57 protein-coding genes and 1 pseudogene (2 of these 58 only partly in view) are annotated in these 56,388 nt (G+C 58.4%); 26 read left to right on the forward strand and 32 right to left on the reverse strand.

Features of this window, described 5'->3' with window-relative positions; genetic code table 11:
* The 6 genes from M1D68_RS24710 to M1D68_RS24735 all read left to right on the forward strand — a co-directional run.
* Window positions 1-522, forward strand: the 3' portion of a protein-coding gene (locus M1D68_RS24710; RefSeq protein WP_420765934.1) for an acetyl-CoA hydrolase/transferase family protein. It extends 972 nt beyond the left edge of the window; 522 of the gene's 1,494 nt are visible here — the last part of the coding sequence; its start codon lies off the left edge, out of view; its stop codon occupies window positions 520-522.
* 318 nt (window positions 523-840) lie between these two features.
* Window positions 841-1,056: a DUF1127 domain-containing protein gene (locus M1D68_RS24715; RefSeq protein WP_181288343.1), complete on the forward strand. Its 216-nt coding sequence runs from the start codon at window positions 841-843 to the stop codon at window positions 1,054-1,056.
* Window positions 1,057-1,391: 335 nt separating this feature from the next.
* The gene (locus M1D68_RS24720; protein WP_457968732.1) at window positions 1,392-1,709 is read left to right on the forward strand and encodes a DUF2388 domain-containing protein; all 318 of its coding nucleotides are present in this window, start codon (window positions 1,392-1,394) and stop codon (window positions 1,707-1,709) included.
* A gap of 106 nt (window positions 1,710-1,815) precedes the next feature.
* Complete coding sequence (locus M1D68_RS24725) at window positions 1,816-2,124, forward strand: DUF2388 domain-containing protein (protein ID WP_420765936.1); 309 nt, start codon at window positions 1,816-1,818, stop codon at window positions 2,122-2,124.
* A gap of 27 nt (window positions 2,125-2,151) precedes the next feature.
* Window positions 2,152-2,472, forward strand: coding sequence for a DUF2388 domain-containing protein (locus tag M1D68_RS24730; RefSeq protein ID WP_420765937.1), 321 nt, complete (start codon window positions 2,152-2,154; stop codon window positions 2,470-2,472).
* Window positions 2,469-4,430 (forward strand): DUF7844 domain-containing protein, encoded by a 1,962-nt coding sequence (locus M1D68_RS24735; RefSeq protein WP_457968733.1) that lies wholly within the window; start codon window positions 2,469-2,471, stop codon window positions 4,428-4,430. Before M1D68_RS24730 ends, M1D68_RS24735 begins: the two co-directional genes overlap by 4 nt.
* Window positions 4,431-4,507: 77 nt before the next feature.
* Here M1D68_RS24735 and trpA read toward each other — a convergent pair whose 3' ends face one another.
* Together trpA and trpB are read right to left on the reverse strand one after the other, a co-directional pair.
* The gene (gene trpA / locus M1D68_RS24740) at window positions 4,508-5,320 is read right to left on the reverse strand and encodes a tryptophan synthase subunit alpha (protein ID WP_420765939.1); all 813 of its coding nucleotides are present in this window, start codon (window positions 5,318-5,320) and stop codon (window positions 4,508-4,510) included.
* Entirely contained in the window at window positions 5,320-6,552 is a 1,233-nt protein-coding gene (gene trpB, locus M1D68_RS24745; RefSeq protein ID WP_434561366.1) for a tryptophan synthase subunit beta, read from the reverse strand. Before trpB ends, trpA begins: the two co-directional genes overlap by 1 nt.
* 111 nt (window positions 6,553-6,663) lie before the next feature.
* Between trpB and M1D68_RS24750 the strand changes: the two genes are divergently transcribed.
* Entirely contained in the window at window positions 6,664-7,557 is an 894-nt protein-coding gene (locus M1D68_RS24750) for a LysR family transcriptional regulator (RefSeq protein WP_457968735.1), read from the forward strand.
* On the opposite strand, the gene M1D68_RS24755 is transcribed toward M1D68_RS24750, so the two are convergent.
* Window positions 7,554-7,880, reverse strand: coding sequence for a DUF883 family protein (locus tag M1D68_RS24755; protein WP_420765942.1), 327 nt, complete (start codon window positions 7,878-7,880; stop codon window positions 7,554-7,556). The genes M1D68_RS24750 and M1D68_RS24755 overlap by 4 nt on opposite strands.
* Window positions 7,881-8,036: 156 nt before the next feature.
* Here M1D68_RS24755 and M1D68_RS24760 point away from each other — a divergent pair, with 156 nt between their 5' ends.
* Window positions 8,037-8,252 (forward strand): dodecin, encoded by a 216-nt coding sequence (locus M1D68_RS24760; RefSeq protein ID WP_003177209.1) that lies wholly within the window; start codon window positions 8,037-8,039, stop codon window positions 8,250-8,252.
* 111 nt (window positions 8,253-8,363) lie between these two features.
* The gene (locus M1D68_RS24765) at window positions 8,364-8,588 is read left to right on the forward strand and encodes a DUF1161 domain-containing protein (protein WP_434608539.1); all 225 of its coding nucleotides are present in this window, start codon (window positions 8,364-8,366) and stop codon (window positions 8,586-8,588) included.
* A 54-nt stretch (window positions 8,589-8,642) separates the two neighbouring features.
* On the opposite strand, the gene M1D68_RS24770 is transcribed toward M1D68_RS24765, so the two are convergent.
* Window positions 8,643-9,644: an LLM class flavin-dependent oxidoreductase gene (locus tag M1D68_RS24770; protein WP_434608541.1), complete on the reverse strand. Its 1,002-nt coding sequence runs from the start codon at window positions 9,642-9,644 to the stop codon at window positions 8,643-8,645.
* Window positions 9,645-9,879: 235 nt separating this feature from the next.
* On the opposite strand from M1D68_RS24770, the gene M1D68_RS24775 reads away from it, so the two are divergent.
* Together M1D68_RS24775 and M1D68_RS24780 are read left to right on the forward strand one after the other, a co-directional pair.
* Window positions 9,880-10,311 carry an OsmC family protein gene (locus M1D68_RS24775; protein ID WP_434561374.1) on the forward strand — a complete coding sequence of 144 codons (432 nt, stop codon included), beginning with the start codon at window positions 9,880-9,882 and terminating at the stop codon, window positions 10,309-10,311.
* A gap of 137 nt (window positions 10,312-10,448) precedes the next feature.
* Complete coding sequence (locus M1D68_RS24780; RefSeq protein ID WP_420765946.1) at window positions 10,449-10,682, forward strand: DUF1161 domain-containing protein; 234 nt, start codon at window positions 10,449-10,451, stop codon at window positions 10,680-10,682.
* Between the two features lie 6 nt (window positions 10,683-10,688).
* On the opposite strand, the gene M1D68_RS24785 is transcribed toward M1D68_RS24780, so the two are convergent.
* Window positions 10,689-11,117 (reverse strand): PA0061/PA0062 family lipoprotein, encoded by a 429-nt coding sequence (locus M1D68_RS24785; protein WP_420765947.1) that lies wholly within the window; start codon window positions 11,115-11,117, stop codon window positions 10,689-10,691.
* Window positions 11,118-11,155: 38 nt separating this feature from the next.
* Window positions 11,156-11,569 (reverse strand): PA0061/PA0062 family lipoprotein, encoded by a 414-nt coding sequence (locus M1D68_RS24790; RefSeq protein WP_434649402.1) that lies wholly within the window; start codon window positions 11,567-11,569, stop codon window positions 11,156-11,158.
* A 59-nt stretch (window positions 11,570-11,628) separates the two neighbouring features.
* On the opposite strand from M1D68_RS24790, the gene M1D68_RS24795 reads away from it, so the two are divergent.
* Complete coding sequence (locus tag M1D68_RS24795) at window positions 11,629-12,708, forward strand: aminopeptidase (RefSeq protein ID WP_457968738.1); 1,080 nt, start codon at window positions 11,629-11,631, stop codon at window positions 12,706-12,708.
* Between the two features lie 132 nt (window positions 12,709-12,840).
* Here M1D68_RS24795 and M1D68_RS24800 read toward each other — a convergent pair whose 3' ends face one another.
* From M1D68_RS24800 to M1D68_RS24890, 19 genes and pseudogenes are all read right to left on the reverse strand, one after another.
* Window positions 12,841-13,803 carry a serine/threonine-protein kinase gene (locus M1D68_RS24800; protein ID WP_457968740.1) on the reverse strand — a complete coding sequence of 321 codons (963 nt, stop codon included), beginning with the start codon at window positions 13,801-13,803 and terminating at the stop codon, window positions 12,841-12,843.
* A pseudogene (locus tag M1D68_RS24805) lies at window positions 13,800-14,527 on the reverse strand (PP2C family protein-serine/threonine phosphatase). The gene M1D68_RS24800 and the pseudogene M1D68_RS24805 overlap by 4 nt, the downstream one beginning before the upstream one ends.
* Complete coding sequence (gene tssM, locus M1D68_RS24810; RefSeq protein ID WP_457968742.1) at window positions 14,527-17,982, reverse strand: type VI secretion system membrane subunit TssM; 3,456 nt, start codon at window positions 17,980-17,982, stop codon at window positions 14,527-14,529. Before tssM ends, M1D68_RS24805 begins: the two are co-directional and overlap by 1 nt.
* Before the next feature lie 12 nt (window positions 17,983-17,994).
* Window positions 17,995-18,855 carry a type IVB secretion system protein IcmH/DotU gene (gene icmH / locus M1D68_RS24815; protein WP_434628107.1) on the reverse strand — a complete coding sequence of 287 codons (861 nt, stop codon included), beginning with the start codon at window positions 18,853-18,855 and terminating at the stop codon, window positions 17,995-17,997.
* Window positions 18,856-18,859: 4 nt separating this feature from the next.
* On the reverse strand, window positions 18,860-20,191 hold the full coding sequence (gene tssK / locus M1D68_RS24820) for a type VI secretion system baseplate subunit TssK (protein ID WP_457968744.1): 1,332 nt from the start codon (window positions 20,189-20,191) through the stop codon (window positions 18,860-18,862).
* Window positions 20,188-20,688, reverse strand: a complete 501-nt coding sequence (tssJ, locus tag M1D68_RS24825; protein WP_420765955.1) for a type VI secretion system lipoprotein TssJ — start codon at window positions 20,686-20,688, stop codon at window positions 20,188-20,190. The genes tssK and tssJ overlap by 4 nt, the downstream gene beginning before the upstream one ends.
* Before the next feature lie 5 nt (window positions 20,689-20,693).
* Window positions 20,694-21,875, reverse strand: a complete 1,182-nt coding sequence (gene tagH / locus M1D68_RS24830) for a type VI secretion system-associated FHA domain protein TagH (RefSeq protein ID WP_457968746.1) — start codon at window positions 21,873-21,875, stop codon at window positions 20,694-20,696.
* A gap of 18 nt (window positions 21,876-21,893) precedes the next feature.
* Window positions 21,894-22,034 carry a type VI secretion protein gene (locus M1D68_RS24835; RefSeq protein WP_434608561.1) on the reverse strand — a complete coding sequence of 47 codons (141 nt, stop codon included), beginning with the start codon at window positions 22,032-22,034 and terminating at the stop codon, window positions 21,894-21,896.
* Between the two features lie 55 nt (window positions 22,035-22,089).
* Entirely contained in the window at window positions 22,090-23,616 is a 1,527-nt protein-coding gene (locus M1D68_RS24840) for a sigma-54 interaction domain-containing protein (protein WP_457968748.1), read from the reverse strand.
* The gene (tssH, locus tag M1D68_RS24845) at window positions 23,616-26,186 is read right to left on the reverse strand and encodes a type VI secretion system ATPase TssH (RefSeq protein ID WP_457968750.1); all 2,571 of its coding nucleotides are present in this window, start codon (window positions 26,184-26,186) and stop codon (window positions 23,616-23,618) included. The genes M1D68_RS24840 and tssH overlap by 1 nt, the downstream gene beginning before the upstream one ends.
* Window positions 26,183-27,202, reverse strand: a complete 1,020-nt coding sequence (gene tssG, locus M1D68_RS24850; RefSeq protein ID WP_457968752.1) for a type VI secretion system baseplate subunit TssG — start codon at window positions 27,200-27,202, stop codon at window positions 26,183-26,185. The genes tssH and tssG overlap by 4 nt, the downstream gene beginning before the upstream one ends.
* Complete coding sequence (gene tssF, locus M1D68_RS24855; protein WP_420765961.1) at window positions 27,166-28,953, reverse strand: type VI secretion system baseplate subunit TssF; 1,788 nt, start codon at window positions 28,951-28,953, stop codon at window positions 27,166-27,168. Before tssF ends, tssG begins: the two co-directional genes overlap by 37 nt.
* Before the next feature lie 5 nt (window positions 28,954-28,958).
* Complete coding sequence (tssE, locus tag M1D68_RS24860; RefSeq protein ID WP_457968754.1) at window positions 28,959-29,372, reverse strand: type VI secretion system baseplate subunit TssE; 414 nt, start codon at window positions 29,370-29,372, stop codon at window positions 28,959-28,961.
* Between the two features lie 14 nt (window positions 29,373-29,386).
* Entirely contained in the window at window positions 29,387-30,862 is a 1,476-nt protein-coding gene (gene tssC, locus M1D68_RS24865; RefSeq protein ID WP_457968756.1) for a type VI secretion system contractile sheath large subunit, read from the reverse strand.
* 24 nt (window positions 30,863-30,886) lie between these two features.
* Complete coding sequence (gene tssB / locus M1D68_RS24870; protein WP_420765964.1) at window positions 30,887-31,390, reverse strand: type VI secretion system contractile sheath small subunit; 504 nt, start codon at window positions 31,388-31,390, stop codon at window positions 30,887-30,889.
* 31 nt (window positions 31,391-31,421) lie between these two features.
* Window positions 31,422-32,978, reverse strand: a complete 1,557-nt coding sequence (tssA, locus tag M1D68_RS24875) for a type VI secretion system protein TssA (protein WP_457968757.1) — start codon at window positions 32,976-32,978, stop codon at window positions 31,422-31,424.
* 776 nt (window positions 32,979-33,754) lie between these two features.
* Window positions 33,755-34,030 carry an HU family DNA-binding protein gene (locus M1D68_RS24880; protein WP_003213368.1) on the reverse strand — a complete coding sequence of 92 codons (276 nt, stop codon included), beginning with the start codon at window positions 34,028-34,030 and terminating at the stop codon, window positions 33,755-33,757.
* Window positions 34,031-34,221: 191 nt separating this feature from the next.
* Entirely contained in the window at window positions 34,222-35,370 is a 1,149-nt protein-coding gene (locus M1D68_RS24885; RefSeq protein WP_457968761.1) for an NAD(P)/FAD-dependent oxidoreductase, read from the reverse strand.
* 24 nt (window positions 35,371-35,394) lie between these two features.
* On the reverse strand, window positions 35,395-35,562 hold the full coding sequence (locus M1D68_RS24890; protein WP_420765972.1) for a rubredoxin: 168 nt from the start codon (window positions 35,560-35,562) through the stop codon (window positions 35,395-35,397).
* A gap of 175 nt (window positions 35,563-35,737) precedes the next feature.
* Between M1D68_RS24890 and M1D68_RS24895 the strand changes: the two genes are divergently transcribed.
* The 5 genes from M1D68_RS24895 to M1D68_RS24915 all read left to right on the forward strand — a co-directional run bounded on the left by M1D68_RS24895 (window position 35,738) and on the right by M1D68_RS24915 (window position 40,908).
* Window positions 35,738-36,301, forward strand: coding sequence for a chorismate--pyruvate lyase family protein (locus M1D68_RS24895; RefSeq protein ID WP_434675642.1), 564 nt, complete (start codon window positions 35,738-35,740; stop codon window positions 36,299-36,301).
* The gene (ubiA, locus tag M1D68_RS24900; protein WP_434561390.1) at window positions 36,301-37,191 is read left to right on the forward strand and encodes a 4-hydroxybenzoate octaprenyltransferase; all 891 of its coding nucleotides are present in this window, start codon (window positions 36,301-36,303) and stop codon (window positions 37,189-37,191) included. The genes M1D68_RS24895 and ubiA overlap by 1 nt, the downstream gene beginning before the upstream one ends.
* A 95-nt stretch (window positions 37,192-37,286) precedes the next feature.
* Window positions 37,287-38,345, forward strand: coding sequence for a PA0069 family radical SAM protein (locus M1D68_RS24905; protein WP_457968763.1), 1,059 nt, complete (start codon window positions 37,287-37,289; stop codon window positions 38,343-38,345).
* 209 nt (window positions 38,346-38,554) lie between these two features.
* Entirely contained in the window at window positions 38,555-39,286 is a 732-nt protein-coding gene (locus M1D68_RS24910; protein ID WP_420765976.1) for a carbonic anhydrase, read from the forward strand.
* Between the two features lie 92 nt (window positions 39,287-39,378).
* Entirely contained in the window at window positions 39,379-40,908 is a 1,530-nt protein-coding gene (locus M1D68_RS24915) for a SulP family inorganic anion transporter (protein WP_434561394.1), read from the forward strand.
* Window positions 40,909-41,081: 173 nt separating this feature from the next.
* Here the strand turns inward: M1D68_RS24915 and M1D68_RS24920 are convergent, their stop codons facing one another.
* Window positions 41,082-41,732 carry a hypothetical protein gene (locus M1D68_RS24920; protein ID WP_457968765.1) on the reverse strand — a complete coding sequence of 217 codons (651 nt, stop codon included), beginning with the start codon at window positions 41,730-41,732 and terminating at the stop codon, window positions 41,082-41,084.
* 373 nt (window positions 41,733-42,105) lie between these two features.
* On the opposite strand from M1D68_RS24920, the gene coxB reads away from it, so the two are divergent.
* The 4 genes from coxB (at window position 42,106) to M1D68_RS24940 (ending at window position 46,493) form a co-directional block, all read left to right on the forward strand.
* Window positions 42,106-43,233 (forward strand): cytochrome c oxidase subunit II, encoded by a 1,128-nt coding sequence (gene coxB, locus M1D68_RS24925; RefSeq protein ID WP_039593404.1) that lies wholly within the window; start codon window positions 42,106-42,108, stop codon window positions 43,231-43,233.
* 82 nt (window positions 43,234-43,315) lie between these two features.
* A complete protein-coding gene (gene ctaD, locus M1D68_RS24930; RefSeq protein WP_457968767.1) occupies window positions 43,316-44,908 on the forward strand; it encodes a cytochrome c oxidase subunit I in 1,593 nt (530 codons plus the stop codon).
* Window positions 44,909-45,029: 121 nt separating this feature from the next.
* Complete coding sequence (locus M1D68_RS24935) at window positions 45,030-45,581, forward strand: cytochrome c oxidase assembly protein (RefSeq protein ID WP_457968769.1); 552 nt, start codon at window positions 45,030-45,032, stop codon at window positions 45,579-45,581.
* Between the two features lie 24 nt (window positions 45,582-45,605).
* Window positions 45,606-46,493, forward strand: a complete 888-nt coding sequence (locus tag M1D68_RS24940) for a cytochrome c oxidase subunit 3 (RefSeq protein WP_457968771.1) — start codon at window positions 45,606-45,608, stop codon at window positions 46,491-46,493.
* A gap of 23 nt (window positions 46,494-46,516) precedes the next feature.
* Here the strand turns inward: M1D68_RS24940 and M1D68_RS24945 are convergent, their stop codons facing one another.
* Window positions 46,517-46,720, reverse strand: coding sequence for a twin transmembrane helix small protein (locus M1D68_RS24945; protein ID WP_420765983.1), 204 nt, complete (start codon window positions 46,718-46,720; stop codon window positions 46,517-46,519).
* Window positions 46,721-46,790: 70 nt separating this feature from the next.
* Between M1D68_RS24945 and M1D68_RS24950 the strand changes: the two genes are divergently transcribed.
* The 5 genes from M1D68_RS24950 to M1D68_RS24970 are packed head-to-tail and all read left to right on the forward strand — an operon-like array spanning window position 46,791 to window position 50,696.
* Window positions 46,791-47,528, forward strand: a complete 738-nt coding sequence (locus M1D68_RS24950) for an SURF1 family protein (protein WP_457968773.1) — start codon at window positions 46,791-46,793, stop codon at window positions 47,526-47,528.
* A complete protein-coding gene (locus tag M1D68_RS24955; RefSeq protein WP_434649424.1) occupies window positions 47,494-48,087 on the forward strand; it encodes a hypothetical protein in 594 nt (197 codons plus the stop codon). Before M1D68_RS24950 ends, M1D68_RS24955 begins: the two co-directional genes overlap by 35 nt.
* 10 nt (window positions 48,088-48,097) lie before the next feature.
* On the forward strand, window positions 48,098-49,177 hold the full coding sequence (locus M1D68_RS24960) for a COX15/CtaA family protein (protein WP_457968775.1): 1,080 nt from the start codon (window positions 48,098-48,100) through the stop codon (window positions 49,175-49,177).
* Window positions 49,165-50,064, forward strand: coding sequence for a heme o synthase (gene cyoE / locus M1D68_RS24965; RefSeq protein WP_457968777.1), 900 nt, complete (start codon window positions 49,165-49,167; stop codon window positions 50,062-50,064). Before M1D68_RS24960 ends, cyoE begins: the two co-directional genes overlap by 13 nt.
* A complete protein-coding gene (locus M1D68_RS24970; RefSeq protein ID WP_457968779.1) occupies window positions 50,061-50,696 on the forward strand; it encodes an SCO family protein in 636 nt (211 codons plus the stop codon). Before cyoE ends, M1D68_RS24970 begins: the two co-directional genes overlap by 4 nt.
* A 606-nt stretch (window positions 50,697-51,302) precedes the next feature.
* On the opposite strand, the gene M1D68_RS24975 is transcribed toward M1D68_RS24970, so the two are convergent.
* From M1D68_RS24975 to trkA, 5 genes are all read right to left on the reverse strand, one after another.
* Window positions 51,303-53,495, reverse strand: a complete 2,193-nt coding sequence (locus M1D68_RS24975) for a TonB-dependent receptor (RefSeq protein WP_457968781.1) — start codon at window positions 53,493-53,495, stop codon at window positions 51,303-51,305.
* Between the two features lie 39 nt (window positions 53,496-53,534).
* Window positions 53,535-54,368, reverse strand: coding sequence for a DUF2459 domain-containing protein (locus M1D68_RS24980; RefSeq protein WP_457968783.1), 834 nt, complete (start codon window positions 54,366-54,368; stop codon window positions 53,535-53,537).
* A gap of 112 nt (window positions 54,369-54,480) precedes the next feature.
* Window positions 54,481-54,657: a hypothetical protein gene (locus tag M1D68_RS24985; RefSeq protein ID WP_457968785.1), complete on the reverse strand. Its 177-nt coding sequence runs from the start codon at window positions 54,655-54,657 to the stop codon at window positions 54,481-54,483.
* Window positions 54,658-54,882: 225 nt separating this feature from the next.
* Window positions 54,883-55,194 carry a tetratricopeptide repeat protein gene (locus M1D68_RS24990; protein WP_445571077.1) on the reverse strand — a complete coding sequence of 104 codons (312 nt, stop codon included), beginning with the start codon at window positions 55,192-55,194 and terminating at the stop codon, window positions 54,883-54,885.
* Between the two features lie 176 nt (window positions 55,195-55,370).
* On the reverse strand, window positions 55,371-56,388 hold the 3' portion of the coding sequence (gene trkA, locus M1D68_RS24995; RefSeq protein WP_420765993.1) for a Trk system potassium transporter TrkA. 356 nt of this gene lie beyond the right edge of the window; 1,018 of the gene's 1,374 nt are visible here — the last part of the coding sequence; its start codon lies beyond the right edge, outside the window; its stop codon occupies window positions 55,371-55,373.

Consider the following 56,388-nt stretch of genomic DNA (forward strand, 5'->3'; position numbering starts at 1 on the left):
CTGGCGAAATACAAGGACAAACTGGTGCTGCGCCCGCAGGAGATCTCCAACCATCCGGAGGTAGTGCGACGCCTGGGCATCATCGGCATCAACACGGCGCTGGAATTCGACCTGTATGGCAACGTCAACTCGACTCACGTATGCGGCACGCGAATGATGAATGGCATTGGGGGTTCGGGGGATTTTGCCAGGAACGCACACTTGGCTATTTTCGTGACCAAATCCATTGCCAAGGGCGGTGCCATTTCCAGCGTCGTTCCGATGGTCAGCCATGTGGACCATACCGAGCATGATGTCGACATCCTGGTGACCGAGATTGGACTGGCTGACTTGCGGGGCTTGGCGCCACGCGAACGGGCGCGGGCGATCATCGAAAACTGCGTGCATCCATCCTATCGCCAGGCATTGAACGAGTACTTCCAGGCGGCAAGCGCCTTGGGCGGACATACGCCGCATATTTTGCGGGACGCACTCAGCTGGCACATGAACCTGGAAGCAACCGGACGCATGCTTGCGGTTTGATACAGCTGGATCACCGTTAGGGCTAAAACAGTTTTATAAATCCAAAGGGCCCGGCAGGTACTTAGCACAAACTGTACTTCTGTACCGGTGATTTCTTACAGTCATATCCCACAAAACACAGCCAGACACTGAATAACGCACCAACTCAGTGCCGATAGATACAGTTGCCTCAAGATTGACCAGTACAGCGCCCTTTAACAGTTAACTGGTCTCTTACAATACAGATGAACTGTATCTACAGGGACTGGCCAAACGGGAGGATCATGGGCACCAGTTAAACCACTACCTAATCCCGCCACAAGCGGAAGGATGTCAACCATGGAACGTACACTCAGTTCCGAGCTGTTTTTCGAAGACAAAGCTGAAAAAAACCAGGCTTCCATGCCTCTTCGCGTTATCGCTAACCTGATGTTGTGGCAGCGCCGCATTGCCAGCCGCCATCAATTGGCCCGTCTGGATTCGCGCCTGCTGGCAGATGCCGGTATCAGCGAAGCACAGCGCTACGAAGAGCTGAGCAAGCCGTTCTGGCGCTAATTCAGCGTCGCTGGCCCTGACCCATCGGGTCCATCGCCAGCACCGAATTGAATAAACAAGACCCGTCGTGGGAAACCGCGACGGGTCTTGTCGTTTTCGAGCCTGAACCGGTCTGAGAACGGGAAACAGAACAGTTATACCAAAACTATTCATGCACCAGTACAGTTGGTTGGATGGGGATTATCTTGCCTTGGGACGAGCCAAGGACCATTGCAAAGCTGTAAGCAAACGCGATCTGTCCTAATATTGATGCAACCGTGGCGAAGCGAGTCGAGCATGTGTCTCCCCTTCCAGCTACAGGCACCGGTATCACCTCATATACAAGGAGCTCCATCATGTCCCGTCTTCGCCTGCTCAGCGCAGTAGCGCTGTTGGCCGTAGCTGCCCAGTCCAACGCCAGCAGCTTCATCGTCACCACCGACTCCATTGTCGGCGCCCTCAAGGCCACGTCCGAGGTAACCTCCGATGCAACCTCATCACTGCGTGACAATAAAATCGTTCAAGCCGCACGTGACGACGCCGCCAGCTTCGTGGCCAGCGAAGGCGCTATCCGCGGTGTGAAACTGGAGAGTGCATTGGATTACATCCGCCAGCAGGCACCGCAGCTCAACGCCACCGATGCGCAGCTTGCACAGGCCATCCTGGTAATCTGATGCAACATGAAACATTGGGCACCCAAGGGTGCTCCGATGTTTCCGCGCTGGCCCTGGCCCGCAGGTTTGCGCTAGCCTTCAAGCTCGCCAACAACCGTCGAGTCCCATGCGTTTTTACTCAAAACTTTACAGCGCCTGTTTATTCACAGTTTTTTGCTGGTCTGTCCCGGCCCATGCCTTCGATGTGTCCACCCAACAAGTGGTCGCCAGTGGCTACGCCACGAGCCTGGTGACCTCCGCACCCTTCGACAATAAACGGGTCGTCGCCGCTCGTGATGACGCCGCCGCGTTCATTGCGAGCGAAGGACAATTCCGAGGAGCGCAATTGGAGTCGGCCCTGGACTACCTGCGCCGGAACCAGCCGAAACTTCACGCCAGCGACCTTGAACTGGCACAGGCAATTCTCGTCCAATAACTATCTTTAATTCTCCGGAGTCGTTCCATGCGTAGCCCGCTGATTGCTGCCGCCCTTGGCCTGCTGGTGTTGGCCGATGTGGCCCAGGCACATACCCTGGTAGCCACCAGTAACATCATCGTTCGCGCCTCCCAGCGTTCGATTGATTTCACCTCTGACACCACCACATCCATTCGTGACTCAAAGATTGTCCGCGAAGCTCACGATGACGCTGCCAGCTTCGTCGCCAGCAACGGCGAGATTCGTGGCGCTCATCTCGAAGCGGCCTTCCAGACATTGCGTACCCGCGTACCGGAAGCCCGCGACGCCAGCGACCAGGTTCTCGCCGAAGCTATCCTCGCATTGTGAGGCGGCTGGCCGCCTGGCTGACTGCCGGGGTTGTGCTGCTTCTGAGCGGCACAGCCCAGGCCGGTCTCCAGTTACATCTCAATAGCGATGGCTTGAGCCCGGCACAACAACAGGCCAGCCAGGCACTGCTCGATGAAGCCATGCAGGCATTGCCGCCACGCTTCATCGAGCGACTGGACCGGCGCATCGATGTCGGCTGGACCGATCGGATGCCCGCAAACGCCTACGGCCAGGCTTCATTGGTGTCGCAGTTGGACTTGAACCGGAACCTGCTGGACAGCCTCACCGATGGCAGCGCCGCCAAGCAAAAGACCTTGCGCCCCCACGGCACCGTGCGGCGCGAAATGCTCGCTACCGTGCTGCACGAACTGACTCATATCTATGACCGCTCGCGCCTTTGGCCAAATGCCGAACGTGTGCTGATCCAACGCTGTACTCGGCGCAACAGCAGCGCCGGGCTGATCGGCATGACGGATGGGTGCAGGGGCCAGAACGACCGGCGCTTCACGCTCAGCGATGATCCTCGCCTGCTGGATCTCGCCGGCTGGCCGCAGTATGTAGGCCGTCGCGGCGAACGCGAGCAGCACAACCGTCAGGTTGCCCGCAGCCCGGACCTCTATGAGACGAGCAGTCCCAAGGAGTTCGTTGCGGTCAATATGGAGTATTTCCTCCTCGATCCAAGCTACGCCTGCCGACGTCCCGCGCTGTATCGCTATTACCGTGAGCACTTTGGCTGGGCGCCCGCCGCCAAGGACACCTGCTCCACGTCGTTCGCCTTTCTCAATGCCGGCAATGATTTTGCCAAGACACCACTGGGCAAGGTCGATCCGGAACGCGTCTATGCCATCGACTACCTGTTGGCTGAAGCCAACCAGAACTGGGTCAGCCGTTGGGGCCATAGCATGCTCCGCCTGGTGATATGCGCACCGGGCCGTCCACGTGGGCCAGATTGCCGATTGGATCTGGACCAACACCTGGTGCTGTCGTACCGCGCCTTCGTAGGCGACGTTCAACTGTCGAGTTGGGATGGCCTGGTAGGCAAATACCCGTCGCGTCTGTTCGTACTGCCGTTGGCCCAGGTCATCGACGAGTACACCAAGACCGAACTGCGCAGCCTGGCGTCGGTGCCCCTCAAGCTCTCGCGCACCGAAATCGAAGAAACGGTCGAACACGCCGCCGAAATGCATTGGAGCTATGACGGCAACTATTACTTCCTCTCCAATAATTGCGCGGTAGAAAGCTTGAAGCTGCTGCGCAGCGGCAGTAATAACGAACAGCTCAAAGGCCTGGACAGCATCATGCCCAACGGTCTGCTGGAAGTGCTCAAGGGCCGTGGCTTGGCCGACACCAGTGTGCTGGATGATCCCAAGGAAGCCTTGCGCCTGGGTTACCGCTTCGACTCATTCCGCGAACGCTACCAAGCCATGTTCGACGTTCTGAAAAAACGCCTGCCGATACGGCAACAAACCGTCGAAGACTGGCTCGCGCTGGACGCTGCCGAACGCCGCGTTTGGTTTGAACAGGCCGACCTGCGCACCAGCGCGGCATTGCTATTGCTGGAACAGGCCAGTTTCCGTCGGCAATTGCTGCTCGCCCAGGATGAAGTCAAACAGCGCTACCTTGGCGCGCGTGAGCTTCAAAACGGTGGCATGGAGAGAGCCAACGCGACGTTACAACAGATTCTCGCCAATAGCGGCTTCCTGAGCCGTCCAGCCGAACTGCTGGGCAGCAGCGGCTACGGATTGCCACAACCCAGCGAATGGCAGCGATTGGAATCGGAAAGCAGCCTGCGCCAGAAACAGCTTCAAACGCTGACCGGCGACCTGGATAAGGAAGTCAGGGCATTGCTTGAACCGAGCCGCGCTGCTGAAATCGCCGCGAGCGAGGCCAATGTGAAGGAGATCGGCGAACATCTGCGCAAGCTGCACAAAGCCGCAGGTGGGTTGGAGTTGCCGTGACTGCCAAGCCTTGAAGCGATAACAAAAAGGGGTTCGGAACCCAGTTCCGAACCCCTTTTTCATTGGCGCGAGCCAAATCAGCCAAGACGCGCCTTACGTACACCATCAGCCAAGGCCGCGCACAAGCTCAACACACCATCAATCGCCTGTTCCGACGTATCGGCGCTGGCGATATGGTCGATCAGCGCGGAGCCGACCACTACGCCGTCGGCCAACCGGGCGATGGCTGCCGCCTGTTCCGGGGTGCGAATACCGAAGCCAATGCTGATCGGCAGATCGGTATGCCGACGCAGACGCGCCACCGCTTCTTCTACATGCTCCAGCGTCGCGGCACCGGCACCGGTCACACCCGCGACCGACACGTAATAAACGAACCCCGAGCTGCCGTTGAGCACGGTCGGCAAACGCACATCATCGGTGGTTGGCGTTGTCAGACGGATGAAATCCAGGCCGGCAGCCTGGGCCGGCTCGCACAGTTCGCTGTTGTGCTCGGGTGGCATGTCCACGACGATCAGGCCATCGACACCGCTATCCAGCGCTTCGCCGATGAAACGCTGCACGCCATAACGATGGATCGGGTTGAAGTATCCCATCAGCACCAGCGGCGTCTCGGTATTGTCCTTGCGGAACTCCCGAACCATCTGCAGGGTTTTCGCAAGGTTCTGCTGGGCGCCCAAGGCACGAATGTTCGCCAATTGGATTGCCGGGCCGTCGGCCATCGGATCGGTGAACGGCATGCCCAACTCAATAACATCGGCGCCGGCGGCAGGCAGGCCCTTGAGGATCGCCAGCGACGTGTCGTAGCCCGGATCGCCAGCCGTGACAAACGTCACCAGGGCGGCACGGTTCTGTGTTTTGAGTTCGGCAAAACGGGTTTGCAGGCGGCTCATCAGTGTTTCTCCTGCTGGGACTGTTCCATGTGGTGCATCACGGTTTGCATGTCTTTATCGCCACGGCCGGACAGGTTGACCACCATCAGGTGATCCTTGGGCAGGTTTGGTGCGCGCTTGAACACTTCAGCCAAGGCATGGGCACTCTCCAAGGCAGGAATAATCCCTTCCAGGCGGCAGCATTTATGGAACGCTTCCAAAGCTTCGGCATCGGTGACGGAGGTGTATTGGACGCGGCCAATGTCATGCAACCAGGCGTGTTCAGGGCCAATGCCGGGGTAGTCGAGGCCAGCAGAGATCGAATGCGCGTCGATGATCTGGCCGTCCTCATCCTGCAACAGGAAGGTACGATTACCGTGCAGCACGCCTGGAACCCCACCGTTCAGGCTCGCCGCATGCTTGCCGGTCTCGATGCCGTAGCCCGCTGCTTCGACTCCAATGATTTCAACGCTCTTGTCATCGAGGAATGGGTGGAACAGGCCCATGGCATTGGAGCCACCGCCGATGCACGCCACCAGGCTGTCCGGCAGACGACCTTCCTGGGCTTGCAGCTGGTCACGGGTTTCCTTGCCGATCACGGCTTGGAAGTCGCGGACCATCTCTGGATAGGGGTGCGGGCCGGCTACAGTGCCGATCAAGTAAAACGTGCTGTCGACGTTGGTCACCCAGTCACGCAGCGCCTCGTTCATCGCATCCTTGAGTGTGCCGGTACCGGCGATCACGGGGATGACTTCGGCGCCAAGCAGCTTCATCCGAAACACGTTGGCCTGCTGGCGCTCGATGTCGGTGGTGCCCATATAGATTACGCAGTCCAGGCCAAAACGAGCGGCCACGGTGGCAGTGGCCACCCCATGCATGCCGGCGCCGGTCTCGGCGATGATGCGTTTCTTGCCCATGCGCCGCGCCAGCAGGATCTGGCCGATGCAGTTGTTGATCTTGTGCGCGCCCGTGTGATTCAGTTCTTCACGCTTGAGGTAGATCTTCGCGCCGCCGCAGAACTCCGTCAGGCGCTCGGCGAAATACAGCGGGCTTGGACGACCCACATAGTCCCGTTGGAAGTAGGCCAGTTCCTCGATGAACGCAGGATCTTCCTTTGCCGTTTCGTATTCACGGGCCAGATCAAGGATCAGCGGCATCAGCGTTTCCGCGACATAACGGCCGCCGAACGCGCCAAACAGGCCGTTGGCATCGGGACCGCTGCGCAGGTTGAAAGGGGTCGTAGGCTGGGTCATCGGGCGCTCCAGGCGAATGCGTAGAAAAACAATGAGCCCACTCTACCCCTGACATATCGCTCTGAAAACCGATAAGATCGCCGCAACCTGTCAGAAAAACTCACAAATACCATGAGCCATGATCTGCCACCGCTCAACGCCCTGCGTGCCTTCGAGGCCACTGCCCGCCTGAACAGCGTAAGCCAGGCGGCGGAACAGCTGCACGTCACCCACGGCGCGGTTAGTCGACAACTCAAAGTGCTGGAAGAGCACTTGGGGATCAGCCTGTTCGTCAAGGATGGGCGAGGCCTGAAACTCACAGATGCGGGGCTGCGCCTGCGTGACGCCAGCGCCGATGCGTTCGAGCGCCTGCGCACCGTTTGCGCCGAGCTGACCCAAAGCACAGCGGACGCCCCGTTCGTGTTGGGCTGCTCGGGAAGCTTGTTGGCGCGTTGGTTCATCCCCCGCCTGGGCAGGCTCAATGCCGATCTGCCTGATTTGCGCCTGCACCTGTCCGCAGGTGAGGGCGACCTCGACCCGAGGCGCCCAGGGCTGGACGCCCTACTGGTATTCGCCGAACCACCCTGGCCGGCAGACATGCATGTGTATGAACTGGCCAGCGAGCGGATCGGGCCGGTGATGAGCCCTCACTACGTGGGCTTTACCCGCTTGTGCAATGCATCCGCCACTGCGCTGCTGGGCGAACCGCTGTTGCACACCACCTCACGCCCCCAGGCCTGGCCCACTTGGGCACGGCAAAATGCCCTGGAACCCCAAGCACTGAAGTTGGGGCAAGGTTTCGAGCATTTGTATTATTTGCTGGAGGCGGCCGTGGCCGGGCTTGGCGTGGCGATCGCTCCCGAGCCCCTGGTGACCGAGGACCTGCGGGCTGGTCGCCTGGTCGCGCCATGGGGGTTCGGTGAAACCCCCGCACGACTGGCGCTATGGTTGCCCAAGCGCGCCGCAGACGGGCGCGCCCGGCAATTGGCGCAGTGGCTCAGGCATGAGCTGAACCCATCGAACTAGTTACCGCGCTTGCACAACAAGTAAGCGGCCAACAGACCCAGTGCGCCAACGGCAACGCCAGCGGTGGTCCATGGATGTTCCTGAGCGTAGTCGCGCGTGGCGATCCCGGTTTCGCGGGTTTTCACCTTCACCTCTTCATACGCATCGCTGAGCAGATGCCGAGAATGTTTCAGTGCGCTTTCGGCATTTGCCTTAAGCGACTTGAGCGTCCTACGCGACTCGTCCGACGCGTCGTCCTTCAGGCTTTCCAACGACTTGAGCAGACTCTCGATCTCCGCTTCCATGCTTTGCAACGAGGCTTTGCGTAACGAAGTGCTGGCCATGGTGGCTCTCTCCTGCAGTGGTTGAGTAGCGTGTGTGGATTGGGACTGCGACCGTTTGGGAAAGTGCACTAAATCTGAACTTTCCAAGCGTAAACGGCGCCACATGTAAGGCGAAAAATCGCTGCTAGGCTGTTTAAGACAACCAAGGAGAACGTCATGAGTGATCACCACACGTACAAAAAAGTCGAGCTGGTCGGTTCGTCTCCCACCAGCATTGAAGACGCCATCAACAATGCCCTGGCCGAGGCCAGCAAGAGCCTCAAGCACTTGGAATGGTTCGAAGTTACGGAAACCCGGGGCCACATCGAAAATGGCCGGGCCGCGCACTTCCAGGTGACCATCAAGGTTGGGTTCCGGATCGCCAACAGCTGAGTTCTTTGAACTTGCACGCTGGCGGAGTGCCATAGGGAATGGCGATGCGCTATTGGGCGCATCACGTCTTTACGAAACCTCCCTATCTGATCCGACCGAGGAGTGCGAGCGATGAAGAAGTTGATGGTGGCCCTGGGTTTGCTGAGCCTTGCGGGTACTGCGTTTGCGGCCGGCAAGCCATGCGAGGAGTTGAAGAGCGAAATCGCAGCGAAGCTCGATACCAAAGGCGTGTCGGGTTATTCGCTGGAGATCGTCGATAAAGGTGCAGCGGGTGACGGAAAAGTCGTCGGCACCTGTGAGGGCGGTTCGAAAGAAATCGTCTACATACGCGGCTGATAACGCGCTCAGATCAAAGCCGACGCATCGCGTCGGCTTTTTATTGGCCGCGACTCAGCCTTTCATGACCTGTGCCAGCAGTTCATACGAGTGCAGGCGGTCGGCGTGCTCATAGAGGTCGCTGGTGAAGATCAGCTCATCGGCCTGAGTCTGTTCGATCAACACCTCCAACCTGGCGCGGATCTTCTGAGGACCGCCAATCATGGCCAGGCCAAGGAAATCCCCCACCGCTTCCTTCTCATGGGGCAGCCATAGACCATTCATGGTTTCCACCGGCGGGCGCTGCACCAGGCTCTGGCCGCGCATCAATGCCAGGATCCGCTGGTACACCGACGTCGCCAGGTAATCGGCCTGCTCGTCCGTGTCAGCCGCCACCAAAGGCACCCCGAGCATCACGTACGGCTTGTCGAGTACGGCCGACGGTTGAAAGTGATTGCGATAAACACGAATCGCCTCGTGCATGAACCGTGGTGCGAAATGGGAGGCGAACGCGTAGGGCAAACCGCGCTCCCCGGCCAACTGCGCACTGAACAGGCTAGAACCCAACAGCCACACCGGTACATTCGTTCCCGTGCCGGGCATGGCGATGATGCGTTGGTCGGGGGTACGCGGGCCGAGATAGCGCATCAGTTCGGCCACGTCATCAGGGAAATCATCAGCACTGCCGGAGCGTTCGCGGCGTAGTGCACGCGCGGTCATCTGGTCGGAACCGGGGGCGCGTCCCAACCCAAGGTCGATCCGGCCCGGAAACAGACTTTCCAAGGTGCCGAACTGTTCGGCGATCACCAACGGCGCGTGGTTGGGCAGCATCACCCCGCCCGAGCCGACGCGGATGGTCGACGTCCCCCCCGCCAGGTAGCCCAGCAACACCGCCGTCGCGGAGCTGGCGATGCCGTCCATATTGTGGTGTTCCGCCACCCAGAAACGGGTGTAGCCAAACTTTTCCACGTGCTGCGCCAAATCCAGGGAATTGCGCAGGGATTGGGCTGCATTGCCGTCAGCGCGGACGGGCACAAGGTCGAGGGTTGAAAATTTAACTTCGGACAGCTGTTTCATGGGCCGGCATCTCCAACGGCGTACGAGCTTTTCTGTAGGCGAAAGCCTGCCGTTTCTCTAGGTGTGTCCTATGAATGTGGGCATATACCCGAGTTTCAATAGTAGCGAAGAATTTTCCTACTAAATTAGTCGACTAATCGACCGGGTGAACTTTATCGGCCGGTCTATCCTCACAATCCTGGCACTGAAAAATACCCAGGCGCGAACCCTCGCGCCGAATCATGAGGAGGCACACATGGCTATCGTCAAGAAAGCATCGGCTCACTGGGAAGGTGACCTGAAGACCGGCATAGGCTCCATCTCCACGGAAACCGGCGTGTTGCGCGAAGCGCCCTATGGTTTCAAAGCACGTTTTGAAGGCGGCAAGGGCACCAACCCTGAAGAACTGATCGGCGCGGCCCACGCGGGCTGCTTCTCCATGGCGTTTTCGATGATCCTTGGCGACGCCGGGCTCAAGGCCGACAGCATCGACACCAACGCCGAAGTGACCCTGGACCAGGTCGACGGCGGCTTTGCGATCACCGCGATCAAGCTGATTCTCAAAGCCAAGATTCCCGGCGCCAGCCAACAGCAATTCGAAGAGCTGAGTAACAAGGCCAAGGAAGGTTGCCCGGTTTCCAAGGTGCTCAACGCCGACATCACCCTGGACGCGACCCTGGTGAATTGACGAACCGAGAAGGTCGCGGTCTCCCGAGGCCGCGGTCTTCTATGGTTTACCCGCTATTTACCCGAAGGCAACTGTGGTCGAATGCAGGTCTGCAGTTTCAGCGCACAGGCGTGCGCGCTGTATTGAGGAGTTCGAGCATGAAACGTTTGGCCTTGGCAGTCATCGGTTGCGCACTGACCACATCGGCCCTCGCGGCACCCAAGCCCTGCGAAGAATTGAAAGCAGAGATCGAAGCCAAGATCCAGGCCGCAAACGTGTCCTCATACACCTTGGAAATCGTCACCAACGACGAAGTCCACGACCAGAACATGGTGGTGGGCAGTTGCGATAACGGCACCAAGAAAATCATCTACCAGAAGAACGACCGCTAGGCAGCGCTACATCAAACAATTGGCCTGTCGATCCTCGGCAACGATTTCACGCTTGGCGTTATAGAGCCGGGCACTGGGGGAGTACGCCAGATTACGAGCCTCCAGGCGATAACGCTGGCCGGCCTCGAAATGGTCGTAGCGCACGATCAGATAGCACAGCCGTTCCTTCGGGTCGTTCATCATGCCCAGCCCACCGCCCGCGCCGAACACCTCGAAGTCGAAGCGCACCTTGAGTTCGTGGCTACCGGGTGAAACCTGAAAAAAGCGTCCGTCCCGCAGCCGCTGGCCGTCCAGGCTTTCAGCCATCAGCAGCTTGCCGCCCGGCATAGGGGTGGCGAAGTCGACCCAGGCCATGTTCGGGTCCATTTCGGGCAATGGGCTCGTCGCGCATCCGCTCAATGTCGCAAGAGCCAAAAACAACGTGGGTAGGCGCATGATGATTTCCTGAAGTCAGGCCCCGAGCATAGCGCCAATCAGCTTTGCTGGCAGCCTGCCGGCGTGCCTTGGCCCACCACTTTGCGCTGCTGGTCGTAAAGCTTGGCCCACGGCCGGAACCCGATACTGCCGGCTTGCAACTGATAGCGCTGGCCCGCGTTGAAATCCTTGAATTTTACGTTCAACCGGCAATCGCGCCACAGCGGCTCGGCATCTGGCCCGATGTTGCCCGGCTCCACGGCAAATTGATAACGCACCGTCAGCTCATGGCTACCCGGTTGAACCTCGAAATAACGCCGGTCGATGGATGCCTTGTCATCGACTTCCAACGCTTGCAACGCCGTGTCCCGATGGTTACCTAGGTCAATCCACGCCTGGGAGGGATCTGGATCGGGCAAACCGGCACAGCCGGTCAGCAGCAACAGGCCACTTGTCAGCATCAACACGCGCATAGCGAAGCTCCGGGCAGGCGAGATAGTCTTGAGGCAGACTTCCCAGGGTGATTCCAAAATTGATCAGGCAGCGTTCACGCCATCGGTTACTCGACCGTGTTTTCAGGATTTTGTTTCCGACCTTCCTGCTTTTGTTACTCAACGGTTGTACAAGCGTCGGTTATTACGGCCAGCTCGCCAGCGGACAATGGCGACTGCTGCAAGCACGCGAGCCCATCGACCGGGTCATTGCCGACCCCACCCGTGATTCCGGATTGCGCACCCATCTGGCTCAGGCCCGTGAGGCCCGCGCGTTCGCCAGCACACACCTGCACCTGCCCGACAACCAGAGCTATCGCCTGTACGCGGACATCGGCCGCCCCTTCGTCGTCTGGAACGTCTTCGCCACCCCGGAGTTTTCCCTGGCCCCGCTAACCCACTGTTTTCCCATCGCCGGTTGCGTAGCGTATCGGGGCTATTACAGCCAGGGCGCCGCCCGGGGCGAGGCCGCTTTGCAGCGTTTGCGAGGCATGGATGTGTCGATTGCCGGCGTAGAGGCCTACTCGACGCTGGGCTGGTTCGACGACCCGATCCTCAGTTCGATGCTGCATTGGGGCGACGAACGCCTGGCGACGCTGATCTTTCATGAACTGGCGCACCAACGCGTCTACGTGAAGGACGACACGGAGTTCAACGAATCATTCGCCACCTTCGTCGAGCAGGAAGGCACCCGCCAATGGCGCGCCCATCGCGGCCTGGCGCCGGACAACGGCAACCGATTGCGCCAGCGCGACCAGTTCATCCAGTTGATCCTCGACACCCGCCAACGGCTGGAAACCCTCTACGCTCAACCCCTACCGACCGAGCAGATGCGCCAACGCAAAGCCGAGGAATTCGAACGCCTGCGCGCCGACTACGCGCACCTACGCGACAGCCAATGGGCCGGCGACAAACGCTACGACGCCTGGATCTACGCGCCCCTGAACAACGCCCGAATATTGCCGTTCGGCCTGTACGACCAATGGGTGCCGGCGTTCGGGGCGTTATTCAAGCGTGAGGGCGAGGATTGGCTGGCGTTTTACAGCGCGGTGGAAAAACTCGGCCGCTTGCCAACCGTAGAGCGCAAGGCAGCGCTGAAGGCGCTGGCCTCAACCAATTGACGGCAAACGAACAAGCCCTGATCGCAAGCACGCCCAAAACCTCAACCCAGCCAAGCCCCCCGGTGGGAGCGAGCCTGCTCGCGATCGCGGCCCAACAGCCAGTACATATTCCGGGAATACCAACCAGCCCCTCTACCACCAAAACGAACCACCGGCCCAAACCTCACGCAACTGCGCGGCGCTGAGGTTTCGCCGCGCTGGATCAAAGGCCAGCGTTGTGCGTAATGCCGACCAGCAACGCCTGGGCATGTTGCGCGGGACCTTGAGTTGGCGTTCCAGCCCTGTATCGCGGGCCTCAGATGAAGCCAAACGCCGGTATGGATGCTTGCCACTCGCCAGTTCGTAGAGCACGCAAGCCAGGCTGTACAGATCGGCATGAGCCGAGAGCGGTGCGCCTTCAAGTACTTCGGGGGAGGCATACCCCGGGGTCCAGGCCTTGAGACGCTGGCGGTTCAAGGAAGGCAGGTTTTTCAACGGCCCTTCTTGCGCAGTGCCCAGCCCAAAATCGAACAGCCTCACTCCCGTTTCGCTCAACATGATGTTGCTTGGCTTGATATCGCCGTGCAGTACACCTCGACTGTGGGTATACGCCAGGGCGTCTAGCAGAGGCAATGCAATTGCCCTCAGCTCTGACCATGGCAAACCGAGCGGACATTCGCAGAGCAATTTGTCCAAGGTCAGCCCGCGCATCAGCTCCATCGTGAAAAAAGCCTTACGATGAACCGCATCCACTGCGAAGGTGTATGGGCGCAGCACGTTAGGGTGAAATAAACACCGCGTCAGGGCAAATTCGCTAAAAAGTAGTGCGCTGGCGTCAGGGGACGAGTCGAACTCCTCGCTGAGTATCTTCAGCGCAATGTACGGATCCGGATCGCCAAACTGTTCATGCAGCAAGTCCCGGGCCCGATACACAACCCCCATACCGCCAGCACCGAGCAAACGCTCGAGACAGTAACGTCCTGCAAATATCTCTGGCGTTTCGCCAGTAGTGTGCGGGCTCGGTACCGCGACACTCGATGTTTCGGCAAAAAGAGAAGCGCTGAAATGACTCTCGTCGCTGTCCCGGAATTCGGGGGCTGCCTCAGGACTTTTCATTCGCCAATCATTACGGCCGTCAGGTTATCCCGCGCCGATCCGCTCAAGACGCCCTCGAAAAGCTGCGCCATTACCTTGTTGGGTGACATCAGGCTCATTGCCTCGCCCAGCTTCTGGCTGCTCAATTCCTGATACAAACCGTCGCTGCACAGCAAAAAAGCATCGCCACAACGAACATCGAATTCGAGTATTTCAAGCCTCAACTCCTGCGAGGCTCCTACCGCACGAGTCAATGCGTTGCCCGCAGGATGGGCATTTGCCTCCTCAAGGCCAATTAGCGCTGATCCACCAATTGCTGGCGCAATGAATGATCCTTGGATAATTGATAGAGCCGTCGGTCACGCCATAGATAACAACGACTGTCGCCTGCCCAGATACAAACAGCACGATTACCTTCCAGCAGCAGCACAACCACCGTGCTACCCATGATGCCGAGTGAATTTTCAGCGGTGACGGTCAATTCCTGGCTCAGACGTCGATTGGTCCAGTGCAGGCACTGGCGCACGGCTCTCGAACGCTGATCGATATCTCTATACAGGGGCAACTCAGCCAGGTTGGAAACGACCAACTGGCTGGCGATATCGCCATTCGAATGACCGCCCATCCCGTCGGCGACGGCCCATAACCCCAGCCGTGGGCTGTCCAGGAAAGCGTCCTCGTTTCGCCGGCGGACCTTGCCGGGATCGGTGCGAGCGGCGCTACGCCAGTGGCCTGCGTAATGCATCAGAGCTGTACCGGCATTCTGAAAGTACGTAGCACGGCCATGTCGAAAGGGTTCGGCGTGCGCTGGCTTATCAACAAATAATTGGCGCGCATGCCGCCGACATCAGCCTTGAGCACGCGTACGTCACGGCCCGTCAGGTATTCCGTCTGCATCAAATCGAGCAAACGAAACAATGACCATGGCCCGGTATTCTTCTCAACGCCGATCCCTCGCCCTCCGGCCATTTTATCCAGCACAAGAGATGTCCTGCCGCCCTGCTCCTCACTTGGCCAGGTAAAGGCTACTGACTGTATGGGGCCGTGACGGTACTCCAGCGTTTTATCACCGAAGCGGAACTCAGCTCGACTTACTGACGGGTCGAGCGTGTATGGCTCGAGCTTGAAATGCACTTGTGGCTCGGCACGGCTTTCCAGGAAAAAGCTCTGGCGGATGGTATGTATGCTCGCCATCTGCTCAAGAAAGGTTTTGGTTATAGGCAAGCTCTGGCCGTCAATAGTGCGCACTCGATAATGCCCTGGTTGACCGTCGACGAATGGACGCATATAGCTTTCAAAAAATCGGTCAGCAACGCCTTGGCCTTTGAAGAACTCCTGAAAATCATTGATAGCGACATCGCTGGTGCCGTGGGCATTGAACGGATACCGCTTGTTGATTGACCTCCGATAAAAACCATAGAGCTCGCTTTGATAGCGCTCGTTCAGGTAGCGGTATGAATCCTTTAGTACCAAGCGCCAACTATCCTCGGCCAGCCCGCTGAACCATTGATTGACTGGGTGTGGCAAGCGTGTAGACGCCCTACGCATTTCACTCAGTGCATCGCTCTGGCCAGCCATCCGATGTCTCGCCAGTTCGTAGGCGGCTTGCTCCGGCGCACTTGCACGAACTAGGTTCGCAAATTGGGTTTGGGTGTCGTCGAGGGCCCGAAGTGCCAAGGTCAGGTCCGCGTCCGGGCCGTTGTCGGTATCCAGCAAACGGTGCAATGGTTCGAAACGCCGTTGCAAGGATTTCTGTCCCGTGTCCGGCAGATCCCGCCTCACCGAATCGGAGACTTTGCTTGCGACGGAGGCAATCTGGCCAGTGTTCACTGCCGCCTGCGAAGCGTCGTCCATACGCTCGACGATCCCCCCTATCCTGGTGTTCTCACGCACCTGTATCAGCAAGTGCAATACAGGTGAATGGGCTGAAGTCAGGCCCGCCAATTGGTCGGCGACTTCGCCTGCGCCGTGAATCGGCTGCAGCGCGACCTGACCGACCGCCTCGCTCCACAGATTTGCATAGTCGCGGAAATACAACTGTTCGAGCTCTATCCGCATACGGCGCAAGTCCAAGCTTGTAAGACTTGCCCCCTCCCCAAGGACCCAATCGTCACGTAGCAGTCCAGTAATCAGCGCCACGCCCTGAATCGAGAAGTACTGCTCGTAACCCTGGCGGGTATAAAAGCCCGGAATGATGTGATCAGTCCCTACCAGCAACGACCCCTGCGGTCCCAAATGCTGGCTAAGTCTGTAATGAGGCAGATGGTTGGCCTGATCACGCAGCATGCGGTAAACAACAGCCGCCAGGGATTCACTCCGCAGTGTCTTCCTAGCCAAGTTCACCAGTGATTCGTCGAGGCCATGAACGAAAGGTTGCTCCAATAGGCGTCCGAAATGGCCATTCAAGCCATCTTGTATGGACGCATCACCGGGGTAACGCAGCGACCAAGCCTGGGCGACCCAAGCCCTGAGCCAGGCGGCATCGCGACGTTCCGGCAGGGCCAGCATCAAATATGCGCGCAGGCTGTTTAATACCCGGTCGCGCTCATTTAGGTTGCTGCGGATTTGCTCTTCCAACATCTGCGCAACCCGAGGTAACAGTTGCGACATCAGTTCATGCTCATAAGCCCTGAGCACTGTGGGGCCAACTGCAGCACCTTGATAAAGCCCGCCACGCTCGTATAACGACACGCCTGTTTCGGGAGGAAAAACTCGTGCCGCCTCGAGACGGAGATCAAGCGATTCCAAGGTTACGATCAAATCATCGTCGGTGACTTGCGATGAGTGCTGCTCCCAACGTTGAGTCAACTCACGCAAATTTTCCAAGCGTTCATTATTGGCAGTGAAACCGTTGGCCCATAACAATCCAAATAAACTCAAAGTCATCAGCGCACCGATGTACATCGCGCGCTGCCCCCAATAAACACGACTGCGTTCTCGCTGATCAAGACACGTCAGGCCGGCTTCAGGGAAGATGACCTTGGTAAGCAAGTGATGGATAAAATAGCCGTTGCGATCGTCCCTCCGGGGCGCAGCCCTCATCGAAATACCAGCTCCCGCATGGTCAGGGCCGGAGGCAGAGGTCAAGTAAACGCCTCGCAGCGGGCAGGTGTCCCCGCTAAAAACCAGTTCGACTACCGAGCTGATCTGCGGACCGATCTGTGCCAACTGCTGTGGGAAATCCAGGATCAAGCCACGCCGTACAATGTCGCGCTCCCCGTGCAGACGCATGAGTACCTGGCTGTTGATCCGACGCAGCAATGCCTCGAACTCGGCTCGCAACACCTCCACGTTGCTGTCGTGTTGGTCTCGACTACAACTGGCGCCCAACACTTGGTCTCGTTCTTCCCGCGTCAAAGAATCAAAGAACTCCTTGAACCCAATCAAACTGTCAGCTTTGCTTAGGATCAGATAAATAGGCACATCAGCGCGCAGCTGCCGTCGAACTTCCTGAAGACGCCCCCGAATCTGCCAAGACAGCGTGGCGATCTCTTCTTCACTTCCCATCAATAAGGTTTCGACAGGCACTGTTACCAGAATGCCGCACAGGGGTCGGTTACGACGACGCTTGCGCAGCAGCTCGAGCAAACCGCTCCAGGCACTGGCGTCGGCGTCTATCTCCAACTGGGTTAAATAGCGCCCAGGAGCATCGATCAACACCGCTTGCTCTGCGAAATACCAGTCACAGCTGTGCGTGCCGGATATGTCAGCTGGCCTTCGCTCATGCCGGCTGAGCGACAGATCAAGACCCGAGGAACCGAGCAGACTGGTTTTTCCGCTAGCGACGGGGCCCACCAATAAGTACCAAGGCAGGTCACTGCGTCCGCGTCTGCCAAGACCGGAATGGAACGTTGAGGCGCGTAACGCTCTCGTAGCCTCCTTGAAGCGCGTGCGCAGTTCGCGTCGGTCGTCGTCAATCCTGGCTTGGTCGAGCGCGCCAGGAGGGGAAACGGCAGCCTGCCTGGCCCGCCTTGTCGTACCGGCTCGCCGATCGAACCAAACCATTCCCAGCCCCCAACCCAGGAACAACGCGCTGATCGTAAGCAGACGTGCCGTGGGGCTAGCCCAGAACTTGTAGTCATTCACCGCAAAAAGCGGCCCCAAAAGCCACACCAACAAGCACACGCTCAATACGCATGACAGCGTCCAGACCCAAGCCTGGGACAACCAGGCACCAATTTTCCTGAAAAGCAATTTCATGACACGTCCCTGTTACAGCAGCGGCTGAGCAATTAACGACTCTGGCGATTGATAAGGTTGCAATATGTTTACGCGCTGCTCACTCAACACCCAGGCAAAACCCGAATAGATCACACCTAAACTAATCAGCGTGAAAACCGTCACCCCCCAGAAAGGCACCATAGGCAATGGTTTGATGGGCTCAGCTTTGGAGCTTTCAAGGTGGGCTGACAAGGGACTGGGAACTTCACCACGCACCTGCCTGATCGCGCGGTACAGCGCGTCACGGATCCCTTCTAGCTCAAATTCTCCCCGGGCTTGAACGCGATATTTACCTTCAAAGCCCAACGATAGGCACAGGTATAACAATTCAAGTAAATACAAGTGTTTGGCTGGATCTTTCGATAAACGATCAAGTAACTGGAACACCTTCTCGCCACCGAACGTCTCGTTGTGAAAGCTGCTTAGCAGGCTTATCTGCGACCAGCCACTTTCACTGCCCCACGACGTGGCGACGACCGACTCATCGAGCACTGTGCATAACACATAGCGGGCGGCGACCAACTGGCTTTCCTCAACATTGTCCCTTCTCGCCAAGGCTTCAAATTGCTTCAATTCCAAGGACAGCTCTTGCTTGAGCTTTTTAGGATCGAGTCTTTGATTGATTCGCCTGAGTAGCAGGATCTGCGACAACAACCCGGACGCTGCCGCTACCAACGGATTGAGGCTGGGAGCGAATATCGGAGATCGCCGTTGACGGGCGGCGTAGATCATTCGCTCCTCCAACTGTTCAATACGTAGCGCAGCGGTGTCGGTCAGCGGCCCGGATATGGGGCGCTTTCCATGATGATCTAGCAGGACAGTTGTTTCGTCCTGAGGATTTTCCTTATCCATTTGATCAGTTCCTAATGGCCCAAAAATTCAGTTCAAGCTCGGCAAATTCACCCGAAATGTGAAACGCAAACCCCGCAGAGCGCTTCACTTGAACAAGGTCTTCGGCGCTGGGCTCGAGAATGAAATAAATTTTATTGGCATGAAACGCGATCTGCCGCGGCGCTACGGGAAGAGCCCTGATCCTGATACCTGGCAAATGCAAATTGACTAACTGGCGGATACGCTCCACCGGAGCGATTTTCAGATGGGAGGGTAAGCGACGGCGCAGCTCCTCGGCATCACAATCGGCGCTGGCTGCCAATACGAACGAAGCCGAGTCCAGCAGAGAAAAATCATTCACCGGCGAAACGCTGATACCGTACTGCCGAGCCTGCAATTGCAGCTCAATGGCGTGCTGTTCGAGTACCATCGACAATACTTGGCGCATCGAACACATGAGGTCCCGAAAGCATCTTCCCTGGTCGCTGTGGTGATAGCGGTTGTCGAACGATGGGCGCTTGCTATCCGTAGAAAAAACTGCCAAATCGCCTAGCAGCGCCAACAGCGTTCGATATAGCGTTTCGGGATGAACCTGCTCCAGCTCCTGATAATGGCGCAGCAACAATTCGGTGCGGTTGATCATTTGAAGCATCATGAAATCGCCAACTTGAACACCGCCCGCTTTCCCGCTGGAGCGAAGTCGCTCGGCAAGACTCTCGCCCCGATGACCAAGCATGCCGATGACCTCCTTGAGGCAGGATAGAAGATAGGCAGAGGATTTGATCTGGATAAACGTCGGGACAAAATCCGGATCGAGTCTGATCAAACCATCAGGCGTAGTATCGAGAACATCGCAGAGCTTGAGTTTTACAAAAGCCTGATCACCTTGTTGTTCACCCAGTAGAAGGCGAAAGTCCAAGCGACCACAGCTTATCTGGCTGCTGGAAGTATCCGCCGCATTGGAGTCCGCTACTTGCACCTCGTAGGTGATGTAACGCGCCAACACATCTGTTTGTGCTGGGCAGCGGGACTCTATGTGATTGCCAGCCATCAGAGGCAGAGCGAGATAGATCGGTTTGTTGCAGGTGTTGGGTGGTACTTCCAGGACCAACGGCTCAGTGTTGCTGCTCAATTCGAACAGACTGCCATCTGGCAGGACGCCCGAAGCACTGCTGATCACCAGCCGCCCCATAGGGAGAAACTGCAAATCGATTTCCAACGAAAGGAAACCCCAGGCGTAACCGCCCAGCAGCCGAGTACGGGCTTTCAACTGGTGGTCGAAATGTCGATCGTTGTGTTGCAAATGTTGCGGTCGTAGCAACATCCCTTCCTGCCAGATCACCTTATCGTGGTTCATTTGTCGTCAGCCCTGGCAAGGCCTTTGGTGAAACTAGCGATACCATCTTCATTGAGAGCCAGATTCGCCTCATTCACTCGCGCAACAGCGACCGGCAGTGTGTAGCGCCATTGCGTATGCGGGAGGTCACGATACGCCGCCAACACGCCAACGTAACGACCGCTATCTGCCATGGCGAATCTGAGCGTGACGGTTTCGCCAGGGCGTAATTCCAATTCCTCGCTGGCGAGCAGATCGGGGGATAAGGTCTCCCAGGCACGATCATAGATGCTAAAAAAGTCCGCGTTTTCAAAAGCCACCGGATGCTTGAGTTCAAAAAAACGCATTACCAATGGCGAGGGCCGTCCATTCACATCCGGATTGAGTTCGTCGCTGGCAACCAGCGTCACGTTGAGCTTGGTCATCGTTGAGAACGGTGACAGCGTGGCGCATCCTGATAGCAGCGTCGTGGCGATAAGCGCTAGGGTTCGGCACAAAAGCAAAGTTCTGTAATGCATATACTTCATCCCTGACAGTCGTGTTGCAGCGTGGAAATCAGACGGACTTGTTCCTCATAAGCTTTGGCGAAATCTCGGGCCAGCAAGCGTTCAGTCCAGTCATCGTCTTGACATAGCGACTGATGGTGGCGGCCGTAAGCTCGCCAGTAGCGACCCGATGTATGTAATAGCGACGGTTGCTCGCGCTTCAGGCGAAGAACCAGTTGCCGGGGTGAAAAGTAATCGAGGGTTGAGCGCAGGGTGGCGCGGCTGGCAACGAACAAAGCCACTTGATGAGCCTGCAGGCTGCGAAAGGCACTAGCGATAGCCTTGCTGGCTGGTAACTGGCCAGGCGCAGTTGGCTGCAACAATGCGTGCAAAGCGTCATCGCAGTGCTTCAACGGGTTCTGCTGGCCACCTTGGGCGAGGGTATGGGCCAGGCGAAGCTCGCCCTTTAACTCCGAACGGGTGCGCAAGCCTTGCTGCAGGCCTTCAACGCTTTGCTTGAGCAACGATCCGACCTTTATGGCCAACGCTTCGCGCGCCTCTTGGTCCAGATCATTCAGGTCCATGCCCAGCGAGGAGCCGAAGCGTTGCCAGAACCCCTCACTGGATGACCCCGACGGGTCGTAAGGCAGGGGTGGCTCCGGCTCGACCTCGATCAGCTTCGGCAACACCAAATTTTCCACGTCAACGCACGCATGATCCGAGCGTAACAACGCGTGCGAAGTCGTCTGGGAACGGTCGTTCAGTTCGTCCATTTCAGAAAAAACATGCTCCTCCCGGTCCAACGCCCTCAACGGGTCCAGGTTGAGAAATGCATCATCCGGAACGAGATTACCTAGCGGTGCCGACCGGTTGGCTTCCAAAGCGCAGGTCATTTTCTCTACAACGACCCGGGCCTGAATCACATACCCTCCCATGATGAAGACGTCGCCGTCCGTGATACGTACCGGCTCGCCCTTGGGCAGCCGCGAGCCGCTTTTACGATCGAGTACACCGTTGCCACTGCTGTCAGTCAGGAAAAACGTTCCGTTGTCGAAACTCACCCCCGCATGACGCTTGGACAGGAGCCGCTCACGGTCGGGGATCATCCAGTCACAATCCTCTCCCCGGCCAATCACCCCGCCATCCGCGCCAAAGCGTTTTCGGCAAAGATCAGGGGCAATGAATTGGTTGGCGCTCAGCACTTCAAAAACAACTTCCATGAATGGTGCTCCTTGCTGTCACTTGCCGCGATTGACCGCTTGCGGATCACCCAGGGGGCGATAATCGCGGTCAGTGAATTTGAAGTTGCCACTACAACCACCGAGGCCAAGCAACACGATAAAAGTCAGCAGTACGATCGGCCGAGCACGGACAAGCATTCGAAGTTTTCCGAAATAAATGAATGGAATCGATACGGATGGAAAGCCGCGAAGATTAATTTTCGGCATCCTTGCGGCGTATTTTCAGGCGGCTCATTCGATACAAGAGCGTACGTCGCGGCAGACCGAGTTCTTGCGCAGCAATGGTTTGGTTGCCGGCATTCTTGCGTAGGCAATCAATCACCAAGTTACGCTCGATCTGTTCCAGCCGTTCGCGAAGACTTACGCGGCCTTGATCGGATGGATTTTTGATGTGCAGCGCAAAATGCTCGACCAGCAGCTCTCTGCCTTCGCACAACAGCACTGCTCTTTCCACGATGCCCTTGAGTTCGCGGATGTTTCCTGGAAAATCATAGGCAGCCAGATGAGCCAGCGCGGCATCTGACCAGTCCACGCTATCTCGCTTCAGGAGCGCGCAAGCCTTTTCGGTAAAGTGCCGTGCCAATTCGATGATGTCAGGGCCGCGATGGCGCAACGCCGGTAATTGGATAGGGAACTGCGCGATTCGGTAATACAAGTCTTCCCTGAACTTGCCCTCCTTCATCAGAACCTTAAGGTCCCGATGGGTGGCGGCGACGATGCGCACATCAATTTTGTGGGTGTGGTTTGACCCCAGCGGACGAACTTCACCTTCCTGCAAAACTCGCAGTAACTTGGCCTGAAGGGATAGAGGCATGTCACCGATTTCGTCGAGCAGCAATGTACCTTTGTCAGCCGCATCGAACAGGCCAGTACGGTCACGGTCAGCGCCAGTGAATGCGCCTTTTCGGTAACCGAACAGTTCGCTTTCCAAAAGATGTTCCGGGAGCGCCGCGCAATTCTGGACAATAAACGCCTCGGTTCTGCGCGGCCCATGATCGTGAATGGCGCGGGCTACCACCTCCTTGCCGGTACCAGTCTCGCCACACAGCAAGACGGTATAAGGGCTATTTATGACTTTGCCGATCAACAAGCAGGTCTGACGCATTGCCGCACTCCTGCCAATCAGGCCGAAGCGGTCAGCGTTCGATACGTTGGTAACAGCTGGTAAGTTGGCGGGAACAGGAAGGCGCTGGCGCCGCAATAAGCTAATCTGACTAAGGGCGAACGCTCCCAAGTGCCCCAGAGATTCCGCGAATCCAGCCAAGTCGATATGTCTGGCGCTGGCGCATAGCAACAACCCATTGACTGCTCCGTGCGTAGTGACAAGTGGCACGCATAACAACGACTGCCACGGCATGACATGGACCGGCAGAAAATTTGTACTGTGCAAGCTGCCGGACAGTGCATCGAGGCAAACCACACGATTTTGGCTCAGGGCGAATTGCAGCAACTGTTCGTGGTAGTAATCGCAAGGTAGGCCGCTCCGGTCCCGAAACTGCAATCGCTCGCCAAGGCACTCGCTGTGAATTTCCAACCGGGATTGTTTTGAATCGAGCAAATACAACTGAACCAGTTCACAACCACTTAACCGCGCCGCGCCCTTGACGAACGCCTCGAGCAGAGACACCTCGTCCGTTGATCGCGAAAGGCTGTAAAAAAGTGCCAAAAGGGCCTCGGCATAAGCCAGCGGTTGGGACTCCTGCGTGACAAGCGCGCCCATTAAGTGAACTCGCAAGCTATGGTGGCCTGACCACTAAGAATGGCTCGCACCTTCTGCGGCTTTTCACCGTCCGCCATCGCTGCGAGCAGGCCGTCGGCCAGCCCGGGCATCAAGTGCAAGTCAAGCAGTTGGTCAATGAAGCGGGCGCCGCTTTCGCTGCAAACGCAACGGTCGACCAGATAATCAACCAGTCGCGCGCAAAAACTGAAGCTCAACTGGCGACGCTTCAATCGCTCGCCCAAACGAACCAGTTTCAGCTCCACCAGCTCGCGCATTACCTCTTTGCTTATCGGGTAATAGGGCACCACGCACATACGGGCCAGTAAAGCGGGTTGGAAATGGCTGCTAAGCAATGGACGAATGGCTTCTTCTAGGCATTCAGCACTCGGCTGCCTGCCGTTTGCACACAAATCGCGAATGCGCTCACTGCCCAGATTCGAAGTCATCAAAATGAGCGTGTTGCGAAAGTTTATCTCCCTTCCTTCCCCATCATTGGCCAGGCCTTTGTCGAAAATTTGATAGAACAGATTGAGTACATCCGGATCGGCTTTCTCGACCTCATCGAGCAATACAACTGAATAGGGCATTCGTCTGACTGCTTCGGTAAGCATGCCTCCTTCGCCGAACCCGACATAGCCCGGTGGCGCGCCAATCAACCGCGATACGGTATATTTTTCCTGGAATTCGGCCATGTTGAGGGTCGTTATAAAACGATCACCTCCATATAAGAGTTCAGCCAGGGCCAAGGCCGTTTCGGTCTTGCCCACACCACTAGGCCCGACCAACAAAAACACGCCTGCTGGCGCGTCAGGTTTGTTCAAGCCAGCAGCGGCGGCACGCATCGCTCGGTCGAGTGCTTGCACGGCTGGTTCCTGCCCCCGGATACGGGTTCGCAAGTCAGCCGAGAAACGGGCGATTTTTATATTGTGCTCATATGCCAGCTGCGTCAGCGGTACGCCAGTCCATGCGCTGATTACTTCAGCCACCAGTCGCGGACATACTTCAAAGCTGACGAGGCGTTCCTGCGTCTGTGCGACCAACAAAGCGCTGTGAGTAACATGTAACGCGGTTTCCAAGACCTCGCTTGTATGTTGTTCCCCGGCCTCGGAAATTTGTCGACGCAGCGATAACAGGCGTTCGGCCAGAGTTCGCTGTTCGGACCACTGCGCTTCCAATGCCTGGCATTCGTCTTTGAGAGCTTCCAGTCGTGTTTGCAGCGATTGCAACGCTTGAAGATCAACTGACAAACCGGCCTGAGCATCGCGCCGCAACGCCTGGCATCGCCGCTCCTCCTCAGCCAATTCGCCGCGCAAGCGCTCAAGGCGTTGCGGGGCGGCAGCCAGACTGATGCGTACACGAGCACAAGCGGTATCAAGCACATCGACAGCCTTGTCCGGCAGTTGGCGCCCCGCCAGGTAGCGGGCCGACAGATGGGCCGCGGCAACCACCGCATCATCGCGCAGATAAATCCCATGGGTCGCCTCATACAATCGCGCCAGACCACGTAAGATGGTCACCGCATCGCCGATCGCCGGCTCGCGCAACTGCACAGGCTGGAACCGACGAGCAAGAGCCGGATCCTTTTCGAAGTATTTTTTGTACTCAGTCCATGTAGTAGCCGCGATCGTGCGCAGCTCCCCCCGGGCCAAAGCCGGTTTGAGCAGGTTAGCCGCGTCGGTCCCTCCGGAGCTTGCGCCTGCGCCAATCAATGTATGGGCTTCGTCGATGAATAAAATGACGGAATCAGGCGAAGCCTTGACGATGTCGATTACACCTTTGAGACGACGTTCAAACTCCCCCCTGATACTCGCTCCAGCCTGCAGCAAGCCCATATCCAGCGTCAGGATCTCTGCTCGCTCAAGCCCCGGTGGCACTTCACCTGCTGCGATGCGCAGAGCTAACCCTTCCACAACCGCAGTCTTTCCCACCCCTGCCTCACCGACCACGATAGGATTGTTTTTGCGGCGACGAGAAAGGATATCGATCAGCTGTCCAATTTCCCCGTCTCGACAAAGCACCGGGTCCAGCTTGCCGTCACGGGCCTGTTGGGTCAGGTTGTGAGTGAAACGCTCAAGGAGCGACTCATCTGGAGCTTTGGATAGTTCAGTCCCCGTTTGAGCTTGACCTGAAAAGGCGAATTCTTTCAGTCGTTCGATGTTCAATCGGGCTAGTAGTGGCTGGAAACGAGTGCCTGCGTGGCGAGCCGGATTCCGTATCAACGCCAGGATCAAAGCAGCCTCATTCACGATGCTCTGACCTAGCTCGAGATTCGCCAAAAGCAACGCATCCTGTAGCCATTGGATCAGCTCGGGGGCAAATACTGGATTACGCGACGTGCCATCCTCTGTTCGTGGCTGCAGAATCGCGATCAGCTCGCCTGCGCTCACCCCAGCGTCTTGTAAGGCTCGCCCGAGTAGGCCTTGGCTTCGCTCTAGCAGGCTAAGCAACAGATCCTCTACCAGGACTTTACTCGCGCCACGCTCAACACATCGCTCGGCAGAACGCTCCAATTCGCGTCGGCTATCAGCATCGAGCGCCTGGATGAGCTGTTGGAGGTTTACGTCGATCATGTGAGTCGCTCCTGATGAATGTTGCTGCCAAGAATCACCACGCCATCGGCTCGCTCATGTCCCAGCCAACTGGTCCATCCCAAGCGGCAGGTGTTTCGCTTTCCGATGCTGAGCGCCCTTATTTCGTCCTTTTGCAAGACCAGGCGGATGTCATATTCAAGAGGGTCGCGCAGGGTAAATCGCACCAACGCGCAGAGAGGCTGGTAACCCATACCAATCGGAAGAAACTCATGAAAACGTTGCCAGTCCAGCTCCGCGATGTGAATCCTGAACTTGCCGCTGCGATCCCGAACTTGAGCGCCGAGCACCAATTCTTCGCTTAACAAACTATTGGCCATTCCCAGCCGATTGCGTTGCTCGGCAATAATGTCTACTCGACGCTCCACACACTGCTCAAGGTTCAGCTCGGGGTGTTTGAAGTAATAGCGCAGCACAGCTTCGATCAAAGCCGCCGAGTGAGCACGCAGGCTCAACAAACCGAGGTACGGCAGCAGCCGCTTCCAGTTTAATTGAGTGGCTTTGCGAATTTTTTCGCCCCTCAAGCCAATCAGTGCGAATAGCTGCTCGGAAAACGCGTCCCGAGCACCGCTCTGAAAACTTGCGCAATAGCGGTACTTGCGCCAGATTGGCAACATCAACCGTTGCAGGCGATCGTGGAAAAGATCGAGGAACTGGCGCGTCGGATTGATATCTTCGACACTTAACGCCTGCTCGCTGTAAAAGGCCGGTAAAGGCGATCCGGAGCCCACCAGGCTAATCAGATTGATGCTCAGACGAGCCCGTGCCTGTCCGTGTTCTTCGAAAAAAACCACACGCTCGACATCGCTGGCTGGAAACCCAAGGCTTGGGTTGGCCTGGAATTCCAATTGATCATACAGTTCCTCGTCGTTCAGATAAGGATGGCTTTCGCGCAGCCGATCAATAATCAGCAGCACCGCCTGAAATAACGAATATTCGCGTATTCCTCGCGTCAGCGCGCTTATAGAAGCGGCTGCTGGCCCATGCGGGGTAACCATTGATACACCTCTCCCTGTGTGCTGTTCACCCGCAACTCGTGATACGAATTCAGGCTCGCATAAAGCGCAAAAAACTCATTGAGAACCGAAGCAAAGAGAAACAAGTCGCCTTCACCGATATATCCTTGCGGGTCGACTGTCAGCTCTGTACATAACCCACGAACCGGTAAACCATGATGGAGTCGATCCGTATGGCAATGCCTGATCGACTTCAGGCTATCTAGTAAACGTTTGCTGACCTTCTGTGTTTGCTCGTCGAAGTAGCGCGGAAAATCATAAGTTTCGAGTATTACCTTTAACGCGTTGACGTCGGCCAGCGATAGGTAGTTAAGCGACATGTTGCTGATGAGCTTCCAGAGGAAGTCATTATCCAAGGGAGGCGCAAAGCTAGGCGTAACGGGGCCAATATTGCGGAAACTTAGCGATTCCGGGCTTTTTTCACCTGGCTGGTTGATATCGCCCGGCTTCAGCTGGCACGGCAGGTTCCGGTTGGTACACATCAATTCTATGGAAAGGGTTTCGTCAGCTGGGTTGTGCCGGCCACCAAAGCCCAGGCAAGTGTCCAGGCCACCGTGAAGAACGGACGGGCGCTGCCGGACGCTGTAATATGCGCGCTTGCCAGAAGCATCAGAATTGGAGTCGTGCTCGAAAGACTCGAACGGCAAATAAGTGTCGTAACCCAGGCCACCGGGACTCCAACCAACGACGCTCTCGACTGAAAATACCCCGCAGTGTTCCGGGTTGTATTGAGCGGGCAAAAGGAGATACTCGTCCTGTTTTCCATCCAGACGAATCGGCTGAGCGTCATGTTTGAAAAGATTGACGATAGGCGTGCAGTAGAGCTTCACATTGTCCTTAGTCGGACGTAACCGCTGGGCGCCACTCCTACCGATATCGAAACGCAGGTCCAATCCTCGCATCTGCTTCAGCGCGTCCTGCGGCAAAGCGTTGAGTACGTCTAGACCATTGACATCGACGAATAGAAACTTGTCCTGGAAGGCATAGTATTCCTGCAGATACCGGTAGCCGCGAAAAGTATTTAATGGATAGGGTACCAACGCATGCTCTTCCGCAAACCCCACCGGCTGGACTTTATCGGCGCAGATGCTGAATGTCAGCGGGACTCCGTTCATGTCGTTTACGACATGCCCTTCCCCATCCAGCGGAACCAACTGGATGCTTTTTAGATTGCGCAACAGATTGAAATAGAGCATCTGGCTGACATAACGCTCGCCGGCCAGGTGAAGGCGCAAATGACTCAACTTCAATTCGCCCAAGTGGCCGTTGCATTGCATTTGCAGACGCAGGTTTAACAATGAACCCTCGCCTTTAATCGAGTAGCTGAGCCCAGTCAGGTCTAGCGAGAGCACCTCGGTTGGGTAACACGTACGGAAACGACAACGCACTTCCTGGACAGGGACGCTTTCGACCGGAGTATCACGCTCCACATGTACTGCGGGGCCTGTTCGCTGCAGCGGATCGAACTGCAACATGCTGAAAGCTGGTAGGGGCCGCATGTAATTCGGCCACAGCAACTGCATCAGGGAATGGCTCAACTCCGGTAGCTCATCATCGAGCTTCTGGCGCAAGCGCCCGGTAAGGAAAGCGACCCCTTCGAGCAACCGCTCGACATCAGGATCACGTCCCGCCTGCCCCAGGAACGGTGCCAGAGCGGGATTTCGCTCGGCAAAACGCCGGCCCAACTGCCGAAGCGCAGTGAGTTCACTCTGGTAGTAATGATTGAATGACATGCTGTCTATACTTGACTGACCTTGACTTGTCCGCTGCCACTCAAACAGGCGGAAAAACACACTTGCCGCCTCAACCCTTCCACGTTCAAAAGGGCATCGATGCTGAAAAACAGACTGAGGCGCTCGGCATCGCCAGACCTGGCAGTCACACACACATTGCTCAGGCGCGGCTCGTAAGTCCTGATGAATGCCTGAATCGCATGGCAGGCCTGACTATGCACATCGTGCAAACTAAGGCGCATGTCGTTGAGGTCGGGTAATCCGTAGTCAGGCGCTATCGGCACGCTACCGGCACGAGTGCCAAGCATCTTCGCCAGATGAGCAGCCACTGAAGCCACGATGCAGTCATCGCGGCTCATGAATGCGCGTGTTTCGACGTCGCCGTTCAGACGCTCGAAAAAGCTGCCGTATCCAGTCATGAGCTAGGCTCCGCTCACGCTTTGTCCAGTTTGCCAACCAACGACAGGGTAAAGTCGGCGCCCATGTACTTGAAATGTGGGCGTACGTGCAGGCTCACGCGATACCAGCCGGGCTCACCTTCGACATCGGTGACGATGACCTGGGCCGCCCGCAACGGCCGGCGACCACGGACTTCAGCACTCGGATTTTCCTGGTCGGCAATGTACTGGCGGATCCACTTGTTCAGCTCCAGTTCCAGATCAGTACGTTCTTTCCATGACCCGAGCTGCTCTCGCTGCAAAACCTTCAAATAATGAGCCAGGCGGTTGACGATCATCATGTATGGCAGCTGCGTACCTAACTTGTAGTTCAGCTCATTCATCTTCCCTTCAGCACTGATCCCGAAAAACTTTGGTTTCTGTACCGAACTGGCAGAGAAAAATGCGGCGTTATCGCTACCTTTGCGCATCGTCAGCGAGATAAAACCTTCTTCGGCCAGCTCGTATTCGCGTCTATCCGAGACAAGAACTTCGGTGGGAATCTTGGTTTCGATTTCGCCCATGCTTTCAAAGTGATGCAGTGGAAGATCTTCCACTGCCCCTCCGCTTTGGGGACCGACAATATTTGGACACCAGCGGAATTTGGCAAAGCTTTCGCTAAGACGAGTACCAAACGCGTACGCCGCATTCCCCCATAGATAATGCTCGTGACTGTTGGCGACGACTTCCTTGTAGACGAAAGACTTTACCGGGTTTTCCTGAGGATCGTAGGGACAACGCAGGAGAAATCGCGGTACGGTCAGCCCCACGTAGCGCGCATCTTCCGATTCACGGAAGCTCTGCCATTTGGTGAATTGCGGGCCTTCAAAATGATCCTTCAAGTCTTTGAGATCAGGCAATCCAGTAAAACTCTCCAATCCAAAGAATTCCGGACCGGCCGCAGCGATAAAAGGCGCATGCGCCATGCTTGCTACGCAGGATATATGCCGCATCAGCTTTACATCGGGTGAGCTTGGAGACAGGAAGTAATTCGCGATAATCGCGCCAACCGGCTGCCCACCGAATTGACCGTACTCGGCGGTGTACACATGTTTGTACAGGCCCGACTGCATGACTTCCGGAGAGTCCTCAAAATCATCCAGCAAATCGCTTTTGGATATGTTGAGCATTTCAACTTTAATGTTCTCGCGAAAGTCGGTGCGATCCACTAACAGTTGCAAACCACGCCATGCTGACTCCAATGCCTGGAAGGCGGGATGATGGAGGATCTCGTCAACCTGCCGGCTGAGCTTCGCGTCGATGTCGGCGATCATGCGATCTACCATCGCCTTCTTGACCGGCTCGCGGTTGTGCTGAGGCTTGAGAAGCTCCGCGATAAATGCGGCCAGGCCCCGCCTGGCAATGTCGTAAGCATCGTCCCGCGGTGTCAGTCGGGTTTCGGCGATGATGCTTTCGAGGATGCTGCACTCGCTATCGTCGCGGACATCTTGCTGCGCTATTGAGGTGTGCATGTGTGTCTTCCTTGGCTCAGTGAATCAAACAGCCTGCGCTGAAGTCGGCAGGCCTAGTTCGTCCAATATGCGACTGCGTGATTTGTCGTCTGCAAGCACGCCTTCGATAGCTTTGCGAAAGGCGGGGGCATTACCCAACGGACCTTTGAGCGCTACCAACGCATCACGCAGTTCCATCAATTTCTTGAGCTCAGGTACCTGCTCGACGAGGCTAGCGGGGTTGAAATCCTTCATCGAGTTCAAGCGCAATTGAACCGCGAGCTCGTCTATGTCACCTTCTGGTTGAAGGCGATTCGGTACACTCAGGACCAGATTCAACTCCTGCTTGGCCAGCACTTCGTCGAAGGTCATCTTGTCGATGCTGATCGGTTTACGATCCTCAACCTTGCGCCCATCCTGACGGTGGGTGTAATCGCCAACTGCGAGCAGTTTTAGCGGCAACTCAATTTCTTCCTGAGCGCCCCCGGTTGCGGGCTTGAACGTGACGTTGATGCGCTCCTTGGGAGCGACAGAGCCTTCTTTGGCCATGATTTCTTTCCTTACTATGGGGCCCGTAGGCCTATTCGATTACCCGTTCCAGGTCGAGGTGACATAAGCGGCGGTAAGTTTCATCCCTGCATTCGCGCACGAGATGGTTCTGAGGCAATAGCTCGCAGCAGCGATACAACAGGTGCAGCACCTGCAACGCGAGATCGGGCTCCCATTCGTTCAAATCTGCGCCCAGCAACGTCTGATCGAGCACCTCGAGCTGGGCTTTGGCGAGCTCGTATTTCTTGGCCGAGAAGCACAAACGAGCCATCGCGAACCGCCAAAGGAAGCGCGTACGTCCGCCGTATGTGTTTTGCATTGCCTGGCTGAGAAACTGCACCGCAGACTTGAGACTTTCGTTGCGTAGCATCACCTGAGCTTCTTCCAAAGCTCGTTCCCAAGGCATGTGGTTGTCGATCACATCGGTTCGGGGCCCAGCGTCTGGAAGATCCAGACGAGGCATGACATGGGCGGCTATCCATGCTCGAGTGGACGGATCCGCGAACGGTTCGCCATCGTGCCAACGCAACTCGATGACTCCGGGCAAACGTTGCAGGAACAATGCGAAATGGATTTCCTGCTCGCGCATGGCAGGCTCCGCACCCAGCCCTTGTAAACACTCCCAGGCGAGCCTCTGGCCATCAAACCAGAAAGGTGCCTTAGCCAAGCTGGCCTCTATTTCAACCAGGAGATTTGCGTAGTTACTTTGCTGGAAACTTTCCCGGTACGCCCTGAGCTTATCCGCAGGAAGCCCACGCAAAAGGGTTTTTAGCTCTACATCATGCTCTGGAACGGCATCGATACTCAGCCAGAGCACGGTACGGTTCAGCCGCAAAGCCCGAGCATCGGTCGCCTTTTGCTTGAGCCACCATGTGCATAACGAACGAGCGCTTTCCTGCTGGGCGCGCAGAGCCCGATGGGCGTCCTTTTCATTTTCGATTGGAACATCGGCAGTGAATAGTTGAGTAGCAGTTTGCTTCACCTGCGCTACTATCGCTTCAACGGCGCTCGGCGGCGGCTTATTATCGATAGAACGCTGCACCAGACTCCTGAGGCGCCGACACAGCGGGAGTAATAGAGGTGCGTCATCGCCCAAGTGATCGGTGAACACCGCGTCAAGATCTTCGAGTTGTTCAGCCAGAATCTGGAATAAGGTCAGTTGTGTTTTAATCGCGACATCATCACCCAATGCCTCCTCCAGGCGCGGAAGGAGCCAACTGAGGCTGGCCGCACGTGTCCGAACCTTCAAAGGGTACAGCTCAGCCCAATGATTCTTGCAGAGGTATCGCAAGAGACCCACCCCGGCGAGCAGCCCTTGGAACGAGTCTCGCTGATACAACGCCCAAGTCATCCACGCCGCCACTCGTAGATCCTTCGACTGGGTGCGCAACAAAGCTTCCCCTCGCTCCAATATATTCAACCAGTCGACTCGACCGTTTTCATGCACCGACTGGGCTTTGCCAAGCTCCACTTCCAAAACTTCGTATTCGTCTGAAAAACGCATATCCGCGCCCGCGAAATTCCCGTTGGAAATAGGCGTTTGGGCTAGTTTTAAATAATACTCGGACAGTTCTTCAGAATAAGACATGTGTAGCCTTTGATAAGCTTTGGTCGTATAGATCTAATTGTTCCGGAACGAAGGGTAAATTCGATGCGCAGCTATAGAAAACTTAACTCCATGATGATTCTCTGCGAAAGCTGCATCGACATGGCTTTCCGATCGGCGTGAAGCATGCCAAGTTCTAAACGAAAAAAATGTAGGACGTTTCGCTAAATGCGAACCGAGAATGAAAAAAAATGATACCAACACATTTTCTTGCTCGACCGAAGATGGCTACTATTTTTTAGTAATTTTGCCTATAGATGCCGAGCAGTAATTTAGTTCAAATAGTTTCTCCCTCCGAGTGGCTTAACAAAGGTTCGTACGGAAGCTTGAGAGCTCAAAACAAAAAACGCCGATTCGAGATGATGTTCGTGCGAGCAAACACATCTAACAAAGCGGCGTTCTTATGCGCGATACGTTCCTTCCGTTTGGGAGGGCTTTTCTGTTGTCGCCATCAAACCTGATGGCGACACGCTGATCGATCTCATCATCCAGACCAGCCGATTCCCGTGTGACCTGGAGGTGCGCCAGCATTGCCTTCTGGCACGAGTGGCCTACAGCCTGTTCGTGTGGTAGCCAAATACTGAATTAAGGTCATCAAACGGATGGCCCTACGGCTACCGAGACAAGGAATTTTTTTCATGAAGATGAAGAGCGACTTTGCCGGCAATCCGTGAAGACCTAAAAAAAGGCATACCGATCACCATCGGTATGCCTTTTTTGTTGCCGCTTCCTTCCCTCGTCAGAGGTACTCGCCGCGATTACGGGTTAACGCTGTCCTTCAAGGACTTGCCCGGCTTGAACGCAACGGTGTTGCTGGCCTTGATCTTCACTGGCTCGCCGGTTTGTGGGTTCTTGCCGGTGCGGGCGCCGCGGTGGCGCTGCAGGAAGGTGCCGAAGCCGACCAGAGTGACGCTGTCCTTGCGGTGCAGGGCGCCGGTAATTTCTTCGAGGACGGCGTTGAGGACGCGGTTGGCTTGTTCTTTGGTGAGGTCTGCTTTTTCCGCGATGGCGGCAGCGAGTTCTGGTTTACGCATGAATGAAGCCCCTTTGACGGTTTTTTTGTTGTTATGTCCGGGCTGTTCTCTTCGGAACACCCCCTAAGGCGCCGCAGGCTCTACTCTGCGGCAGACGGGAGTGAGGATGGCACGGGGCCGCAACCGGCGCCAGTGGCCGGCGGGGGTTTGTGCCCTCAAAAGCAGGTTATTTGTGACAGAACGGCCAGTATTTACGCCAGCAGGGCTGGAAGCTGCTTGTTCAACGCCAGTTTTTCCATCACCGCCGCACCGGTCAGGGCGTAGCCCAGCAGATTGCCTTGGGCGTCGCGGCACAGGGCCTTGATGTCGGCGCCTTGCCCTTCGACGCTCCACACGCCTTCGCTACCCCGTGGTGGTGGCGAAACCACCAATGGGCACACCGGGGTTTTCACCGTGATCGGCATGGCGCCGTAGCCTACGGCGGTGGGGTTGCCGGCCAGGGTTTGGGCCAGGGCGCGCGCGCAACTCATCAGCGGCATCACGTAGAGCAGGTTCAAGCCATCGACTTCGGCGCAGTCGCCCAAGGCGTAGATATTGGCGTGGGAAGTCTTCAGATGACGATCCACCACGACGCCGCGATTGACCACCAGGCCGGCGGCGGCCGCCAGGTCGATGCGCGGGCGCAGACCGATGGCCGAGACCACCAGGTCGCAGGCGATCACTTGGCCGTCCGATAGGTGCGCTTCCAAGCCGTCGGCCACCCGTTGCAGGCGATTGAGCACCGGGCCGAGGTGGAACCGCGCGCCAAGGCTTTCCAACCCGGCCTGTACCGCTGCGGCGGCCGCCGGGTGCAGCAGCGTCGGCATGACTTGCTCGCATGGGGCGACCAGTTCTACTTCATAGCCACCCAGGGTCAGGTCGTTGGCAAATTCGCAGCCGATCAGGCCGGCGCCTAGCAGCAGCACCCGGCGCTTGCCAGCGGCGGCGGCGCGAAAGCGGGCGTAGTCTTCCAGGTCGTTGATGGGGAAGATCAGGTCCGCCGCGTCGCCTTGCACCGGCACGCGCACGGTTTCAGCGCCCCAGGCCAGCACCAAGTCGCGATAGCTCACTGCTTCTTCGCCGATCCACAGGCGCTTGTGGCCCGGGTCGATGCCGCTGATGCGCGTGTGGGTGCGTACCTCGGCATTCAGTTGCTCGGCCATCGCGCCTGGCTCGGCCATGCTCAGGCCATCGGCGTCTTTGTTCTTGCCGAAGCCCGTGGAGAGCATCGGCTTGGAGTAGGAGCGGCCGTCGTCCGCGGTTATCAGCAGCAACGGGGTTTCGCTGTCGAGCTTGCGAAATTCCCGGGCCAGGTTGTAACCGGCCAGGCCAGTGCCGACGATGACGACAGGTGCGCTCATGTTGCTCTCCGTTTGGTGAAACGATCAGTTGATTTCGATCATTTCGAAATCCATTTTGCCGACGCCGCAGTCCGGGCACAGCCAGTCTTGCGGTACGTCTTCCCAGCGAGTGCCGGGCGCGATGCCATCGTCAGGCCAACCGTCAGCTTCGTTGTAGATCAGGCCACAGACAATACATTGCCACTTCTTCATTCCAATACTTCCTCAAGATGTCAGGCTTGGCCGGTATTTTCCGGCTCAGGGCCGTTTTGTACTGATCGGTCGCGACAGATGCAAGCGGCATCGGCGCGTCGGCGGGTTGGCTCGGCCAAAATCGCCGACCGGCATGGTAAGCTCGCGGCCTCATTTGCTGCCATTCAAGACCCCTGTGCCGCCTACAAATTCGATATTTCCTACACTCCAATGGCTGCCCCAACACCTGCTGTCGCCCCGCCCGGATGCGTGCGTCATGGACTGGCTGTTTGACGAAGGCTCCCTGACCCGGCGCCTGACCGGCCTGTCGGACGATCACTTCAGCGTGACGCCGCTGTTCGAAGGCTGGCAGCCGTTGCGCGCCGATGAGTGTGCCGCGCTGGACCTGGCCGAGGGCAGCGAGGGCTGGGTGCGCGAGGTGTACCTGCGCGGCCACGGCCAGCCTTGGGTGTTTGCCCGCAGCGTGGCGGCGCGCAGCGCGTTGCAGGGCGACGGCTTGCAGATGGACGAACTGGGCAGCCGCTCGTTGGGCGAGCTGCTGTTTTGTGACCAGGCGTTCCAGCGTCGGGCGATCGAGGTCTGCCACTACCCGAGCGAATGGTTGCCGGCAGAGGTTCGCGCCACCGCGTTGTGGGGCCGTCGTTCACGTTTTGATCGCGGCACGTTGAGCGTACTGGTGGCGGAGGTGTTTCTGCCGAGCCTGTGGACAGTCGCTCGCGCCTATTCGGAGAATTGCTGATGTACGTGCAACTGCTCAAATCCTTGAACCGCCTCAATCCGCGGGCCTGGGACTTCGTGCAACTGACGCGCATGGACAAGCCCATCGGTATTTATCTGCTGCTGTGGCCGACGTTGTGGGCGCTGTGGATCGCCGGTGAGGGTTCGCCATCCCTGGCCAACATCGTGATTTTTATTCTCGGCGTGGTACTGACCCGTGCCGGCGGCTGCGTGATCAACGACTGGGCCGACCGCAAGGTGGACGGCCACGTCAAGCGCACCGAACAGCGTCCATTGGTGAGCGGCAAGATCAGCTCCAGGGAAGCGCTGGTGTTCTTCGCGGTGCTGATGAGCGTGAGCTTCCTGCTGGTGCTGTGCACCAATGCGCCGACGATTCTGTTGTCCTTGGGCGGGTTGGCTTTGGCCTTCAGCTACCCGTTCATGAAGCGCTATACCTATTACCCCCAAGTGGTGCTGGGCGCGGCGTTTTCGTGGGGCATGCCGATGGCCTTCACCGCCGAAACCGGCCATCTGCCGGCGGCCGCCTGGTTGCTGTACATCGCCAACCTGCTGTGGACGGTGGGCTACGACACCTATTACGCCATGACCGACCGGGACGATGATTTGAAAATAGGCGTGAAATCCACGGCGATCCTGTTCGGCGATGCCGACCGGGTGATCATCCTCACGCTGCAAGGCCTGGCCCTGGCTTGCCTGTTGCTGGCCGGGTCGACATTCAAGCTCGGTGGCTGGTTTCACCTGGGGTTGGTGGCCGCTGCCGCGTGTTTCGCCTGGGAGTTCTGGTACACCCGCAGCAAGGATCGGATGCGCTGCTTCAAGGCGTTCTTGCACAACCATTGGGCCGGGTTGGCGATTTTCGTGGGGATTGTGCTGGACTATGGGTTGCGCTGAGGCGACTCGCTTATCCATAGAACCCGCCCAATGGCACTGGCCGCAATGGCAATCAACGAATACTGTATGCACATACAGCTTTCGGAGTATTGCCCATGTCCGCCCCTCTTCCGCCCCGTGGCCGCGGCACCGCCACCAATCCGCATAACCGTTTCGCCCCAAGCCGTTCGGTGGCCGAGGATGATGGCTGGTACCAGGAAGTACCGCCGACCCAGGGCACCGAAGTACGCATCGAAACCGCCAAGACCATCATCACCCGCAACACTTCCACCGACATCCCTTTCGATCGCTCGATCAACCCCTACCGAGGCTGCGAACACGGTTGCATCTATTGTTATGCCAGGCCCAGCCATGCCTACTGGGACATGTCGCCCGGGCTCGATTTCGAAACGAAGCTGATCGCCAAGACCAACGCCGCCGACGTGCTGGAGCAACAATTGGCCCGGCGCGGCTACCAGTGCGCGCCGATCGCCCTGGGTTCCAACACCGACCCCTACCAGCCGATCGAACGCGAGCAACGCATTACCCGGCGGATTCTCGAGGTGTTGCTGCGTCATCGGCACCCGGTGACCATCGTCACCAAAGGCTCGTTGATCCTGCGGGACCTGGACCTGTTGACCGAACTGGCCCAGCAACGCCTCGTACACGTGATGATCAGCCTCACCACGCTGGACGATGAGCTCAAGCGCATTCTCGAACCCCGCGCGGCCGCGCCCAGCGCACGGCTTCGGGCCATAAGGGTCATGCGCGAGGCGGGTATCAAGGTGGGGGTGCTGTGTGCGCCAATGATTCCGATGATCAACGACAGCGAGATCGAAAGCCTGCTGGCCGAAGCCCATGCCGCCGGCGCGCAGACCGCCGCCTATGTCATGTTGCGCCTGCCACTGGAGGTGGCGCCGCTGTTCGAGGAGTGGTTGCAGGCGCACTACCCGCAGCGCGCCGCCCATGTGTTGAGCCTGGTGCGCCAGAGTCGCGGCGGTGAGCTGTACGACAGCCGATTTGGCGTACGGATGCGCGGCGAAGGCCCGTTTGCCGATCTGCTGGCGCAGCGTTTCGCTAAAACGATTAAGCGATTGGGAATGGATCGACGCGACGGTTACGATCTTGATTGCGATGCCTTCTGTCCGCCGGGGCGACAGATGTCATTGATTTAAATACAGTTCGCTTTAAATTGATCTTTGAAGATGGCGCGGCGCAAACATCCCTGGCGCTTTGTTTACGCCTCGTAATATGCGTTCTAGAGCCTTCCATTCAGTTTGAGTTAAGTTTCGGCCGCTACCTTGTTCATCGAGTGACTGACGGGTCGAGCCTTTCGACCTGGATGTTTTTTAACCAGCCACTGGCGTCTCAAAGAGGATGAATCATGAGTGACAAGGATAAACAGCCGTTGGCTGCGTCGGCTTCAGCCCAACCCCAGGCGGAAACCGCCGATGCAGCGCTGCAGCACATTGTTGACGGCTTTTTGCATTTCCATCACGAGATCTTTCCCCAGCAGGAAGAGCTCTTCAAGAAACTCGCCACCGCCCAGAAGCCCCGGGCGATGTTCATCACCTGCGCCGATTCGCGCATCGTGCCCGAGTTGATCACCCATAGCTCTCCTGGCGACCTGTTCGTGACCCGTAACGTCGGCAACGTCGTTCCGCCTTACGGCCAGATGAACGGCGGCGTTTCCACCGCCATCGAATACGCCGTGCTCGCCCTCGGCGTGCAGCACATCATCGTCTGCGGCCACTCCGATTGCGGCGCCATGCGTGCCGTGCTCAACCCCGATACCTTGGAAAAAATGCCGACGGTCAAGGCCTGGCTGCGCCACGCCGAAGTCGCCAAGACCATGGTCCATGACAACTGCCCGTGCGGTGACGAGAAGCAGACCATGCCCGTCCTCACCGAAGAGAACGTGATCGCGCAGTTGCAGCATTTGCGAACGCACCCCTCGGTGGCTTCTCGCATGGCCAGCGGCCAGTTGTTCATCCATGGCTGGGTGTACAACATCGAGACCAGCGAGATCAAAGCCTTTGACGCGGACCGGGGCTGTTTCCTGCCGCTCGATGGCAGCCATCCGATACCGGTGGCGACGCCCAAAGCGCGCTTCTAAAACCACTCCTAATCATCCTTGTATGGTTCAGCCTTACCGCTATTGAGGCGGTAGGGCCTCGCCATGCCTGAAGAAACTTCGGGAGAGTCGCCATGCGTGCTGCTCAATTAAAAGCTGTTCTGCCACGGGAGCTGTTGGCTTCGGTGGTTGTATTCCTCGTGGCGCTGCCCTTGTGCATGGGCATTGCCATCGCATCAGGCCTGCCACCGGCCAAGGGCCTGATTACCGGGATCATCGGTGGTTTGGTGGTGGGTTTTCTGGCGGGCTCCAAGCTGCAAGTCAGCGGTCCGGCCGCCGGGTTGGCGGTGTTGGTTTTCGAACTGGTGCGCCAGCATGGCGTGGCCATGCTCGGGCCGATCCTGTTGTTGGCCGGCCTTCTGCAACTGTTGGCCGGACGCTTTCGCCTCGGGTGCTGGTTCCGGGTCACCGCGCCTGCGGTGGTGTACGGCATGCTCGCCGGTATCGGCGTGCTGATCGTATTGTCCCAGGTCCATGTGATGCTCGACGCAGCGCCCAAGCCTTCCGGCCTGGACAACCTGGCGGCATTCCCTGCGGCAGTCGCCCAGGCCTTGCCGTCGTTCGGCTGGCAGGCCGGCTTGCTGGGCCTTTCGACGATCGCGGTGATGTGGCTATGGGAAAAGTTCCGGCCCCATAGCCTGCGCTTCATTCCTGGCGCGCTGCTGGGCGTCGGCCTGGCAACCGTCGCGAGCCTGCTGCTGGCGTTGCAGGTCAAGCGCGTGGAAGTCCCGGAAAACATGGCCGAAGCCATCGACTGGCTGCGCCCGGCGGATCTGCTGAGCCTGGCCGATCCAACGCTGCTGATCGCGGCCTTCGCGGTCGCCTTCATCGCCAGCGCCGAAACCCTGCTGTCGGCGGCCGCCGTGGACCGCATGCACAGCGGCGAACGGGCGGATTTCGACCGGGAATTATCGGCGCAAGGTATCGGCAACATGCTCTGCGGCCTGCTCGGCGCCTTGCCCATGACCGGCGTGATCGTGCGCAGCTCGGCCAATGTCCAGGCCGGCGCGACCACGCGGATGTCGACGATCTTCCACGGCTTGTGGTTGCTGCTGTTCGTGCTGTTGCTGTCGAGCGTGCTGCAAAGCATTCCGGTGGCGAGCCTGGCGGGTGTGCTGGTCTATACCGGTTTCAAGCTGGTGGACATCAAGGCGTTCCGCAGCCTCGGTCGTTATGGGCGGATGCCCATGTTCACCTATGCCGCAACGGCACTGGCGATCATCTTCACCGACCTGTTGACCGGTGTACTGGTCGGTTTCGGCCTGACCCTGGTGAAGCTGGCCTGGAAAGCTTCGCGCCTGAAAATCAGCCTGATCGACCTGCCGCAGGAAGGCGAGATGGAACTGCGATTGGTGGGTGCGGCAACCTTCCTCAAGGTTCCGGCCTTGACCCAGGTACTGGGTACCATTCCCGAAGGCGCGACGGTGCATGTGCCGCTCAATAATCTGAGCTACATCGATCACTCGTGCCTGGAGTTGCTCGAAGAATGGGGCCGGGCGAACGCCAGCAAGGGTTCGAAGCTGCTGATTGAATCCCGGGGGCTCAAGCGCCGGTTGGAAGGGCGGTTGCGCACGACGGTGGGGGTTGGCGCAGCCTCTGCCTGACAGCTCACTCCCAAAGGAGCTGGGTGTAGGGCAGATAATTCTTGAAGACCACAGACTCAATGTGGGAGCGAGCTTGCTCGCGATCGCGGCGTGTCAGTCCACTACACTGTGGCTGACCCAATGCAATCGCGAGCAAGCTCGCTCCCACAGGGGGGTCATGTGTCCCCGATAGATCAAGCCGCCGGCTGATCCAGCTCCAGGCCCACGCCCAAGCGACGCGACATGCACGGCCAGCGCTTCCAGGCCGCGCCGGTCTCCGGGCTGCTGAGCTTCTCGCGATAGGCTTCCACCGACTCCAACGCAAACGTCTCGTCGTTGAGCATCTCATCGAACGTGTGATGCACCACTTCATCGAGCTGGTTGGCAAATGCCTCACCGATCAATTGGTGGGCGATCAGGTTGGCGACCGTCATGTCCAACGGAATCAGCGGCTGGCCGAAATGCTTGATGTAGAGGTCGTTCACCTCTTCGACGAACCGGTGCGCCAGATAGGCTTCGTCGAGCAGGCTGTTGAGCCCGACATGCCCGGCCGTGATGGTCGGTGGCTGGAGAAAGTACTGCTCGGCAATTTTCAGTACGGGTTTGATTTGCGACTCGATACCCGCCTCCCTGGCAACGTCATTGGCTGCATCCAGCAGGTCAGGCACTTCGTTGATGTAGGCGGCGACAAATCTCGCCAGGACGTCATTGGCGTTCGCATCCGGCAACTGAATGGCGGGGTGCAGCGTTGGTAACTGCGCCGTCAACTGACGGCTCAACAGGCCGGTCTCGGCCTCATGTTGCAGGGCTTTTTGGATCTGCTCGCGCAATGCGGCGGTGTTCATGACAACTCCAGGAAACAACAGGCAATGAAATAGGAATGACATAACTTAGCTGGCGCGCATTGACTCCTAAGACCTATTTTTCATAACCGCCCCTTCCCTGATACGTCGCCGTTATATCGGTTTGCCATCACTCAGTTCGCATCCTTCTCCATTCATGGGCTGTAGCGCAAGCCCCGGCTGTTTCAAACGATTTACGCCGTCGCGTTGCGAGGTTGCAGGTGCTGTCTATACTCGGGTTGGAATGGAGTTAGCTGATGACACCCGATTGCATGTGCAGCAAGGCGCGGCGAGTCAATTAAGCAGTCTGAAAAGCCGATCCCTTGCCGCAGGCGTTACGCCTACGGGATAACAAGAACGATAAGGGGAACCCGCAATGACGCGACATCCACACGTATGGATGGGCCTCCTGTTGTGGTCGATTTTCAGTCAGGCGCAAGCGGCCTGGACTGTGAATATGGCGCCTGGAGCGACACAGATCAGCAATGCAGTGTTCGACCTTCACATGACCATTTTCTGGATCTGTGTGGTCATCGGCATCATCGTCTTCGGCGCCATGTTCTGGTCGATGATGATGCACCGCCGCTCAACCGGCCAGAATGCCGCGCACTTCCACGAAAACACCCGCGTCGAAATCCTCTGGACCATCGTGCCCTTCCTGATCCTGGTGCTGATGGCGATCCCTGCCACAGCCACGCTGATCAAGATGTACGACTCCAGCGAGTCGGAGATCGACATCCAGGTCACCGGCTATCAATGGAAGTGGCACTACAAATACCTGGGCCAGGACGTCGAGTTCTTCAGCAACCTGGCGACCCCCGCCGAACAGATCAACAACCAGAGCGCCAAGGGCGAGCACTACCTGCTGGAAGTCGACAAGCCGCTGGTGCTGCCGGTCGATGCCAAGGTGCGCTTTCTGGTGACCTCCGCCGACGTGATCCACTCCTGGTGGGTGCCGGCCTTCGCGGTCAAGCGCGACGCTATTCCAGGGTTCGTCAACGAAGCCTGGACCCGCGTCGACAAGCCCGGCATCTATCGCGGCCAATGCGCCGAGCTGTGTGGCAAGGACCATGGCTTCATGCCGATCGTGGTAGAGGTCAAGAGCAAACCCGACTACGAGAAATGGCTGGGCGAACGCAAGGCCGAAGCCGCGCAGCTTAAAGAGTTGACCAGCAAGGAGTGGACGCGCGAAGAACTCGTCGAGCGTGGCGACAAGGTCTACCACACCACATGCGTGGCATGTCACCAGGCCGAAGGCCAGGGCTTGCCGCCGATGTTCCCGGCGCTCAAGGGCTCGAAAATCGCCACCGGGCCAATCAAGGATCACTTGAACATCGTCTTCCATGGCAAGCCCGGCACCTCCATGGCGGCGTTCGGCAAACAGTTGTCGGAAGTCGATATCGCGGCGGTCGTGACCTATGAACGCAACGCCTGGGGCAACAACAAGGGCGACATGGTCACGCCTAAAGAAGTGCTGGAACTCAAACAGGCGGAAAGCCAATGAGCCGGCCTGACGTCTGTTCCCGCAACCGGTCGGGGCGCGTTGCCCCGCGCCGTCCAGCCCATTGGTTCGAAGGAGAAAGGACATGAGTGCTGTGATCGATGACCACGGTCATGCCGGCGCCGACCACGCCCACGGCCCCGCCAAGGGCCTGATGCGCTGGGTGCTGACCACCAACCACAAGGACATCGGTACGCTGTACCTGTGGTTCGCGTTCTCCATGTTCCTGCTGGGCGGCTCGTTCGCCATGGTGATCCGCGCCGAGCTGTTCCAGCCCGGTTTGCAGATCGTACAGCCGGAGTTCTTCAACCAGATGACCACCATGCATGGCCTGGTGATGGTCTTCGGCGCGGTGATGCCGGCCTTCGTCGGCCTTGCCAACTGGATGGTGCCGCTGATGATCGGCGCGCCGGACATGGCCCTGCCACGCATGAACAACTTCAGTTTCTGGCTGTTGCCAGCGGCGTTCCTGATGCTGGTCTCGACGCTGTTCACACCGGGGGGTGGGCCGAATTTCGGCTGGACATTCTATGCGCCGCTGTCCACCACTTATGCGCCGGAAAGCGTGACGTTTTTCATCTTCGCCATCCACCTGATGGGCATCAGCTCGATCATGGGCGCGATCAATGTGGTCGCCACCATCCTCAACCTGCGCGCCCCCGGCATGACCCTGATGAAAATGCCGCTGTTCGTCTGGACCTGGCTGATCACCGCGTTTTTGCTGATCGCAGTCATGCCGGTGCTGGCCGGCTGCGTGACGATGATGCTGATGGACATCCACTTCGGCACCAGCTTCTTCAGTGCCGCCGGCGGCGGTGACCCGGTGCTGTTCCAGCACGTGTTCTGGTTCTTCGGCCACCCCGAGGTGTACATCATGATCCTGCCGGCCTTCGGTGCCGTCAGCTCGATCATCCCGGCGTTCTCGCGCAAGCCATTGTTCGGCTACACCTCGATGGTCTACGCCACGGCCGCCATTGCGTTCCTGTCATTCATCGTCTGGGCGCACCACATGTTCGTGGTCGGTATCCCGCTGGTGGGCGAGTTGTTCTTCATGTACGCGACCCTGTTGATCGCCGTGCCCACCGGGGTGAAGGTGTTCAACTGGGCCAGCACCATGTGGCAGGGCTCGCTGACCTTCGAGACGCCGATGCTGTTCGCCGTGGCGTTCGTGATCCTGTTTTCCATCGGCGGCTTCTCCGGGCTCATGCTCGCCATCGCCCCGGCGGACTTCCAGTACCAGGACACCTACTTTGTGGTCGCGCATTTCCACTACGTGCTGGTGCCCGGCGCGATCTTCGGGATTTTCGCCTCGGCGTACTACTGGCTGCCGAAATGGACCGGCCACATGTACGACGAAACCCTCGGCAAGCTGCACTTCTGGCTCTCGTTCATCGGTATGAACATGGCGTTCTTCCCGATGCACTTCGTGGGCCTGGCGGGCATGCCCCGGCGGATTCCCGACTACAACCTGCAGTTCGCCGACTTCAACATGGTCTCGTCCATCGGCGCGTTCATGTTCGGCACCACGCAGATCTTCTTCCTGTTCATCGTGATCAAGACCATCCGCGGCGGCGAGCCAGCCCCGGCCAAGCCGTGGGATGGCGCCGAAGGGCTGGAGTGGAGCGTGCCGTCGCCGGCGCCGTATCACACGTTTACTACGCCGCCGGAAGTGAAATAGATGACACCGGGGCCTTATGTGGGAGCGAGCTTGCTCGCGATGGCGGTGTGTCTGACGCACCGAGTCGCCGCCATCGCGAGCAGGCTCGCTCCCACAGGGTTTTCGGTGAGGAGCGGGAACCATGGCTGATTCAATCTCGCTGAAGAAACTGGTCACCCGTCTGTTGCTGGTAGTGGTGGCCATGTTCATCTTCGGGTTTGCCCTGGTGCCGATCTACGACGTGATGTGCAAGGCGTTCGGCATCAACGGCAAGACCGGTGGGCAGTACGAAGGCGTGCAGGTCGTTGATGAATCGCGGCAGGTGCGGGTGCAATTCCTGTCGACCAACGCAGTGGACATGGTCTGGGATTTCTACCCCAAGGGCGATCAATTGGTGGTCAAGCCGGGGGCAGTGAACGAGATGGTGTTCGTCGCCCACAACCCCACCGACCGGCCGATGAGTGCCCAGGCGGTGCCGAGTATCTCGCCGAGCACCGCGGCGGCGTATTTCCACAAGACCGAATGTTTTTGTTTTACCCAGCAAGTGCTGCAACCCGGCGAACGCATCGAAATGCCCATGCGCTTCATCGTCGACCGGGACATGCCCAAGGAAGTGAAGCACCTGACGCTGTCCTACACGCTGTTCGATATCACTGCTCGTCATCCTCCGGTGGCTATAAACACTGACCGATAGCGTGCCCGATAAGGAGAACAATAAATGGCAACTCATGAGCACTATTACGTCCCGGCCCAGAGCAAATGGCCGATCATCGCCACGGTCGGGATGTTCGTCACCGTGTACGGCCTGGCGACCTGGTTCAACGACCTGAAGGCGGCGCGTCCCGAATCCCACGGGCCGCTGATTTTCTTCGTCGGCGGCCTGCTGGTGGCCTACATGCTGTTCGGCTGGTTTGGCGCGGTCATCAAGGAAAGCCGCTCCGGGCTGTACAGCGCGCAGCTCGATCGCTCGTTTCGTTGGGGCATGAGCTGGTTCATCTTTTCCGAAGTGATGTTCTTCGTGGCGTTCTTCGGCGCGTTGTTTTACGTACGAGTGGTGTCGGCGCCCGGTCTGGCCGGTGAAGGCAGCAAGGGTTTGTCGGAGATGCTGTGGCCGAACTTCGAATACGTCTGGCCGTTGTTGAACAACCCGGATCCCAAACTCTTCCCACCGCCCAAGGACGTGATCAGCCCTTGGGGCTTGCCGCTGCTCAATACCATCCTGCTGGTCAGTTCCAGCGTCACCGTGACCATCGCCCACCACGCCCTGAAGAAAGGCCATCGCGGCGCATTGAAGGTGTGGCTGGCGATCACCGTGCTGCTGGGTTGCGCGTTCCTGGGCTTCCAGGCCGAGGAATACATCCACGCCTATAAAGAGCTGGGCCTGACGTTGGGCTCGGGGATCTACGGCGCGACGTTCTTCATGCTCACCGGTTTCCACGGCGCCCACGTCACCATCGGCACGATCATCCTGTTCGTGATGCTGATGCGCATCATGCGGGGGCACTTCGACAACGAGCATCAGTTCGGCTTCGAGGCCGCGAGCTGGTACTGGCACTTCGTCGATGTGGTGTGGATCGGCTTGTTCTTCTTCGTCTACATACTCTGAGGCAGCCGTATCAGGGCGACTCTTTACCAAGGAGCATGCGACACCAACTGGCCGCTGAAAAAGCCCCAGGCAATCAAGCCGACGGTCACAGCGGCCAAGGCCACGCGAATTGCCAGGGCGATGACCAGGCGATTGGAATCGCTTTGGTCCTTGACCAGAAAAAACAAGCCGCTGAACAGGCTGGCAACCGTGGCGATCAGCATCAGGGCGATGGCTGCTTTGAGCATTGGAAACACTCCGGGGGGACGCGATGCACGTGAGTATAGCTATCCCGTTCATTAGCCTTAGGGCGGCGCCATGAAAGGCTTCCGGCCGGGCATCGTGCCGTCACTCGTGGTGGCCGTGCTGGTGCCGGTGATGGTGTGCCTGGGGTTCTGGCAAATGAGCCGGGGCGAACAGAAACGTGTGCTCATGGACACTTATGCCGAGCGCCGCGTGGCCAAGCCGATGGACAGCGTCGAGCTTTCGGAAACGACGGATCCGGCCTTTCGTCCGGTCAGCCTGCGTGGCCAATTCGACGCCGATCACAGCCTGCTCCTGGACAACCGCCAGCACGACGGCAAGGTGGGCGTCGAACTGCTGCAGCCGTTCCTCGATCACGCCAGCGGGCTTTGGCTGCTGGTCAATCGTGGCTGGCTGCCCTGGCCGGATCGCCGCACCCCGCCAGTCTTCAGCACACCTGAACAGACTGTCGACCTTCAAGCCTGGGTCTACGTCGCACCCGGCGCCACGTTCCAACTTCACGCCGACCCGGCAAGCGCACCGTGGCCGCGGCTGGTCACCACCATCGAACCGCAGAAACTCTGGGCAGAACTGGACCGTGGCGGCTTCGCTTACGAACTAAGACAACAAAGCGGCCCCGGCGCCTACCGGACCGATTGGCCGGTGGTTGCCATGGGTCCGGAAAAACACCTCGGCTATGCCGTGCAGTGGTTCGCCATGGCGGCGGCGCTGTTCGGCCTTTTCCTCTACCTCGGATGGCACAACGCAGGGAGACACCATGGGAAGCACCATGAATCCAACCAACACGTCTGAAGCGCCCGATGCACGCAGCCGCCGCAAGGGCCGCGTACAATTGCTGTTGATTGTGCTGGGCGTGATCGGCCCGATGATCCTCGCCACCGGCATGTACAAATTCCAGTTCTGGGTCCCCGACAGCCGCAGCTACCACGGCGAGTTGATCGGCAACGGCCAGTCCCGCGCCGACATCGGCGTGCAGGCCGACGAGCAGCGCTGGCAGATCCTGGTGACGGCCCCTCAAGAGTGCTCGGTGGACTGCCGCCAGTTGGTCTACCTGGCCCGGCAAGTGCAGATCGGCCTGGGCCGCGAAGCCGGCCGCGCCAGCCATGCCCTGGCCATCGCGCAACCCCTGGACAGCGCGTACGACGCCCAGCTGCAGCGCGAATATCCCCAGCTGCAACGCTACCCGCTGGATCTGCCTGCCTATCAGAAAGGCGCCCAGGGTTCCGGCGGCGCCCAGCTGTGGATCATCGATCCCCACAGCAACCTGGTGCTGCGCTACGACGCCCGGGTCAAGGGCAAGGATTTGCTCAACGACCTGCGGCACCTGCTGAAACTGTCGAACATCGGATGAGGACATCGACATGGCCAAGCCTGGATTTCGCCTCGCGCTGTTCGCCACGTTGCTGGCATTGATTGTCGTACTGTTAGGCGCCTACACCCGCCTGACTCACGCCGGCCTCGGTTGCCCCGACTGGCCGGGTTGCTACGGATTCATCAGCGTACCCAAGGGCGAAGCCCAACTGGCCCATGCCGAATTGCATTTCCCCGACGCCCCGGTTGAGGCCCATAAAGGCTGGAACGAGATGGTCCACCGGTATTTCGCCGGTGCCTTGGCGCTGATGATTGCCGCGCTGGCCGCCCGGGCCTGGACGAACCGTCGTCACCCTGGCTTGCCATTGAAATTGCCACTGTTTCTCCTCGCCGTTGTGTTCGCGCAAGCGGCGTTCGGCATGTGGACCGTGACGTTGAAGCTCTGGCCTCAAGTCGTCACCGGTCATCTGCTGGGCGGGTTCGCGACGTTGAGCCTGCTGTTTCTGCTCACGCTGAGATTGTCCGGCGTGTTGCCGGCGCTGACCGTGCCCAAGCGCCTGCAACATTGGGCCACGGCCGGGCTGCTGCTGGTGATCGGCCAGATCGCCTTGGGCGGCTGGGTCAGTTCCAACTACGCCGCGGTGGCCTGCATCGACTTCCCCACCTGCCATGGTGAATGGATGCCGCCCGCCGATTTCGCCAACGGCTTTCACCTGACCCAGCACATCGGCCCGAACTACCTGGGCGGGCAACTGGACAGCGACGCCCGTACCGCCATCCATGTGACCCATCGCATCGGCGCGTTACTGGTGACTGTGGTGCTGCTTGGGCTGGCTTGGCAATTAAAGACGGTGGGCATGTCCCGACTGGCGGGGCTGGTCCTCACCGCGCTGGTCGCGCAAATTACATTAGGTATAAGCAACGTCGTGTTTCATCTGCCGCTGCCGGTGGCCGTGGCCCACAACGCCGGGGGCGCCGCCCTGCTGCTGACCCTGGTGCTGGTCAATTATCACGCCCGCACCAGCCTGGTCCGGGTACGGCACCACGTCCCGCTGCGCTGGCGCTTCAATCCGCCCGAACACGGCGTCGCCCCCATTACGATTAAAGGAGAGATGCCATGGCAACCTTGACCGGTGAACGCCATAGCCAGGCGATCTGGCGCGATTACCTGGAGCTGACCAAGCCCAAAGTGGTGGTATTGATGCTGATCACCTCGCTGGTCGGCATGTTTCTCGCGACCCGCGCCGGAGTGCCGTGGACGGTCCTTGTATTCGGCAACCTGGGCATCGCGCTGTGCGCAGGTGGCGCGGCCGCGGTGAACCACGTGGTGGATCGGCGTATCGACGCGGTGATGGCCCGCACCCATAAGCGGCCGCTGGCCGAAGGGCGGGTCTCGCCCGCCGCTGCACTGACCTTCGCCCTGGCGCTGGCCGTCGCCGGGCAAGCCTTGTTGCTGATCTTTACCAACCCGCTGACCGCCTGGCTGACCCTCGCCTCGCTCCTCGGTTACGCCGTGATCTACACCGGCTTCCTCAAGCGGGCAACGCCGCAGAACATCGTCATCGGCGGCCTCGCCGGCGCCGCTCCGCCGCTGCTGGGCTGGGTGGCGGCCACCGGACACGTCAGCGCCGAACCGCTGTTGCTGGTGTTGATCATCTTCGCCTGGACACCGCCGCACTTCTGGGCCCTGGCGATTCATCGCAAGGAGGAATACGCCAAGGCCGACATCCCGATGCTGCCGGTGACCCACGGCGAGCACTACACCAAGATCCATATCCTGCTGTACACCTTGGTGCTGCTGGCGGTGAGCCTGATGCCATTCGTGATCCAGATGAGCGGGTTGATCTACCTGGTTTGTGCGCTCGTGCTGGGTGCCCGGTTTCTGCAATGGGCCGTGGTGTTGTACCGTGGCAGTCGGCCGCACGCGGCGATCAATACGTTCAAGTACTCTATCTGGTACTTGTTCCTGCTGTTCATCGCCCTGCTCGTTGATCACTACTTACTGTTGAGCCTATGACTCGAACCCAGAAAACCGTCTTCATCCTCGCGGCCGTGATCGCACTGATCCTCGGCCTGACCATCAACAAGGTGCTGTCCAGCAAAGGCCAGGGTGACCCGACCGCATTGATCGACGCCGGCATCATCCTGCTGCCGCAAAGCCGCAACCTGCCGGACGTGAAAATGACCGACCAGGACGGCCAGCCCGTGGCGATGGATGGGCTGAAAGACAAGTGGAGCCTGCTGTTCTTCGGCTACACCTTCTGCCCGGACATCTGCCCAACCACCCTCGCCCAACTGCGCCAGATCAAAAGCGAACTGCCGCCCGAGGCGGTGGCCAAGTTGCAGATCGTACTGGTGAGCGTCGACCCGAACCGCGACACCCCCAAGCAGCTCAAGCAATACCTGGGCTACTTCGATCCGCAGTTCAAAGGCCTGACCGCTTCCTCTGTTGAAGACCTGCAGAAACTGGCGAACGCGGTGAGCATTCCGTTCATCCCCGCCGACACCAGCAAACCCAACTACACCGTCGATCACAGCGGCAACCTTGCCGTGATTGGACCGGACGGCAAGCAACGCGGGTTTATTCGGGCGCCGTTGAATAATCAGAAGTTGGTGGCGCAGTTGCCGGAGATGCTTAAGCGCAAATGAAGCCAAGGCGAGGCCACTTGCTTCCTGATAATGCATCTCCCCGTGGCGAGGGAGCTTGCTCCCGTTCGGTTGCGCAGCGACCGCAAAACCGAACGATGCGGTTTGCCTGAGGAAATGCAGGGGCCTGCTGCGCAGGCCAGCGGGAGCAAGCTCCCTCGCCACAGGGGTTAGTGTCGATCCGAACATCCAGCCCAACGCCACGTACTGTGGGAGCGGGCTTGCTCGCGAAAGCGGCGGGTCAGCTTGCATCAATATTGAATGTGACACCCTCCTCGCGAGCAAGCTCGCTCCCACACCGGGCGGCGGTGAACACAGTATCTGCAACAGCCTCAATCCCCTGTGGGAGCGAGCCTGCTCGCGATGACGCCAGCCCAGACACCGCCCGTGGCGAGGGAGCTTGCTCCCGCTCGGCCGGTCAGACGTCTCGAGCGCAGCAGTCGCAAAACCAGACGATGCGGTTTACCTGAAGAAATGCCGAAATCTGTGGGAGCAAAGCTTGCTCGCGATTGGGGCAGGTCTGTCGATACAGGTTTGGCTGGTCTCCACTATCCGAGCAAGCTTTGCTCCCATGGATGTCGCCAGGGACGCTCCACGTTCCGCTTCTGATCAGAAATCAATAGTCCCCGAAAACTTCACCAAGCGCGGATCACCCTGCGAAAGATAGCCGCCGTTCGCCGAGGCCCAGTAGTTCTTGTCGGTAATGTTTTCCACATTGACGCGCAACGTCAGGTCTTTCTCTACGAATTTCATCTTATAACGTGCGCCCGCGTCGAACCGGTTCCAGGTCGGCAAGCTCAAGTTGTTAGCCTGATCCGCGTACTGCCCGCCCGTGCGCAACATCCTCGCGCTGAGCGCGGCGCCTTCGAGGCCTGGGACATCCCAATCCACGCTGGCATTGAGCTGGAACGTTGGCACGCCAATGGCGTGGTTGCCATCGTTGAAACCGCCAGCGGTGTTTTTGAGTTCGGACGTCATTCGGGTGCCGCCGGCCATCAACCGGAGACCTTCGATGGGCTCGCCGAATACGCTGATCTCCAGCCCTTTGTTGACCTGCTCACCGTCACGCACATAGAGGTTCTGCGCGTTGTCGACGTAGCCATCGGAAGGTTTCTCGATACGGAAAACACCCACGTTGGCACCGAAGGTTTGCATGTCCAGCTTGATGCCCGCTTCCAACTGTTTTGTGCGGCCCGGGGGAAAGGCTTGGCCCAGGTTGGTGATGCCTGAACCGGACGCCACTGGCCCTTTTGCAAGGCCTTCGATTCGGTTGGCGTAGAGCGACACGCTCTCCACAGGCTTGTAGACAATGCCGTAGACAGGCGTGGTAACGGCTTCATCGTAGAGCGTGCTACGGCTGCCGTCGTTTGCTGGATTGGCTACACCGTTTGAGGTGGTGCCATCGTACTTATAGTTTTCGACACGCAACTGCTGACGACGGACACCATAAGTGACCAGCAATTTGTCATCGAACAAGCCCAACGTGTCGGAAATCGCTAGGCTACGGTTGCGGGTTTTGCCGGTCACCCCGGGATCGCCCATTTCACCGCCGGTGCTGGACACCGCGGTCGGCTTGGGTAGCGTTGGGGTGTCGTAGAGATTGCTGTTGCCGGTAACGGGACGATAGAAAGTGTAGGCGTTTTCCTGCTCGGTCCAGATCGTTGAGCCGCCGATCGCAACCTGGTGGGAAACAGGTCCCGTGTTGAAGCGCCCGTTCAGCCCGCCACTAAACGATGTGTTGTCTTCGTTGTGTGGAATTTCTGACCCACCGATCGTCGCGACACCGTTATTGCCGACCAGCGTCGGTGTGGCGTATACCCCAGTTTCTCGGGTGTGCTTTACACCGCCAGCCAGGTAGGCGGTCCAGTTTTCGTTCAAGTCCCAATCGCCACGAACCATGCCGAAGGTGTCTTCGGTTTCGGAGTAAGTCCAGTCCTGTCCATAATTGTGACTCGCATCCGGAGCCGTGGGAATGCGCGTGGCGTTGCCGATGTTCACAGAGTTACGCAGTCCATTGATACGCTGTTTCTGGTAGCCGAAATCGGTGGAAACGCGGAAGTCATCACCTCGATAGTCCAAGCCAGCAACGAACAACTTTGTGCGCTGATCCTGGTTGTCGATCGCTGTTTCACCTTCGCGCTGGCTCAGGTTCAACCTGGCGCCAAACCGATTGTCCTCGCCGAACCGCTGCCCGATATCCAAATGCTCGCCCATGCGGCCATCGGTGCTGATGTCCTGCGTATAGCGACGAGTCGGGACATCCTCCGCGCGCTTGGGCTGCAAATTGACACCGCCCCCAAGACCCGAACCCGTCGGGCTGACGCCGTTGATGAACGCGTTGGGCCCCTTGAACACTTCGACGCGCTCGATCGCATCCGTCGACAGAATTTGGCGCGGTAAAACGCCGTACAGCCCGTTGTAGGAAATGTCGTCGCTGGCAAGCGGCAGGCCTCGAATCACGAACACCTGGGATTGGTTACCAAACCCATAGGACTGACGCACCGAAGGATCATTGAGCAGCACATCACCCACGTCTTCCGCTTGCTGATCTTCAATCAACTGCGAGGTGTAACTGGTCATCACGAACGGGACATCCATGTTGTCCTGATTGCCCAGCACCCCTATCTGGCCTCCCCTCGCCACCTGCCCCCCCGCATAGGGCGCCGATAGCGTGTTGGAATTGGTTTTAATCGCATCGGCAGTAACGTCGGTCACGCCCAATTCAATAGGCGCTGCCGCCTGGGCAAGAAAACTGACTGAGCAGCACGCAGCGAGCAACGTAAGGCGAGATGGAAATAGCATGAGTGAGTACCTGCGGGGAAACGGTCAATGCCGCTAATGCTAATGATTCGCAGATAGATTATCCATACCAACGGGCATGTTGCTATAAAGATCCGGAAGAGGTTCTGTCGGCATCAAGCGCCTTAATCGCCACAGGGACTGGCTACCAGGAAGGGGAAATTTGCTCTCACTTCCACACGAGGGGGATGTGTCGAACCGAACACCGAGCCCAACGCCGCCCACTGTGGGAGCGAGCCCGCAAAAAGCGCCGACCGCTGTCGCTCGGCGCAACTGCGACATGACGTTCCCCGCCGTAATCACCGCTACGGGCGACATTGGGCAGTTGCTCGCGGCCAGCGCCTCTGCGACCCAGGTATTGCAGGTATAAAACAGCGAATAGTGACCCTCGGCCTGGTAGAACCGGCTCTCTCCATACAGGCCAGGCCCGAGCACCACCAAGGTGCCCGTCGCTGAACGGGTGAAGGTCCCGGCCACGAACGCGAGCAGTCGTCGGTAGCCGTCCTCCGTCACCCGCACCTCGATGACCTCGCTTGCGGTGAAACGCCGCCTCGGGTCCCCGTCAATTTTGACCGCATGCAGCACGGTTGCCGTCGACCCGAACAAGGCTCCCAGGGCGAGGCTCAAGGTGGCTTGTGGGGCTCGGTAGAAATCCTCGTCACCCCAGCCGAACTCAACGAAGTCGCCTTCGCTGAATGCTTCGACCAGTGCGGGAAGCACTTGAAGCAGATCGGAGCGCGCAATCACCAACCCAGTATGCAGGCCATGATTCACCACATAGAAGGACCGCCAACCGCCACCCTCGCCCCTCGGCGGGTCCGACGCGCTAGCGCAGCCGAACAGCGTGAGGACCAGGGCCAACACTGCAATGCGCATACACAGGGACCACTTAAGGGAACGGATTTATTACCTGATATTAATCCATCCGCCATCCCCCCTCAGCCAACCTCCTCAAACCGCCGCCGCTTCATGAACAACCCCATCCCTATCACCACGGCAAAAACCGACAGCAACCCCAGATCAAACCCCAACACACGGGTCTGACCTGCCACAAAGCAGCCATCAACGCCACGCCCAGCCACTTGCGTAGCAGATAGGGTTTGAGGAATCGATCAAGCAGAAAGGACACCACCAAGGCAATGACCAACTGAGTAATTTCGGACATGTATGTCTCCGGTCAGGTCTTGGTGATCAGTATCGAGAGGGTGCGTTGGGGGCCGATGCTGAAGCGGTGAAAGCCTATCAGTAAGCAGCCAGACAGATCGTGTTGGCTGCTTGATGGGCTGGTATTGAGAACGCGGTAGGCTTTTTTGTGAGTGCTGCGCACTGGAGCGCCAGCCCGGTCAAGCGGGAGCAAGCTCCCTCGCCACAAAAGCAGTTTTGTGTGGATTCAGGGCTGGCGATCCAGCTTCTTGAGGAACACGGTCATTTCTTTTTCAGCCTGTTTGTCGCCATGGGCGCGGGCGGCTTCCAACCCTTGCTCCCAGGCTTGGCGGGCTGCGGCGGCGTCGCCTTGGCCTTGGTGGGCCTTGCCCAGTAGTTTCCAGGCTGCGGAGTACTTCGGGTCGAATTCGACGCAGCGTTGGAGGTGTTCGGCGGCGCGGGGGAATTCGCCTAGGTCGAGGTAGCCTTTGCCGAGGCCGAAGCGGAGAAGGGAGTTGTCCACGCCCTTGGCGAGCATTTTTTCCAGGGAGTCGAGCATGGGGGCCGTCCTTATCGGTGTGTCAGGGGTTGATCAGTGGCTGTTAGATAGCTATCGCGAGCAGGCTCGCTCCCACAGTGGATCTCGGTCGATCACAATATTTGTGAACGACAGCGAGCCTTTGTGGGAGCGAGCCTGCTCGCGATGAGGCCATGACTGCCACCGCACAGCCTGGATCAGAAGAAACTCAACCCCACATGGAACAACTTCTCCACATCACGAATGTGCTTCTTATCTACCAGGAACAGGATCACATGGTCGCCGGTCTGGATCACGGTGTCGTCGTGGGCGATGAGCACTTCTTCGTCGCGGATGATGGCGCCGATGGTGGTGCCGGGCGGCAGGCCGATGTCGCGGATGGCTTTGCCGATGACTTTGCTGGATTTGGCGTCGCCGTGGGCGATGGCTTCGATGGCTTCGGCCGCGCCGCGGCGCAGGGAGTGGACGCTGACGATGTCGCCGCGGCGTACGTGGGCCAGCAAGGTGCCGATGGTTGCCAGTTGCGGGCTGATGGCGATGTCGATGTCGCCGCCCTGGATCAGGTCGACGTAGGCCGGGTTGTTGATGATGGTCATGACCTTCCTGGCCCCCAGGCGCTTGGCCAGGAGCGAGGACATGATGTTGGCTTCGTCATCGTTGGTCAGGGCCAGGAAGATGTCGGCGTCGGCGATGTTTTCTTCCAGCAGCAGGTCGCGGTCGGAGGCGCTGCCCTGCAGCACCACGGTGCTGTCGAGGGTGTCGGAGAGGTAGCGGCAGCGTGCCGGGTTCATCTCGATGATCTTGACTTGGTAGCGGCTTTCGATGGCTTCGGCCAGGCGTTCGCCGATCTGGCCGCCGCCGGCGATGACGATGCGTTTGTAGTTTTCGTCGAGGCGGCGCATTTCGCTCATGACCGCGCGAATATTCGCTTTGGCGGCGATGAAGAAGACTTCGTCATCGGCTTCGATCACGGTGTCGCCCTGGGGCAGGATCGGCCGGTCACGGCGGAAAATCGCTGCCACGCGGGTCTCGACATTGGGCATGTGCTCGCGCAATTGGCGCAGTTGCTGGCCCACCAGCGGTCCGCCGTAGTAGGCCTTGACCGCCACCAGTTGCGCCTTGCTCTCGGCAAAATCGATCACTTGCAAGGCACCGGGGTGTTCGATCAGGCGCTTGATGTAGTTGGTCACCACCTGCTCGGGGCTGATCAGCACG

It is taken from the genome of Pseudomonas sp. R4-84 (genome assembly GCF_054130985.1).

Coding starts and splice junctions, on each gene's coding strand:
- M1D68_RS24715 (WP_181288343.1), top strand. CDS start 841: ATGGAACGTACACTCAGTTCCGAGCTGTTTTTCGAAGACAAAGCTGAA.
- M1D68_RS24720 (WP_457968732.1), top strand. CDS start 1,392: ATGTCCCGTCTTCGCCTGCTCAGCGCAGTAGCGCTGTTGGCCGTAGCT.
- M1D68_RS24725 (WP_420765936.1), top strand. CDS start 1,816: ATGCGTTTTTACTCAAAACTTTACAGCGCCTGTTTATTCACAGTTTTT.
- M1D68_RS24730 (WP_420765937.1), top strand. CDS start 2,152: ATGCGTAGCCCGCTGATTGCTGCCGCCCTTGGCCTGCTGGTGTTGGCC.
- trpA (WP_420765939.1), bottom strand. CDS start 5,320: ATGAGCCGCCTGCAAACCCGTTTTGCCGAACTCAAAACACAGAACCGT.
- trpB (WP_434561366.1), bottom strand. CDS start 6,552: ATGACCCAGCCTACGACCCCTTTCAACCTGCGCAGCGGTCCCGATGCC.
- M1D68_RS24750 (WP_457968735.1), top strand. CDS start 6,664: ATGAGCCATGATCTGCCACCGCTCAACGCCCTGCGTGCCTTCGAGGCC.
- M1D68_RS24755 (WP_420765942.1), bottom strand. CDS start 7,880: ATGGCCAGCACTTCGTTACGCAAAGCCTCGTTGCAAAGCATGGAAGCG.
- M1D68_RS24760 (WP_003177209.1), top strand. CDS start 8,037: ATGAGTGATCACCACACGTACAAAAAAGTCGAGCTGGTCGGTTCGTCT.
- M1D68_RS24765 (WP_434608539.1), top strand. CDS start 8,364: ATGAAGAAGTTGATGGTGGCCCTGGGTTTGCTGAGCCTTGCGGGTACT.
- M1D68_RS24770 (WP_434608541.1), bottom strand. CDS start 9,644: ATGAAACAGCTGTCCGAAGTTAAATTTTCAACCCTCGACCTTGTGCCC.
- M1D68_RS24775 (WP_434561374.1), top strand. CDS start 9,880: ATGGCTATCGTCAAGAAAGCATCGGCTCACTGGGAAGGTGACCTGAAG.
- M1D68_RS24780 (WP_420765946.1), top strand. CDS start 10,449: ATGAAACGTTTGGCCTTGGCAGTCATCGGTTGCGCACTGACCACATCG.
- M1D68_RS24785 (WP_420765947.1), bottom strand. CDS start 11,117: ATGCGCCTACCCACGTTGTTTTTGGCTCTTGCGACATTGAGCGGATGC.
- M1D68_RS24790 (WP_434649402.1), bottom strand. CDS start 11,569: ATGCGCGTGTTGATGCTGACAAGTGGCCTGTTGCTGCTGACCGGCTGT.
- M1D68_RS24800 (WP_457968740.1), bottom strand. CDS start 13,803: ATGAAAAGTCCTGAGGCAGCCCCCGAATTCCGGGACAGCGACGAGAGT.
- tssM (WP_457968742.1), bottom strand. CDS start 17,982: ATGAAATTGCTTTTCAGGAAAATTGGTGCCTGGTTGTCCCAGGCTTGG.
- icmH (WP_434628107.1), bottom strand. CDS start 18,855: ATGGATAAGGAAAATCCTCAGGACGAAACAACTGTCCTGCTAGATCAT.
- tssK (WP_457968744.1), bottom strand. CDS start 20,191: ATGAACCACGATAAGGTGATCTGGCAGGAAGGGATGTTGCTACGACCG.
- tssJ (WP_420765955.1), bottom strand. CDS start 20,688: ATGCATTACAGAACTTTGCTTTTGTGCCGAACCCTAGCGCTTATCGCC.
- tagH (WP_457968746.1), bottom strand. CDS start 21,875: ATGGAAGTTGTTTTTGAAGTGCTGAGCGCCAACCAATTCATTGCCCCT.
- M1D68_RS24835 (WP_434608561.1), bottom strand. CDS start 22,034: ATGCTTGTCCGTGCTCGGCCGATCGTACTGCTGACTTTTATCGTGTTG.
- M1D68_RS24840 (WP_457968748.1), bottom strand. CDS start 23,616: ATGGGCGCGCTTGTCACGCAGGAGTCCCAACCGCTGGCTTATGCCGAG.
- tssH (WP_457968750.1), bottom strand. CDS start 26,186: ATGATCGACGTAAACCTCCAACAGCTCATCCAGGCGCTCGATGCTGAT.
- tssG (WP_457968752.1), bottom strand. CDS start 27,202: ATGGTTACCCCGCATGGGCCAGCAGCCGCTTCTATAAGCGCGCTGACG.
- tssF (WP_420765961.1), bottom strand. CDS start 28,953: ATGTCATTCAATCATTACTACCAGAGTGAACTCACTGCGCTTCGGCAG.
- tssE (WP_457968754.1), bottom strand. CDS start 29,372: ATGACTGGATACGGCAGCTTTTTCGAGCGTCTGAACGGCGACGTCGAA.
- tssC (WP_457968756.1), bottom strand. CDS start 30,862: ATGCACACCTCAATAGCGCAGCAAGATGTCCGCGACGATAGCGAGTGC.
- tssB (WP_420765964.1), bottom strand. CDS start 31,390: ATGGCCAAAGAAGGCTCTGTCGCTCCCAAGGAGCGCATCAACGTCACG.
- tssA (WP_457968757.1), bottom strand. CDS start 32,978: ATGTCTTATTCTGAAGAACTGTCCGAGTATTATTTAAAACTAGCCCAA.
- M1D68_RS24880 (WP_003213368.1), bottom strand. CDS start 34,030: ATGCGTAAACCAGAACTCGCTGCCGCCATCGCGGAAAAAGCAGACCTC.
- M1D68_RS24885 (WP_457968761.1), bottom strand. CDS start 35,370: ATGAGCGCACCTGTCGTCATCGTCGGCACTGGCCTGGCCGGTTACAAC.
- M1D68_RS24890 (WP_420765972.1), bottom strand. CDS start 35,562: ATGAAGAAGTGGCAATGTATTGTCTGTGGCCTGATCTACAACGAAGCT.
- ubiA (WP_434561390.1), top strand. CDS start 36,301: ATGTACGTGCAACTGCTCAAATCCTTGAACCGCCTCAATCCGCGGGCC.
- M1D68_RS24905 (WP_457968763.1), top strand. CDS start 37,287: ATGTCCGCCCCTCTTCCGCCCCGTGGCCGCGGCACCGCCACCAATCCG.
- M1D68_RS24910 (WP_420765976.1), top strand. CDS start 38,555: ATGAGTGACAAGGATAAACAGCCGTTGGCTGCGTCGGCTTCAGCCCAA.
- M1D68_RS24915 (WP_434561394.1), top strand. CDS start 39,379: ATGCGTGCTGCTCAATTAAAAGCTGTTCTGCCACGGGAGCTGTTGGCT.
- M1D68_RS24920 (WP_457968765.1), bottom strand. CDS start 41,732: ATGAACACCGCCGCATTGCGCGAGCAGATCCAAAAAGCCCTGCAACAT.
- coxB (WP_039593404.1), top strand. CDS start 42,106: ATGACGCGACATCCACACGTATGGATGGGCCTCCTGTTGTGGTCGATT.
- ctaD (WP_457968767.1), top strand. CDS start 43,316: ATGAGTGCTGTGATCGATGACCACGGTCATGCCGGCGCCGACCACGCC.
- M1D68_RS24935 (WP_457968769.1), top strand. CDS start 45,030: ATGGCTGATTCAATCTCGCTGAAGAAACTGGTCACCCGTCTGTTGCTG.
- M1D68_RS24940 (WP_457968771.1), top strand. CDS start 45,606: ATGGCAACTCATGAGCACTATTACGTCCCGGCCCAGAGCAAATGGCCG.
- M1D68_RS24945 (WP_420765983.1), bottom strand. CDS start 46,720: ATGCTCAAAGCAGCCATCGCCCTGATGCTGATCGCCACGGTTGCCAGC.
- M1D68_RS24950 (WP_457968773.1), top strand. CDS start 46,791: ATGAAAGGCTTCCGGCCGGGCATCGTGCCGTCACTCGTGGTGGCCGTG.
- M1D68_RS24955 (WP_434649424.1), top strand. CDS start 47,494: ATGGGAAGCACCATGAATCCAACCAACACGTCTGAAGCGCCCGATGCA.
- M1D68_RS24960 (WP_457968775.1), top strand. CDS start 48,098: ATGGCCAAGCCTGGATTTCGCCTCGCGCTGTTCGCCACGTTGCTGGCA.
- cyoE (WP_457968777.1), top strand. CDS start 49,165: ATGGCAACCTTGACCGGTGAACGCCATAGCCAGGCGATCTGGCGCGAT.
- M1D68_RS24970 (WP_457968779.1), top strand. CDS start 50,061: ATGACTCGAACCCAGAAAACCGTCTTCATCCTCGCGGCCGTGATCGCA.
- M1D68_RS24975 (WP_457968781.1), bottom strand. CDS start 53,495: ATGCTATTTCCATCTCGCCTTACGTTGCTCGCTGCGTGCTGCTCAGTC.
- M1D68_RS24980 (WP_457968783.1), bottom strand. CDS start 54,368: ATGCGCATTGCAGTGTTGGCCCTGGTCCTCACGCTGTTCGGCTGCGCT.
- M1D68_RS24985 (WP_457968785.1), bottom strand. CDS start 54,657: ATGTCCGAAATTACTCAGTTGGTCATTGCCTTGGTGGTGTCCTTTCTG.
- M1D68_RS24990 (WP_445571077.1), bottom strand. CDS start 55,194: ATGCTCGACTCCCTGGAAAAAATGCTCGCCAAGGGCGTGGACAACTCC.